Here is a 57,671-nt window from a genome sequence, read left to right on the forward strand (position 1 = left end):
TTTAGAAGCTTGCTTTAAACGAAAATATTTACGATAGCGCGTGGAATTAACTCAAATATTTTACTCAACCATGCTTTTATCATCTTCATACTCCTTTCTATTAAAAATACCTTACAAACACCTAAAGGCACCCTTATCATAAAATACGAACATTAAGCTAGCATGAAGTTACTTTTACATCTTGTTAAAGACATACAAAAAGACACTTCCTATTACCTCAAATAGAAAGTGTCTTTGATAAAATTCTATGATTTATAATTTAGACGTACAGTTGCACGTTAATGTATAAGTATTAAGTGGAATAAAGAAGTATGGATGACTTTTCTTTTCAATTACTAGTGATTAAAGTAAACAATCTAGTGATTTTTTAACTATCTCATGTTTACGACTATGATTTGAACACAAATGAATCATTCTATCTTGGCATATATATTCTTGAAAGAACACCTTGTCATCTTGATAGTATAAGGGCTGTGTTACGTCATAAACATCTAAGCCTTTGAGTAACCCTTCTCCTATCAATTTCGTATAACTTTCTTTTTTCGTCCAAATTGTATAAAAATCTTTTAATTGTCGTACTTGGTTAAATTCATTTACGGAAAATTGTGTAGCCAAGTTTAAATAATTCAAATCTTTAATTTCTTCAATATCGACGCCTACTGGATGTTGATCAATAGCGCATACAATATACGGAAAACTGTATGAAAGATTCACATTAATATGTTTCCTACTTTGAATCTCAATCTTACCATTCTTTGTAACATGATACTTCCACTGATTTATGTTCAGACCATAACATTGCTCGATACAGTACTGAATCAACATATCTCCTATTTGATGCATGACACGATCTTTTTTAAAACGATATTTTGAACGTTCAGGTTTCTTTAATTGTCGATATGATTGAAATAAACGATGTTCAATATTTGTTATGTCATCATTTATTTTCGTTAAAAATAGTGTCATTCATGTTCCTCAGATTCTTTAAATTTTTCAATGAGTAAATCTCTCCAAGCACGTAACCATTGAGAAGTGACATGAGGCCATCCGTCACCTAACTGTGCTATAACATGTTGGGTCATCTCAGATTCGATTTGTGCGGGAACTTGGGTTGTATCTCCGCTACTTAAACCGATAACCTCATGCATACCATTATTAAGCAACATTTGTTCAAATTCCTCGTCACTAATGATATTCATCTGAGTTTGTTTTGCATTCTCTAATACGCTTTGCATAGTTCTCGTATGAGGAGAATAAATATGATAAATAATTGATTGCGCTTGGGATGCAGCAATCTTCACAACATGACGTGCGGTAATATCAATAAATGATAAGTCTACAGATGTTTTACCGAAATATTCTCCAATAGATGATATTTTTAATAATTCATGCATCATAATTGAAAAACGGTTTGTCGTAAGATTTGTCATGTTTAACGCGCCAGAATAAGCACTTGTTAAATTCCCTAGTCTCATAATTTGAGCATCTAAACCATCATTAACCGCTTCTAAAACTTTGATTTCACTATAGAATTTACTTTTTGTATAAGGTGATGTAAATAATTGTTGTTTATAAACATCTTTTTCAGAAAAAGCCTTATCCTCGGTGTGGACATCAAAGACTGCTCCAACACTAATTGTCGAAATGTATATAAATTTCGCTTGATGTTGCTGTGCTAGAGCTAATAAAGCTTCGGTACTCTGTACGTTTACGTGAATAAAGTTTTCATCATCTCCGAAATGATCTGTACGCGCCCCAGCATGAATGATTGTATCAATTGTATCTTCAACGTTAAATGCATCTAAGTTTGCTAAGTCTCCTAGAACTACCTCTACCTTATCCATGAGTTCTTCAACTTTATCTGCCTCGAAGTAGCTAAGTAAATTCGCTTCAACTTTAGCACGTGCATCTTTGATAACTTGACCTCTTACTAAGCATGTCACTTTAGTAGCTTGGTCTTGTAACTCATTAATTAGATATGCACCTAAGAAACCAGTACCTCCAGTAAGGAGAACTCTTCCAAGTGAGTTTTGAGTCTCATTACTTACATTCAATTGGTAACGACGTTTGACTAATGCTTGAAGTTGAGACAAGTGATCTGGAAGTTCAACTTCCACTAGCTCTTTTCCGCCTTCAAAGACTTCTGCCAAATGTCTTATTGATTTATATTGATATATATCTTGCATAGTGAGATTTATATCATGAGATTTAAGCTTAGATACCGCAACCATCGCATCTAGTGACGTACCACCTATTTCGAAGAAGTCATCGTCTATGCCTATCGTCGGAAGCTCTAACACGTCAGCAAATATTGAAGCGAATTGGCGTTCCATATCATTTCTAGGTTCTACATATCCATTTCTTTGAATTTGTGGACGAGGTAATTTTGATTCATCTACTTTATCATTACGTGTTAACGGAATAACATCAATTGCTGTGACAGTTTTTGGAATCATGTACTTAGGTAAGTATTGATTTAACTGTCTTACGATGTCTGACTTAATGTCTTTATCGCCTACATAATAGGCATGTAGAACTTCATGTTCTCCTTGTTGATCAACGATAACTACGCTATCAGAAACGCCCTCTACTAAATTGATAATGTTTTCGATTTCTCCAAGTTCGATACGGTAACCATTGACTTTAACTTGATTATCTATTCGCCCCATAAATTCAATTTGACCATCATGTGTATATCTTGCAAGGTCACCACTGCGATATAATTTGCCTTCACCAAATGGATTATCTATGAAAGATTCAGCAGTAAGTTCAGGTCTATTTAAATAACCAGCCGTTAAACTTTCACCTGCGATACACAATTCTCCTGAAACACCTACACCACACAATTGCATACCCGATAAAATGTATACTTGAATGTTAGCTAAAGGTTGTCCTATAGGTATTGTTGATGGAATAGGCTCACCTTTAGTGTATGACCAGTTTGAAGCAATCACTGTGGATTCAGAAGGTCCATACGCATTAAAGTACGTATCGCAATGCTCTGAAATATGACGCACAAACGTTGGAGTACTTGTTGCACCACCAGTAATTAACTTAGGTATATAGAAATCTTCCATGACGTTACAAACTTGAAGTGGTATAGATGCAACCGTAATACGTTCTCTTTCAATCAGTCGTTGTAGCTGCTCTGTATCAGTACGTTCTTCATTGTTTGCAATCACAAGTGTATAACCATTTAACAGACTGCAATAGATATCCATCGCAGATGCATCGAAGACGTAATTCGCATATTGAATAAACGTTTCATCTTCCGATAATTCAAGTCTCTCTGTCCAAGCATTTACCAAGTTTAAAACATTACGTTGTCTTACCGCCACACCTTTTGGCATGCCAGTTGTTCCAGATGTGTAAATGCTATAAAGTTCATCTTCTAGACTACCCTCATATTCTGAAAATGACTTTTCAACGGGCGATTCTTTATCAATAGACTCTAATGCAATCGTTAATAGGTTAGAATCAAACTCCTTACCATAAGTTAAAATGGCTGACACTTGAGCATCTTCAATCATTAACTCAATACGTTTATCAGGATGCGTGATATCAATTGGAACATACGACGCACCTATCTTCCATGATGCAATCATACTCGCAATCATTTCAAAGCTTCTATCTATTAATAATGCAACTCGCTCTCCATATGTCACTCCATTTTTCATAAGCTCATTGGCTATACGATTTGCATAATGATTTAATTCATCATACGTCATTGATTGCCCGTTCATTTTCAGTGCAATCTCATCTTTCTTCTCATTAACTACATGATTGAATAATTGCTGTAGGGAATTATTTTCCGGGAAATATAGGGTATGATGATTAACATTTGTTTCAACCCATTCCAGCATATCCGGAGATTCTTGAATATCTTGAATTTTTAAAGCTTGAGTAGATGTCACATGTTGGATGATATTTTCAAGCTGGTAAGCAAGATTATGAATCGTCTCTTCCGCATATAAATCTGTATTATATTCAATATTAACCACATAGTCGTCTCGATCTTCCTCAATGATAAACGACAAGTCAAATTTAGCTGTTGTCGTTTGAGGTGGAATGTGCGTCAGTTGACTATGTCCAAAGTTAGCATGGTTTGTTTCGTTGTTTTGTAATACAAGCATTACGTCGAATAATGGATTACGCGAAGCATCTCGTTCATCCATCAAATCGTTAACAAGACTTTCAAATGGATACTCTTGATGTTCATACGCACCGAGACTTGTTTCTTTCACTTCAGACATCAATTGTTCCCATGTTTTATCGTTCGTTGGATGGCCACGGTAAAGTAGTGTATTCGCAAACATACCAAGCATATTTTCAGTGTCACGATGAGTGCGGGCACTTATAACGCTCCCTATGACAATGTCATCTTGGCGTGTATATTTATGAAGCAATACCATTATTGCACTTGCAAAGAACATGAAATCAGTCATTTGATGTTTCTCCACATAATTTTGCAACTGTGATTTTAAGTTCTTATCAAAATGGAACGTCAACATTTGACCATGTGTCGTCTTAATACTAGGTCTTGGATAATCTGTTGGCATATTTAATACAGGAACACCATCTTCAAATTGTTGTAACCAATAGCGACGTTGAATAGATAAATCTCGATGAGCCATCCATTCACTATAATCTTTATATTGCAGTGATAGATTAGGAAGTGATTTTTCTTGATATAAAGCATTTAAATCTGCTAATAAAATCGTATTACTCATACCGTCATTGATACTGTGATGCGTATCCATAAACAGATAATCCTCATGTGGACCATGGATATATCTTACACGCATTTGACTAGGTTGCTCTAAATTAAACGGTTGCATAAAGGCCTGAATAATTTGTTGTTCATCTGTAAGTCGTGTCGTCACTTCTTTAAAATCAGCAGCAACATTGTCTGCTACTCTTTGTTTCACTTCATTGCCATCCACTATATATTGAGTCCTTAAAATTTCGTGACGAGCAATAAGTTGGTTCAACGCTCGCTTCAATTGCTCTACGTTTAATTCAGAAGACAATCGCCATAAGAACGGAATATTATAAACAGTGTCTTCAGGATTGACACTCCACAATAAGTACATACTTTTTTGAACAGCACTTAATTCGTATTGCTCAGCTCTTTGCGCTTTAGGTATGACTTCATAGTCTTCATTTTGCATTTCCATAATGTGTTGACTTAATTGTTCAACAGTCGGTAATTTCATAATATCTCCGACTTTTAAACGTTTCTTAAGTTGGGATTCGATACGATTCACAACTAACGTTGCACGCAATGAGTGCCCACCAAGTTCAAAGAAATTATCTTTAATACCTACTTGGTCGACATGTAAGATATCTTCAAAGATTTGACATATAATACGTTCACCTTCGTTACGTGGCGCCACATAGTTTGATAAATCAACTCTATCAATATCCGGTAAAGCTCGCTTGTCTAATTTACCATTGATAGTGATAGGTATTTTATCTATTTTCATGAAATGAACTGGAATCATATATTGTGGCAATGTTTCACTTAACACTTCTTTCAAGTGACTCGTCGATTGAGATTGTTGCGCTTCATAATATGCCACAATTTGCTTGTCTTGCTCCTCTTCACGCACAATAACGACTGCTTTATTAATATCTCTAATCGCTTCAATTGCTTTTTCAATTTCTGATAGTTCAATTCTAAAGCCACGAATTTTAACTTGCTTATCGATACGACTGAGATAATCAATATGACCGTCTTCTTGAAGACGTACTAAATCCCCACTGCGGTATAGGCGCTCATTTTCAAAGGGAGAGGTGATAAACCTTTCAGCAGTGAGCTCTGGTTGATTTAAATATCCCTTCGCCAGACCAGCGCCTCCTATGCATAATTCCCCAGGCACACCTACACCACATAAGTGCTCACCTTGCATCACGTAAACCGTTGTTCCATTGATTGGTTGACCAATAGGAATTCGATTTGGCATCTCATCAGGTATCGCATAAGTCGTCGTGAATGTCGTATTCTCTGTTGGACCATAACCGTTAATGATTTGAGGATGGCGTTGACGTGAGTTTAATAGATTCACCCATTTCGCATTTAGCACCTCACCACCAATTAATAGATACGTTAAGGGTTCTAGCGCCTCGATACGTTCACTTGCAATTTGATTGAAAAGGGATGACGTTAACCACATCGTGTTGACTTGTTGATTCACAATTGTTTGACCTAATTGAACAGGGTTAAGTAAAGTATCTTTCGACGTTAATACTAAACATCCACCGTTTAATAGCGCACCATAAATTTCAAATGTGGCAGCATCAAACGCTACAGTTCCCGATAATAAAATAACCGTTTGATCATTTAATTCAACATAATTAGGTTCATGAACTAAACGATCAATCCCTCTATGAGGAACCACTGTCCCTTTAGGCTTACCTGTTGTACCTGAAGTATAAATGATGTATGCAGTATCCTCATCAGTATTGATATGACTTGGGTTGTCAGTTTCCGCTTCGTCGCCATTCCAATCAAATGTGTCTAGTTCAATTTGAGGAACGTCAGACTGTATTGTCGCTTGATATGTCACGATTGCTTTAGGCTGTGCATCTTCAATAATAAAGGTTGTTCTATCTTCAGGATAATCTGGATCAATCGGTAAGTATCCAGCGCCTGCCTTTAAAATACCTAACATACCTATAACCATTTCGATACTTCGTTCTGCCAAGAGCGCGATAATATCATTGGGTTGTACATGATAAGTGTGTCGCAAATATTGTGCCAAACGATTCACATGGTAGTTCAATTCCGCATATGTCATGGATTGTTGTTCATATTGCAATGCTATTTGATTTGGATACTGTTCTACTTGATATTCAAAACGTTCCATTACCGTTTGATAAAGTGATGAACTTGTTGAATGGTTGATGTTTTGATAGATTTCAAAATCATTTTCATTACATAATTCTATATCTTTAATTATCTTTGAAGGATTATGTGTTAATTGCATATTAATACTTCTAATTAAACTAACTAATGTTTGAATCGTTAGCTCATCATAGGCATTTGTATTGTATACAATATCAAAGCCTTGGTGAGGACGTGGATATATTTCTATGTCAGCTAATAAAGAACTATCACTATGCAATCGATGAACTTTATGTTCGGTGTGATTTAACTCAAAGTACTCGTTAAATTGCGTTGCATGTATGATTGTTTCGAATTCCATATCACTTGCATTAGGTTCACTTAAGAAACCTGTCCCGTTGGCTTTCATATCATCTATCGCTAATTCCCATTCATTCATAATTACGTCTGCAGAAAGCGTAGTGTCTATATTTAAACTCAGTGGTGCTACAAGTGTGTTAAGTAACATCATATCGTCAGTTTTGTCATATTCCATTGGAAAATGAATTCCCAACGTCACTTGATTGGACTGACTCAAAAAGTAATTCGCTAAATAAGTGCTTGTAACTAGACGAGTCATATCAAATGATTCAAGATCTACACTTGTATGTTCAACTTGTGGTTGTTCTGAATTTCGTTTTATAGGCATGTATGATTCACAATCTTGATCGGCATGAGCCATTTCAAAGTGATTTAAATGTTGTTGATTGTCCTCATTTGAAGCATCAGTCGCTACATTCATTTCTTTAATCATGTGATAAAAATCCGATACAGTATGTTCATGAAATAGACCATAGCTATACGCGATATTTAGTTGTTTAAAGAAATCATCTAACTGGCTATCATTGAAAATCATGGAATGGAAATCTAAAAGTAAGAACGTTTCATCTAAAAATTGATAAATTGTAAAATTAAATAGAGGTAATTGATTGAAATAGTAGGAATTCAACTCTTGGTTGAGGTAAGTCGTGATATCAACTTTTTTAGAACATTGATTCACTTCTTTAATCTGTATAAATGGGAAAAATTCTCGCACATTGATGCGCAATTGGTCGTTACAATGCTTGAATGTCGCCCTCAACTGTGGCTGATGTTGTACTACATCTAGCAGTGCATACATCAATCGATGACGCTCGATATCTTGATCTAATCGAACCCAGTACGTCACCCTCTTTGTAGTTGAAGTTGATTGTAAATATTTTTGATAAAAATAGTGTTGAAAATGCAATGTTTCAATAGTCATTCAAGTCCTTCTTTCGTACTCATACTTTATAATACTCACTAACAAATAACTTACATATATTCTCTAGATAAGCTATATATTAGTACATTCAAAGGTTTGAAAACAATTACTAAAGTGAATTTTTTACAAAATCTTAATAAATATATTTTATTTTTAATCACGAGCAATTTAGTAGGTTATAAAATTCACAATTAATGATTTTCATTATTAGCCTTTAAATTAAATTGGTACACCGCACGATAGAGCAATATACTTCCTAAAGTAAGAATCAGCGCCATATAAATCGTCATACCTAGGGCGTTCATCAATACGCCTAAAATAATACCCAGTCTTGCAATTAATTGCGCAAAGTTAAAACTTAATGCACGTATTGCAGAATATGTGCCTCTCTTCTGTGCAGGAATCATCTTATATCTATGTTCTTCAGTAATCGGAGAGTAAATCATCTCACCTAACGTGGCTATAACCATAACTATCATAAGTAAAGTAAAATCATTTAAATAGGTAATGCCTGAATAACCTACTACATACATGATGAGACCTACAAATAACGCTTTTTGATTATTCATTTTCAAGATATATTTAGATACAAAATACGTTAAAGCTATTACAACTAGCGTATTAGTCATAATTAAAATTGAATACATTTTAACTCCATCAATTGAGACATGAAACATTGATAAAGTTTCGAATTCCTTTTTAAGTCTAATTGAAACATAAGATGACGTGGATAATTCACCCATTAAAAGAATACTTGAGCCGATAATTAAATACATAAATAATTTATCTTTTAGCACAAGCTGATAATTACGTAAAAAGCCTTTCAAACTTAATACATTATTAAAAGTTTGTCCCTCTTTATTCAACGGTTTGGCGTTATCATTAGGAATCCAAATATATAAAGCCACGAATACAAGTACGAAAATCACAAAAGCGATCAAAAACAACGCCGATTTATTCGCGTGATACATGGCTCCTCCTAAAAATGCACCACAAGCAACGGCTACGTTAGTAAGCCAATAACTTACTTTATATATGTAATGTTCAACTTCTGGCGTAATCGCGTCCATGATCATCGTTTCTATAAGCGGTGCAATCATACCAGACGAAATACTAAAAACCGTATAAGCTATGCAAAATATGATGATAAGCAATGTCTGATTAGAGACTGAAAATGCCATTGCAAGCAAACTTATACACTCAATAATTTGATATATAAGCATTGTGCGTTTTTTAGGATAACGCTCAATAATATGCCCCGAAATCATCGAAATTGGAAAATTGATTAAAACTAAAATAAAAAGAAATATACCTGAAAAGGCCTGATTGACCATATCCGTTAGGTATAAAGCTATAAAAGGCAAAAATGCCATAACAATTAAATTTTCAAAGAAACTACATATTAATCTTACTTTTAAGGTGATGCTCATTTTTCTCATTCTATCTTTTCTCCCCCTTAAGCTTGATAAGTATTAAATTGTAGATACTTTTCTTAGCTTAACAGTATTTTATTTTTAATTAAGAGGTCATACTATTACTGGACTGTATAACCACCATCTATAATAATAGCTTGTCCTGTCACACTTTTCGTCGATTTACTTGCTAAAAATATGGCATAATCGGCAATTTCTTGAATATCGATTAATCGTTTTTGAGGAATTAATGGGAACAACACTTCATCCATCACTTGCGCTACGTCTACATTTCGCATTTGTGCTAAGTCTTCCATCTGTCCTCTAACAAGTGGTGTGTCGATATATCCAGGACAAATCGCATTCACTGTGATACCGTCCTCAGCTGTTTCTAAAGCTGTTACTTTTGTTAAACCAATAATTCCATGTTTAGCGCTATTATAAGCTGATTTTCCTGCGAAACCGATGACACCATTAATAGATGACATATTTAAGATTCTGCCATAGTGTTGCGCCTTCATAATAGGAAGAACATGCTTTGTCATTAAAAAGGCACCAACAAGCATGATATCTATCATCTGTTTAAACTTTTCAGTTGGAAAGTCTTCTATATTAGCTACATTCTGTAAACCAGCATTATTAATAACAATATCTATACGACCATATTGATGTCTCGTCTCAGCGATAAGATGCTTCACATCTTCCTCATTAGAGACGTCCGCTTTGATAGCCCGACAGTCATAGCCTTGTCGCTGAAATTGGTGGAAGACGTTATTAAGGCCTTCTTCATTAATGTCTGAGAAGACAACTTTGGCGCCTTGTTCAATAAAGGATTTAGCAATTTCTAAACCAATACCACTCGCTGAGCCAGTAATAATAGCTACTTGATCTTTAATCATATGTATAACTCCCTTCACTTTATTAAAATATCAAATAATGTATTAGTTATATTTATATTACATTAAATTAATTAAATATCGACATGTAATTTTTTTCTATCTCTTTTTTTATTTAAAACTATTAACAACATCATAGTGTGATGTAACATTTTATACAATAGGCAACTGCATTTTAACTTTTTATAAAAAACGTGAATATCACTTGAGGATATTTTTAAAAAAGCACGATAAGAATGGAATTAATGCATACGGTGCGCAGTCTTACCCCTAAATTTTTTTAGACTAGTAGCTACGATATTTTATGTATTAAAAAATTTACCAGCAAAGTTTTTTATAAATTTCATCGAAATTGTCTTTTTATGTTATTGTAAAATAAAAAAGGAGTTTCAATATGGGCTATATATTGCTATGGATTTTTGCGATTTATGGTATGATTCGATTTGTTTTCGGTATTGGTAAAGGGATTACAAGTTTTGTTAAAGGCATGTTTTTAGGTGCAATCGATGGTTATAAACACCCTGAGAAATACCCAAATCACCTTTCGAAAGAAGAACAAAGACGTCAAAGACATAGAGAAGAACGCGCACGACAAAAAGATGCTTAATTACATATATAAAAAGAAAGATGGTCATTTCCTATTACCTAGGAAATGACCATCTTTCTTTGTGCTATTTAATTGTGAGTTTTATTTTTCAGAGGAAGAATCTGTATCTTTGGCGTTGCGATTCTCTTTAATAAATAACGCAAGTATAAAGCCAATCACAATTAATACTGTGGTGAAGATAAATGCTGCATCGACACCTTGAACTGTTGATTCTCGTGCTAATTTCACTTTAGACATCGTATGATGCGTAGCCGTATAATTCTTAGCTACAATTGATAATATTGTAATACTGATAGCAGTTCCCATCGCACCTGCAATGATACGTAGAGAGTTCATAATTGCTGTGCCGTGTGAAATTTCTTCTGGTTTAAGCGCATTAAGACCTACTGTATTAAGTGGCATAATAAGTAAACCTACAGAAATCATACGTATTGCGTAAATCACTACAACATACCAGAATGGCGTTTCTGTAGTTAAGAATGCATGTAATATCGTCATTATGATTAATACTGTAAATCCAGGAATAACAAGTACCTTGATGCCATATTTATCAAAAATCTTACCAGTATAAACTGAAATAAATGCATTGAACACTGCACCTGGTAGTATCACTAAACCTGAAAGTAATGCTGAGAGACCTAATCCAGTTTGAACGTACATAGGAATAAGTAGAGCAGGTCCAACAATACCTATAAAGACAAGCATTGAAGCTATAGCAGATAATGTAAATACTTTGCTTTTAAATACGCTTAAGTTTAATAATGGATGGTCGATTTTTAATTGACGGAATGTAAAAATTGCAATCACGATTAAACCTAGAATAAATGTAGTGATGACTGGGATCGATGCGATTCCAAATGTACTTACACTACTAAATGCGAATAGAATTAAGCCGAAACCAAATGTTGAATAAACGACTGATATTTTATCGAGTACTGTTTCTTTAGTTTGACCGTTATTCTCAACAAAGAAGAACCCAATTGCGAATGCGATAAGTGCGATTGCTGCAACGATGTAGAATGGCATTCTCCAACTAAAGAAATCGATAAGTAATCCTGTAAGTGTTGGCCCAATCGCTGGTGCTGTTTGCGCCACTATACCTGTGAGACCCATTGCGAATCCGCGTTTTTCTACAGGGAATAGTGTAAACACTGTAAATTGCATTAGTGGAAGTAATATTCCAGCACCGATTGCTTGTATAATACGAGCAACCATTAGGATTTCAAATCCTGGAGATAAAGCAGCTATAATTGAACCAATGAGGAACGCTGCCATAGAAAAGATATAAAGTTTACGTGTCGTATATTTATCCATTAAAAATGCTGTGAGTGGTATCATGATTCCGTTCACTAGCATAAAGCCTGTGATCAACCATTGTGCAGTTGTTTCTGTAATGTTCAATCCTTTTATAATTGCGGGCAATGCAGTATTTAAGATCGTTTGGTTTAACATTGCCACAAATGCGCTAATAAGCATCACTAACACAATGGTGTTACGTTTGGCGGTTGTCATTTCATTACTCGCCATGACATCTTACCCCTTTCAAAAATAAGTCCATTAAAAACTGTATCACTTTTGGTTAGCCTAGCAAACTATTTAAGTTTATAATTTGATTTTCAGTTTAATTTGATTTTAAAAAAAGTATTTTCTTGATAGCTTTTAGATTTGTAAATTGAGTTAACATCGTTGCTAAGAAGCTTATGAAGTGAGCATGGTGTATGAAGTGAACAAACTTTTTAATGTTGAATGCTAAAAATATCCATTGAATAATGTAACAAAAATAAATACGACAGTGAATCATTATTCTTAAAAGTTGAGTTAAAATACCTAACTGTTATTTGGTCAACATATAAAAAATGGTTCTCTATTAATATTGAGAACCAGTTTAGCTTGTATTATTTAATTCTTTTACCATTTTCATCAAACTTAGCTACTTTGCCATTAACAGTTGTATAAGTAGCTACAATTTCACCATCTTTATTACGACAATTAACTTTCCAGTTTCCATCTTTTAGCCAATGAACAACATCCCATAGATATTTATCATTATCTAATGAACCGCCTTCAAGTTCAGAAATAAATTTATATACTTGGCTACTTCCATGAGCCATGACTCCACCACGTTCATACAATTCTCTTGGTGATAATCCATTGTATTTCCATTCATCGTTTGAGATAGGTAATTGATTGCTCACGTGCATCTTATTCGCAAGTTCTGGAAGCGCCCTATTATTTTTAACTTTGTCATAGACCTTTTGGGTACTATACTCTTTGCCATGCTCTAATAACTGTTGATAATCTTTGATACGAATTTGAGATCCACTTAGGATAATCTTTTTGTCACTAATACTAACTATTGCTTGGGCTTCATGATTACTAGGGTATATTGAATAAAACTTCATACCTTTAGGCGCGTTGGTGAATTTTGGATAGTTAACTAATACAAATTGTCCTATCTTTCGATATTCATCTTTATCATTTCTAAAAGAACCTATCAAAATATTATTTTTAGTTAATGTGTATTTCCCTTTATCATCAGCGCAAAAGATAAGTGCTAATTTCATCTTTTCTGATAAATTCTCCACTTTATCTTTAGCTTTGATATCAGTATTAGTATTTTTTGATGAAGCTTCTTTGTGGGATGTTTTGTTGTCTTTATCTTTTTTAGTCGGATTTTCTGCTTTATCATTTTTATGTTCTGTAGAATTGTCGGTGTTACATGCGCCTAAAAATAGTGAAAATACTGTGATGAGTATTATTATTTTCTTCATAAAATGTAAATCCTCTCGGTGTTTAGTCATGGTGTGGTGGGTTACTTTTATTTTGTATAATTATTTTTTATTATAATAAAATTATTTATGTAAAGCTAACTTATTTTTATCAAAAACCACAAAATTTATTTCTCTTAATTACGTTTTTGAGCATCTTCCCATTCTACAGATAAAATTAGTAGTGAAATAACTATCATTATAATCGTTCCAACTAAATTTAATTGTAAATCTCCGGTCTTATAAGTATAGATTAATCCAGCCGTAACAATCACAGGTACTACAAATCCTAAAAGTTTTATACCTGTTCTAGATAAAGCATAATGAATTGCCATAATAAGAACATAAATGATTATCGGTAAAAATTTATGTAAATATTCCATAAACTTAAGTATCCTCCAATATTTAAAACTATTATATTTTATGTATTATCATTTTTCATAATAACGTAATTTAGATATTTATTCATTGCTTTTTTAGATAATTTTTGAATTCTCTTGTCGCCTCCTCTTTATATTTAGCTTTATCAAGTATAGCTACAAATACAAATTTAAATGGTCTAAAGTTGCCAAAACTATCACTTATAATTAACGCTCATTACGCCTCATAAAAGTTAAACATGTTTCACGTAAAACATTTGTATGTAAAATACATTAATTCGAAGTGCAGTTATTAACAGCTTTGTCCCAACATCTTAAAAATTTATCTAGAAACGTGTCTTTATAAATATAAAAACTCGCCTTCTTCAAAATTTTTATGAATCAGATATTAATTTTTCAGCTACATTGCTAGCTTTATTATTCATATTTCTTGTTTGGTATGTGTCTATAAATGTAAGTTTAATAACCTCGTCTAATTTTTCTTTTCTATAGTTATCTTCTAGAATTTCTGTCAGGATGCCATCATTATTTTTTATAATGTTTCTTATAACTAGAGTTATATCTTCGTTAAATTTCTCAAATTCCCAAACATCTTCACTTACATTCATAAAAGGTGTTAGTTTGCCTCTAATATTTAACAAACTCAATGCATCTTCTTCATACTTTTTTTCTAAATTTGGTGTAAGTGCAAGCTCTTCAATTTCTAAATCACTATTAAACTCATAAAATGCATAATAAGCTTCTTCATCCTTTAACATATGTATTAAGCTGTTTTTAGATGTTGCTTTACCATAACGTGCTTTGTTTTTAGAGAGTTTATATAAATAAAGCTTTATTAAAATCAAAGTCGCGTTTTTAATGTATGTTATATTATTTGGTTCTTTTTCATCTAAAGTTTGGTCTACTTCATCATGTAAATCATTATGAATATGAACTAATTTATTTAAACGATTATCTAATAGATTTAAAGATAGTATATAATCCTCCATCGTTCTCCCTCCCACATGTTCAATATCCCTAATAACGTATATTACACCTCAATAAATTTACTAACCACTGTTTAAAAAAGCCATAGACAGCGTTTATGCACTCCGTCTATAGCTATAATACAATTCTAAATATCTGCTTTAACTATCTATTTCAAACCCTAAATCTTTAATCATGTGGTAATCCTCTTCGTTAGGTTGACCACCCGTAATAAGGTAGTCTCCAACAAAAATAGAATTAGCTGCTTTTAAGGCTATTGCTTGTAGTGAGCGCAGATTAACTTCTCGTCCACCAGCAATTCTAATTTCTTTCGTGGGATTGATTAAACGGAACATTGCTATGATTCTTAAACATTTCATTGGCGACAATAAGTCTAGACCTCCAAATTTTGTTCCCTTAATCGGATGTAAGAAATTAATCGGAATGCTGTCTGCATCAATTTCTTTCAATGCAAATGCCATATTGATTACATCCTCATTCGTTTCACCCATGCCACAAATAACACCAGAACATGGAGAAATGTTATTAGCTTTCATCATTTCAACTGTATTCACTCGATCTTCATATGTATGCGTAGTCACCACTTCATCGTGATATCGCTCACTTGTATTTAAATTATGGTTATATCTATCTACGCCCGCTCCTTTAAGTTTTTCAGCTTGTTCTTCTTTTGTAAGTCCTAGACATGCACAAATTTTTAATTGTGGGTGCACTTTCTTAATATCTTCAACCGTTTCACAAATATGATCTACTTCTCGATTCGTGGGTCCTCGTCCACTCATGACAATACAATATGTGCCAATTTGATTGTCTGTAGCAACCTGTGCTCCCGCTTTAATTTGATCTTGATCTACCAATGCATAGCGTTGTTTTTCCTTCATCTTTACCGATTGACCGCAGTAACCACAATCTTCAGAACAAATTCCACTTTTCGCATTAAGAATCATATTTAATTTCACTTTTTTACCATAGTAATGTTTTCTTACGATGTACGCTTCATTCAAGAGTTCAAACGTATCGATATTTGGATCTTCATATATCTTCAAACATTCATCTTGTGATAATCCTTCGTGATAAAGAACACGTTCAGCTAAGTTTAAATTCATGATAATTAACCCCTCATTTTTGAAAATTAAAGTTCAGCAAGTGATGCCCTTATTAATGTAAACTTTATATATTTATAAGTTTACATTAATACTTTGATGAATGAAACCTTGCTTACTAAAATAAAAAAAGCCATGCCAATACGTACGTGTATAGGCATAGCTATCTAGCATATATTTACATTTTATGAACCGTCTAATTTCCCATATATTAAAAATCAATTTGTTTATTCGATTTAAATTTTATTTAACTCTCGATGTTTTCAACCTTTTATTATGAAGTTAAATAGTATTTTAGAGACTAGTAATAAAAAGTCATATGTGTTTTTTCTTTTTTATAATAATCTAATCTATCGTTTAAAGTACCAGTGTGTAATTCTAATTTGTGACCATCTGGATCAGTAAAGTAAATTGACTTTTTATCTTGATGACTTCTCTTTCGTCCTTCTAATATATTTACATTATGTTTTTGAAGCCATTTGTACCATTCTTCAAACTCATTTTCATTAATTGAAAATGCAATATGTGTATAAGAATATTTAATTTCTGTTCTAGGTACATTAACCTCTTCATTTAAAGCAACCCATAGACCACCAATATCAAAATACGCAGTAGTTTTGCCACTAACTAATAATTCCCCTTTTAAAACATCTCTATAAAATTTAATTGATTCAACTAAATTACTAACTGAAAAACATATATGATTAATACCTTGAATATTCATAACTACACCACCCAATTTATTACTAAGAAAAATAATTTTAATCAACTAACTTCGTTACTTGATTTACGATTTTTTCAACTTTATTACTTATACTTTGAGCATTCGATTTATTTAAATTATCTATATAAAATCTTTTAATATTGTAAATTCCAACGAGATTTAATGGATATTTAATAACTTTATAACCTAGATGTCCTTTAAACTTATGAAACCACTCTGAACCTCCAATAGTATATATAACTATTGCATCTTTATCTTTCCATAATCCTCTTTTAAAGTATTGTTTATTATTAAAACTAAATGCTTTATTAGGCCAAAAGGTACTATCAATAAAACCTTTCAATAGCATAGGCACATTCAACCAATAGATAGGGTAAATAAAAATCAACATATTACTATTATCTATTATTTCAGTATTTCGAAACTGAGCTTCGCTTATTTCTGAATTATAGCCTTCGGATAAAATAGGAATGTCGCCAACCATCTCCTGTAAATTGAAAATTTCTAATTTTTTATTACAAAGCTCCTCTTTTAACTTATTATAGATATCAAAGCCAACACCTTTTTGATTTCCACCATATATTAGACTAATCAATTTCTTCCACCCCTGAAAGTTTATTTAAAATCAAACTCTTATTTTTTTCATAATTCATATCTTTTGATAAATCTTTAACTGATTCCAATCGATTTAAAATTGTGTTTTGACGATTAATATCTATTTTGATTTGTTTTATAAGATCATCTAGGTAATTCAGCGTTTTGTTATTACAGTCCTTAGAAACAGGTTTTTTAAAAAGATTTATTACATATGCTATATCTTTTAATTGTAAATTCAATCGCTTTAAATCAATAATTAGTTTCAAGTACGATATAGTTTCCTCATCAAAATATCTATAATTATTTTCATCTCTAGGAATATTAATTATTTCTTTTTCTTCATAGTATCTAATCATGGACTTTGGTATTTTCAACATAGATGAAACTTCACTAATTTTCATTTTTAGTCCCCCTACCAATTTGATACTTGAAACTTATCATTAAACCATACTTTAATGTCAAAAATAAAAATGGAAATCTCTACTTAAATAAATAGAGATTTCCATTCTAATTACTTTAAGAATTTGATTTTTTCTTATTAGCTAGTAGAAGAATTAAAGAAAGTATCGCAAGTATCACGATTATGATACTAAACACAATACCTGCAAGTTTGATGCCTAATCCTAGTTCTAATAACCCTACACCTACAACTGGTATTGAAATAGCTATATAGGCAATGGTAAAGAAAGTGGATGTAATTTCGGCTTGTTTGTCTTCAGGTGCTACGGCATTCACTGTGGACAATCCAGCTCGGAAACTGAATGCTTGTCCAAATCCAGAAATGATAGCTCCAATAAATAAAATTAAGAATGATTCAAATTGAATAGATAAACCTACTAATATTACGCCTACAATTAATGTGCCACTACCTAACATCAATATGTGATAATCAGATTTACTTTTAAACAATAATTGGCCTAGCGTAGATGCACAGAATATCAAGAATACCATGACACCTATGACTGCTTTATTTGTAATGTTCAATATGTCTCCTAAAAAGTTTGGTGAAATCGCAGTAAATAAACCAAGCATTGAAAATCCTACGAATACAGGAATAACAGCATAAATAAATGTAGAGCGAATGTCTGACGGTACACTCAACTTTTGAACTTCAATTTTAAATTTTTGTTTATTCTTAACAGGCTCTGGCATAAACCATATTCCAATAAATGCCGGAATGATAAGAATAAAATCAACGATAAAGATTAAACGCATCGCATATGGAAGATATTGTGCGAGTATGCCACATAGCAATGGACCAAAGCCTAAACCAAGCATATTCACGCTACTTGCAATTGTAGAGGCTCTGCCCTTTTTATCATCAGCAGCTAAATTAACAATCGTTGTCGTTGCTGTACTTGTAAAAAGTCCCGCTGACAGTCCGGAAATCACTCGTCCAGCAAGTAATAAACCTACATTGGTAGCAAATAAGAACACTAGCGCACTGATTGCAGATAAAATCACTCCTGGAATAAGTACATAACGGCGTCCTATGCGGTCTGACAATTGACCAAATACGAGTAATCCTCCAATCACACCAGCAGCATAGACAGCGTAAATGATTGTAATCATTAATGGTGATAAATCATATACTTTACTATAAATTGGATAGAGTGGTGTAGGTAATGTCGTCCCCATCATCACAATAAGAAATGCATAGGCTGCACTGATTAATCCCCAGTTTACTTTATGATTTTGATGTTTAGAATTTTGCAAGTTGCTTCACCTCAACATTTGTATATCTCTATCGCAGTGAAATGAAACATTATAAATTTTTAATTTTAAAAAGGTACATCCAACATTCAGCCAGATATACCTTTCAATTTACTATCATGTTTTAAGTATTTTCCCCGTCACTTACACGGTCGATAATTTTTTGTACACGTTGTTTTTTATCCTCGTCATCTTCAACAAAGAACACAGGTGAATCACCTTCAATTGACACCCATGGTACAAGTGCGTCAAAGTCCAGATCCCGAATCAATTCAAGACTCTTAATCGAAGCCTCTCTGTCACTTGAAGGAAGTATTACAGTTCGCCATTCATCACCTTCGTAGCATAAGAAGTCACCAGTGAATAAATAGCGATGCTCGCCATTATCCCACAAATATAATGTCGTTCCAGGTGTGTGTCCAGGGACAGGTATCACCTCTAAATCTTCATGTAAATGTTGCCGTTCTTTAAATGTACCAGTAACTTGAAGGGTATCGGTAACGTCCTGTTTATCATCTTCGTGAATATAGTAAGGTGCATCAAAATTTGTCTCTCCACCTAACGATTCATGTTGATGATTCATTAATACTTTATCAACGCCACCTAATTCTTGTATATCCTTTGCAGCCTCATCAATTCTACCAGAATGATAAATCATTACATTACCTTCTGAACGTTGAAGTAAAAATGATTTAAAACGGAAACGTTTATCAAATGGCAATTCTGATGTAGGTGTTACATATAAACCATTTGCGATTTCCGTTAATGTTTCGAATTGCTTATTAGCCATAACGTTTCTCCCCCATAAACAATTTAATCTAAATATTGATCAGCATGTTCAAGTTTATAATGCTCGATTTCAGCTTTTTGTTCCTCAAATTCTTTATGCGTTAATTTAGTAATTGTTTCAATAGAATAACTTAACTTTTTAGCAAATGCCTCTACTTCACTCTTATTTTTAGCCGCTACAAATACAGTTAACACATTGTCATCTACAATATCTTTATGATGTTGATAATCTAACCTATAAATCTTCATGAGAAATTCCCCCTCAAATTTAATATGCCCGAATCTTTCTAAAGTATTTTTTCTATCAATAGTGTCATATGCCCTTTTTCTAGAAAACCAAACGTGCCAAACGTTTTTAAAAGTTTATTAATATTTTGCGTCACAATCTTATTAAATAGACTGACGTCTATCTTAAATTTTAATGACTTAAAAGCTAACAATTCATGTTATTATCTACGATTTTTTTACTTTTTAAAATTAAGAAAATCATATTTAAATAATTATGATATTCTTTAAAAATTCGTCAATCTAAAAACAGATATACCACAAACATACTCCTTTTATTCAAATTTTTCATAAATTACATAAAATTTTAAAAAACTTTTCAATTATTTATTAATAAAAAATGACAACTTTTTAATTTTATTGATATTAATTAGTTAACGCTTACAATGACCTTGAAATCAAATTTAAGGAGTTGTAAAGAATGCAAAATTTACGCAACAGAAGTTTTCTTACTTTATTAGATTTTTCACAGAAAGAGGTGGAGTTTCTATTAAATCTTGCTGAAGATTTGAAACATGCCAAATACATAGGTAATGAAAAACCTATGCTTAAAAATAAAAATATTGCTCTTCTTTTTGAAAAAGACTCTACAAGAACACGTTGTTCATTTGAAGTCGCAGCTCATGATCAAGGAGCTAATGTTACGTATTTAGGCCCTACAGGCTCTCAAATGGGTAAAAAAGAAACTGCTAAAGATACCGCAAGAGTTCTAGGAGGCATGTACGATGGTATTGAGTACCGAGGCTTCTCACAACGTACAGTTGAAACGTTGGCTGAATTTTCAGGAGTGCCAGTATGGAATGGCTTAACTGATGAAGACCACCCAACGCAAGTCCTTGCAGATTTCTTAACTGCTAAAGAAGTATTGAAGAAAGACTATTCCGAAATCAACTTCACTTATGTCGGTGATGGCCGTAATAATGTTGCAAACGCATTAATGCAAGGCGCTGCTATCATGGGCATGAATTTCCACCTTGTTTGTCCGCAAGAATTAAATCCTACTGATGAATTACTTAACCGTTGCAAACGTATCGCCGATGAGAATGGAGGCAACATCCTTATTACAGATGATATCGATAAAGGGGTTAAAGACTCTGACGTTATCTATACAGATGTATGGGTATCTATGGGTGAACCGGACGAGGTATGGCAAGAGCGTCTTAAATTATTAGAACCATACCGTGTAAACAAAGAATTAATGGATAAAACAGGCAATCCAAATGTGATTTTTGAACATTGTCTACCTTCATTCCACAATACTGACACTAAAATCGGCAAACAGATTTATGAACAATACGGCATAAGTGAAATGGAAGTTACAGATGAGGTATTTGAAAGTAAAGCGTCTGTAGTATTCCAAGAAGCTGAAAATAGAATGCACACAATAAAAGCAGTTATGGTTGCTACTTTAGGTGAATTCTAAGACAGACAGGAGGTTATTCAAGTGGCAAAAATTGTTGTAGCATTAGGCGGTAATGCGTTAGGTCAATCGCCAAAAGAACAACTCGAATTAGTAAAAAACACTGCTAAATCACTCGTCGGACTCATAACTAAAGGGCATGAAATTGTTATTAGTCATGGTAATGGTCCTCAAGTCGGTGGCATCAATTTAGGATTAAACTACGCGGCTGAACATGATCAAGGTCCTGCCTTCCCTTTCGCAGAATGTGGTGCAATGAGTCAAGCGTATATAGGCTATCAACTCCAAGAAAGTTTGCAAAATGAATTACATGTGTTGGGCATAGACAAACAAGTGGTTACACTAGTGACGCAAGTTGAAGTTGATCCAGATGATAAAGCCTTTAGTCATCCTACAAAACCCATTGGTCTCTTTTATGATAAAGAGACTGCTGAACGTATTGAAAAAGAAAAACATTATAGCTTCATTGAAGACGCCGGTCGTGGCTACAGACGTGTGGTCCCTTCACCTCAACCTAAGTCCATTGTTGAATTAGAAAGTATCAAAACTTTAATCGAGAATGGCACACTTGTTATTGCAGCAGGAGGCGGTGGCGTACCAGTCATTCGTGAACAACACGATAGCTTTAAAGGCGTTGATGCGGTCATAGACAAGGACAAAACAAGTGCTCTCCTTGGCGCAGATATTAACTGTGATCAATTAATTATTTTGACAGCTATTGACTATGTTTACGTTAACTATAACACTGACAATCAAAAAGCCCTCAAAACGGTAACACCTGAAGAATTGGAAGCTTATATTAAAGAGGATCAATTTGCTAAAGGTAGCATGCTTCCCAAAATAGAATCGGCCATTTCATTTATTAAGAATAATCCTAAAGGTAGCGTTTTAATTACTTCACTAGATCAATTAGACAACGCACTTGAAGGTAAAATTGGTACACTTATCAAAAAATAATATCTTAAGTTGTACTAGAAACTAACATCATTTAACTATTATATATGCAATTTTCATGATGAATACTGACAAAATGGTGCACCCTGCATCCCTCCACTCCCCAAATGAAACAGGGTGCACTTATTTAATGAAAGTTTAATCAATTATTCTTGATAAATAAACATAATCTTCATGATTCTCGGTTATTAGATTATAAAGGAGATGACTCAATTGGAAGATGCTATCAAACCAGATAAAAAGAAAAAGCGATTCAAGTTGCGGATGCCCGGGGCATTTATGATTCTATTCTTATTAACTGTTGTTGCTGTAATAGCAACATGGCTTATTCCTGCAGGAGCCTATTCAAAATTATCGTACGAACCCGCTTCACAGGAATTAAAAATCGTCAATCCACATCATCATGTTAAAAAAGTCCCAGGAACTCAAAAAGAGCTTGATAAGATGGGCGTAAAAATTAAAATTGAACAATTTAAATCTGGCGCGATTAATAAACCTGTTTCAATTCCAAATACGTACGAGCGTTTAAAACAACATCCTGCAGGGCTCGATCAAATAACGAGTAGTATGGTTAAAGGTACCATAGAAGCTGTAGATATTATGGTATTCATACTTGTATTAGGTGGACTTATCGGCGTAGTCCAGGCAAGTGGTTCGTTCGAATCCGGTTTACTTGCTTTAACTCAAAAGACCAAAGGTCATGAATTCATGTTAATTGCTTTCGTCGCTATTTTAATGGTTCTTGGAGGTACGCTTTGTGGCATCGAGGAAGAAGCTGTCGCCTTTTATCCTGTACTCGTTCCCATTTTCATCGCACTAGGATATGACTCCATCGTGTCTGTGGGAGCCATCTTTTTAGCAAGTTCTATTGGTAGTACATTTTCAACGATTAATCCTTTCTCAGTAGTCATCGCGTCTAACGCAGCAGGAACCACATTTACAGACGGGTTGTACTGGAGAATAGGTGCATGTGTCGTCGGAACGATATTCGTTGTTTGTTATCTCTATTGGTATTGCAAAAAAATTAAGCAAGAACCTAAAGCGTCATACGCATATGAAGACAAAGCTGAATTTGAGAAACAATGGTCAGTGATGGATCAAAACAGTTCATCAGAATTTACATTACGTAAGAAAATCATCCTCACCTTGTTCGTTATACCCTTCCCTATCATGGTATGGGGCGTTATGACTCAAGGCTGGTGGTTCCCAGTTATGGCATCTGCATTCCTAATATTTACTATTATTATTATGTTTATTGCAGGCATGGGCAGATATGGTCTAGGAGAGAAAGGTACTGTAGATGCATTTGTTAATGGCGCATCAAGTCTTGTCGGAGTGTCACTCATCATCGGTCTAGCACGCGGTATCAACTTAGTGTTAAATAAAGGGTTAATCTCAGACACGATTTTGCACTTCTCATCTTCCATCGTGCAACATATGAGTGGCCCATTATTTATTATCGTACTATTAGTCATTTTCTTCTTCCTAGGTTTTATCGTACCGTCATCATCTGGTTTAGCCGTACTATCTATGCCAATATTCGCACCACTTGCCGATACAGTTGGCATACCTAGATTCGTTATTGTTACCACTTATCAATTTGGACAATATGCGATGTTATTCCTTGCACCAACAGGGCTCGTCATGGCAACCTTGCAGATGCTTAACATGCGCTACTCCCATTGGTTGAAGTTCGTCTGGCCTGTGGTCGCTTTCGTGCTTGTCTTCGGTGGAGGTCTACTCATCGCACAAGTATTAATTTATTCTTAGAAAGATTTCATTTCGGAAAATGAAGTTCCATAATAGCACCATATTGTATTATGGTAGAAAAAAAGCTATGTTCATCTTTCATTCGTGTGATGAACATAGCTTTTCAATTTAATTAACTTTATTATGATTGTGGTTGCTTACTTCCTCGAACTTTAAACACTATCAATCCGATAATGAACCCAATCAATGCTGGAATAATCCAACCCATTCCTATCGTAAAGAATGGTAAATACTTTTCACCTAAAGAAATAATAAAACGAGCGAAACTTGTCTTCACGAAGAATTCAGGACTCGCTTTTACGCCATCGATAAATGCAGCAATCATTGTAAAGAATGTTGTAAATCGATACACAATTTTAGAATGATTGAATAATGGACTTGCTAAAGTCAGCAGAATTAATGTAATTGCGAGTGGATAGATAAACATCAGTACTGGTGTTGAATACATAATAATCTTGGTTAAACCAACATTCGCAAATATACATGCTAATACACTGACTACTGTCGCGAACATAATGTATTTCTGTTTAGGAAAGAGCTCAGTAAATGTTTCTGAAAATGCTGTAATTAAACCAATAGCTGTTTTCAAACATGCCACAACAATAATAAGTGAAAGCACTATGATACCGTAGTCACCTAGATAATGTTGAGCGATTTGTGCGAGTGCGATGCCTCCATTTTCACTAACTTTAAAATTACCTAAACTCATCGTACCCATAATGGCTAGCAAGCTATAAATAAGTCCCATACCTACGATACTAATCGTACCTGACTTAAATGTCTCTTTAGCTATTGTGTTAGGATGAGTGACTCCTAGTTTCTTAATTGTTGTAACGATAATAATACCGAATGCTAGAGATGCTAAAGCGTCTAAAGTATTGTAACCATCAATAAATCCTTTAAGTAGAGCACCTTCTTTATACTGCGCACTCACTGGCGCATGACTCACGCCTCCCATAGGATGAATAAACGCAAGTAACACTACAATACCAAGTAAAACTAAAAATACAGGATTTAAGAATTTACCTATATAATCTAAAATTTTTGAAGGCTTTCTAGCAAAGAACCATGCAACCAAGAAGAATAAAATACTAAATATTGGTAGCACAAATTTAGCTTGGACTGGCGAAATAAAAGGCGAGAATGCAATTTCATATGACGTTGTCGCTAACCTTGGTAATGCGAAAAATGGCCCAATCACAAGATATAAACCAATCGTAAATAAATACGCATATATTTTACTTACTCTTGAGGAAATTTCGAAAATCCCGTTCGTTTTAGACACACCAATGGCAATAATACCTAGAAATGGTAATCCTATCGCTGTGATTAAAAATCCTAAATTAGCAGTAAACACATGAGCGCCGGCAGTCTGCCCTAAATGAATTGGGAAGATTAAGTTACCGGCACCAAAGAATAAGCCAAATAACATCGATCCAATAAAAATATTTTCTTTAATCGTGAGTTTGTTTTTCATCATAATATGTATATCTCCTATGTCTATGTTATTAGCCATTATACATGAAATTCTCTATAAATTAATGCCAATTTTCAGAAAAAAGTATGACATCTTTCTCCCTGAGATACTGTTAATTTTTATTTTTCTAAAATGCTGCACAACTAATTTTACATTATTGTTGCACTTTCGAATTTTCAAAAATATTAAATTCGTATTAATACTTAAATGTAATTTAATTTTAATTCTATTAACTGTGTTACAATTATGAAATGTTTTGGGAAACATATTTAGATTTATACTAAAGGGGTCAGAAAAATGAATATATTATTAGGAGTAGGAACATTAGTCGTAGTTTTAATCATTATGACATTGTTCTTAAAGTTTGCACCTTATGGTAAGGAAGGTCTACAAGCACTGTCAGGGGCTGCTTGTGCAACATTTCTACCACAGGCTTTCTTAAGTTACGCTATTGGAGGCATTTTCCATATTAAATTCCTACAGGAGATTGGTGACCTTGCAGGAAGTCTTGGCGGGATTGCAGTGGGTATCCTTGCATGTATTAATTTAGGTGTTTCACCTGTATTCTCAGTTATCGTAGGGTTAGTATTAAAGGACTTTAGCTTACTACCTGCATTTATCGCAGCATACCTCACAGCATTTGTGATTAAATTTATTGAAAAGAAAGTTCCAGAAGGCTTAGACTTAATCGTCGTTATATTTATAGCTCCAGCGCTCGTATACGGTTTAGCATCATTGATTAATCCTAGCGTAACTGCAGTATTAAATCAAATTGCGAAAGCTGTAAACTCAGTTGGTGATAGCAGTCCATATGCCTTAGCTATTATCTTAGGACTCATCATCCCAGTTACAAGTATGACACCATTAAGTTCAATGGTACTTGCAAGTATTTTAGGACTAACAGGTTTACCAATGGCAATTGGCGCAATTGTATGTACTGGCGCATCATTTGTTAACTTTACGTTATTTAATATCCTAAAAATTGGCGACAAACCAAATCGATTTGCAGTATTTATCGAACCATTGACACAAATTGATTTAATCGTAAAATACGCTCCCGTCTTATACGGAACGAATGCAATTATCGGTATGGTGAACGCTTGTATCATCGCATTCAGCGGATTAAAAATAGGTGTCACTGGTATGGCAACACCTATGGCAGGTGCAATTGTACTATTCGGATTCAATAGTCCAATTAAATCAATTATCACGATTGCTGCAGTTGCAGTAACTGGATTGATCTTAGCATCTATTATTGGCTCATTAATTAAAAATTCGACTTATTACACTTACATATTCCAATGCCATGGAAATAAAGGTAAAAGTCAATCGTAATATATAAGAAACATCTACCCGTTGTGAGATTTTAACGCAACCAAGGTAGATGTTTTTTATTTTATTATGCAAATTACATAGATATATAAGTAAACTATTTAAAATACTAAACTAAACATTTCAGGTCACTTCAATATTGAATAATTACTCTCATAATAAAAGCTCTAAGATCACTTCACTTTGAAATGTCTTAGAACTTTCTTCATTAAAGATTACAATCTAACTTTTCACACTAAACGTACTATCCACGTGTAAAGGTCTCGATGACTTGTTTAATTGCCTTATCCCAATAGGCATAATCATGATCACCTGAACTTTTCTCAAAGTGGTAGTTCACACCCTTTTCATTTAAATATCTAATAAAGTCTAAGTTATCTTGATATAATGCATCTTCAGTGCCACACATGATTAATAATTCAGGTAAGTCTACATTATTAGTAACAGCTTTATCAACTAAGTAATAAGGATCGAAAGGTGTACCTTTGATGTCCTCATTTTCACCAACAATGGCTTCTGGACAAAAGTCATAATACTCATACTCTCTAAGTAATGAAACATTGAATGCAGCAGATAACATTGCTGCTTTAGAGAATCGTTGGCTTTGTGTTAAAGCATATTTAGACGTACCGTAGCCTCCCATTGAATGACCAGCTATAAAATTATCTTCTCTCTTCTTAGATAATGGTAGAATTTGATGGACATAGTCATGCACTTCCAAAATATAGTCGTAATAACTATGGCCATAAACCATATTAGTATAGAAACTATGATCTGCATTAGGCATGATAATTGCAAGTTGATGATCATTTGCATATCGCTCAATACTTGTATATCTAATATAAGAGTTGGCGTCGCTTGATAGTCCATGTAGCACTAGCATAGATTTTAAAGGTTTGGCTTCTCGATTTGTATCAAAAAAGCTCTCATCTTCTGGAAGTATCACATTTAGAGAATGGTGTGCTCCAATCGTTTTAGATAAATAATTAAGTTGTAAAAGTGCCATAATCTTGTTCCTCCCGAAATATTAATTTGCAGGGTCCAACTTCTTCTCAAGCAAACGTAAAATTACATCAATAAGTACGACAATAATTACAATCGGAATTGCACCAGCAAGAATATATAATGTACCATCAGTTGCGTTTGTACCACGAATAACTATATCACCTAATGTAGGCGCACCAATAAATGAACCAATAGCCACTACACCAATAGCAACCACAAGTGCAATGCGTATACCACCTATGATTACAGACAATGATAATGGCAATTCTATCATTCGAAGTACCTGATTACGTGTCATTCCCATTCCTTTACCAGCATCTTTAATGTTCGCGTCTACACCATTTATGCCGGTATAAGTATTCTTGATAATAGGTAAAAGTGCGTATAAAAACACAGTAAATATAACTGTATTCATACCGAGTCCCATACTTAACATTAAGATGGCTAACATCGCGATTACTGGTACCGTTTGAATAATATTAGCAAGTGTCATTATTGGCGTTGATAATTTACCGAAACGCGCAATAAGTATTCCAAGTGGTATACCAACAATTGAAGCAAATATCACACCATAAACTGACATAAGTAAGTGATTAACAAATAATTCCCAAAGGTAGCCAAAGTTCGTTTGATAATAATGTCCCAACTGTTGAAGTAAATTACCTTTCATTATTTTGACCACCTTTCTTCTTAGAATTATCATCTTCAAAATAATTATGTTTCTTTAAGAATTTTTCAGCTACTGTAGCGGGCTCTTCACCTTTACCATCAGCTTGATAGTTTAATTTTTGCATTTGTTTAGTTGAAATTTTGCCTTCCATTTTCTTTAATATCGGTTTTAGTTCTGGGTGTTCTTTCAATAGTTGATCAGTTGCGAGTGGACTTGCATCGTATGGAGGGAAGAATTTTTTGTCGTCTTTTAATACCTTTAAGTCATAAGCTGCGATACGTCCATCTGTTGAGTACCCCACCGCAACGTCCAATTTTCCTGAATTCAATGCATCATAAACTAAACCAATTTGCATTGGTCTTACTGTACCAAAGTCGAAGCCATACTCCTTCTTGAATGCAGGGTAGCCATCTCCTTTTCTATCTTTCCAAGAGCTGTCCATACCTACACGTAGATCTTTGGCATGTTTTTTCAAATCTGAGACCGTGTTTAAATGGTATTTTTTAGCTGTCTCTTTTGTCACTATAAGAGAATACGAATTAGCAAACCCATATGAATTAAAGAACTTTTGATGATATTTCTCTTCAAAGCCTTTTTGTGTAGCTTTCATTGCTTTTTTAGGATCTTTAATTGGCTTTTCATTAAGTGCACCTGTTAAATCTGTACCGGTATAACGAGTACCTGACATATTTGCTTGACCACTTGCCACTGCATTATGTTGTATGACGCTAGATCCTAAATTATTAATTAAAGTAGGTTTGATTTTACCATGTGTGTCATGTTCAATAAGTAATCTCATCATATGTGAAATAATTTGTGATTCACTAGTACCTAAACTTGTAATTTTAACGTCGTCATCTGAATTACTATTTTTCAAACCGGGTAAATTACATCCAGATAACACGGTTAAACATAATACTAAAACTACTATATACTTTTTATACTTGTTCATAGTGTCCTCCTTCTCTAATTATCCGGTAATTCTTAAACCTTTAGGGACCAACCATTTCTCAATCATTGATAAACAGAAGTCTACGATAAGTGCCAATAATGTAACGAGAATTGTTGCAGTTATAATCATCGCTGGTTCAAATAAGTTTAAACCATTAAAAATAAAGTCACCTAGTCCTCCAGCACCAACATAACTTGCAAGTGTTGCCCAACTAATTACATATACTGAAGATAAACGAATACCACTCAATATCATTGGTAATGCAAGTGGTAATTGAACATCTTTCATTAGTTGAATACCTGTCATCCCCATACTACGTCCCGCTTCTTTAACATTACTATCGATATTTTGAACGCCAATAATCGTATTATTTAATATCGGTAGTAAAACATATAGAAATAAAGCTATAATTGCTGGTGTTTTACCGACACCAAATAAAGGAATCATAAGTGCCAAGATTGCTAAAGTTGGAATCGTTTGTAATATACCAGCAATTGTTAACGAAATTTTCGAGAGTTTATCAGTTTTAGACAGTAAAATACCTAAAGGAATAGCTATAATAATTGCTATTAACAAAGCAAATACTGAAATATAAAGATGCTCTAGCGTTTTCTCAAATAGTGCACTTGCATTGTCGGTTAAGTATTTAATCATCGTTCATCAACCCCTGATGTATGAGGTTCAATGATTCCATCATTCTCCTGGGAACTCACGTTACCGTCTTCTCCCCAAATGCTGTCATAGACAATATCAACAAGATTCGCTCTTGTTACTAAACCTACAAGTGTCTTATTGTCATCACTAACTACAGGAACATTTCTTACATTTCGTTTTAAAATTGTACGAACAGAATCTTGCAACTTACTATCAATTCGAACGCTATAAATATCTCTTTGCATTGTGTCTATTAATTCATTTTTCTTACGTAGACCTTGATTAATATCTTCAATATCTAAGTAACCCAATAGATGCTCATCATTACCTACAACAAATATCGTATCAACACGACGTTGTCTCATGATATTAACTGCCTCATCTAAAGAACGATCCACATGAACAGTAATTGGTTTAATCATGGCATCTTCGACTGTACGAATATTGGGTCTATCTTGAATAAGACGGTTCTGTCCTATGAAATCACGGACGAAATCATTCGCTGGCTGACGTAAGATGTTATCAGGTGTATCATATTGAATGACTTTACCTTCAGACATAATACAAATTTTGTCAGCAAGCTTAATCGCTTCATCCATATCATGTGTGACAATTATAAAGGTTTTACCTAACTGTTTCTGAAGTTTCTTTACTAAATCTTGTAATGTATCTCTTGTAATAGGATCAAGTGCTCCGAAAGGCTCATCCATCAAAATGATATCCTGTTCGGCAGCAAGTGCTCTAACTACACCGATACGTTGTTGTTGTCCGCCTGATAATTCTGAAGGATAGCGATTTAAGTAATCTTCAGGTAAGTCTACTAAACGAATTAGTTCTTTCGCTTTTTGATCTTTTTTCTCTTGCGACCATTTTAATAATTTGGGTACCAATACAATATTGTCTTTGACAGTCATATGTGGCATGAGTCCAATTTGTTGAATGACATAACCAATACTGCGACGTAATTCCACTGCGTTCATCTGACGAATGTTCTTGCCATTGATAGTAATTTCACCTTCTGTTGATTCAATCATGCGGTTAATCATTCTTAATGCCGTTGTCTTACCACTACCGCTTGTACCTATAAACGCAACGAAATCTCCTTCTTCAATATCGATATTCATGTTGTCTACAGCTCTTTTTTTACCTGCATAGACTTTTGATAAGTTTTTAATACTTAACATACGTCCATTCCTTTCTGTTTATTTTAATGATTTTGCTTAAAAATTAAGGACTTAATGTGGATGTTATACAAAGGTAACTAAGTAAAAACAAGGCACAGTAAGTCCTTAAATGTATCAAGTTCAACTTGTAATCTCACCGCACTAATCAAGTGCGTCGTGCTTAACACTAAGCATGCTATTTTCTTGTAATACCAATTTGATGACCTAATTGTTTAGGTCGAGTTGTCATCTCATCTTTCTTGTAATATGCCTCAATATTATGAGCTATTGAATCAGGGAATGGCGAAGGTCTTCCGTTTTCAGTATCTATCCCCATTAACATCACTTCATAAGTCGATGTAAGCGCTTGTTCAGAATTCAACATTTCCATAAATACATGGAGTCGTTTACTGTCATAATCGTAAAGGTGGACTTTAACACTAATATCTTCATCAAGTTTCATTTCTTTTAAAAAGGTCAAATGATTCTCTAAAGTGAAGACAGTATAATGCAACGTTTTAATGGTCTCTAGAGTTAAACCTAGATGTGCTAACCAATCATCTGTTGCATCACTTAATACGCGATTGTATTCTGCATCATTCATATGTCCATTATGATCCACCCATTCTTGAATCACTTTCGTGTCATATTGATACTGCTTCATTACGTTTAACGTACCTCCTGACTCGAATTTTTAAGTATATCTGAACCTTCAGGCCAATATTGTTCTGCCAACGCTTTGACTTTTATTAGGAATTCATTACGTTTTTGGTCTAATTCTGACATTGTATAACCTTGTGAAGATGCTTCACTTCCTGTAACTACCTTGTCGTATAAATCTTCTGTTAACTCAGGTGCAACAAGTTTCGTCCATGGCTTTTTGAGCGCCGGACCAAACTGTTTAAGCATATGACGCATACCACCTTCGCCTCCAGCTAAGTGGAAAGTCATAAATGGGCCATATTGTGCATAACGTAAACCGGCTGCGTGAGTGAAAGCTTTATCTACCTCTTCAGTTGTTGCTATACCGTCGTTAACAATGTGTAATGCTTCTCTCCATAATGCTTCCATTAGACGGTCGGCAATGTGACCTTCAATTTCATGGCGTACATGTAACACGTCCATTCCAATACCTTCATAGAATTGTTTAGCTTTTATAGTATTTTCCTCTGAAGTTTGTTTACCAGGTACAATTTCTACAAGTGGCAAGATATACACAGGATGGAATGGATGTGCAACGACTAAGCGCTCTGGGTGTGATAAATTTTTCTGTAATTCTGAAGGCATAATTCCTGAAGTACTTGAGCCAATTGTTGCATAAGGTGATGCATAAAAATCAATCTCTCTTAAAACTGTATCTTTAATTTCCTCAACTTCAGGTACATTTTCTTGTATGTGTTCAACTTCTTTAACAGCTTCTTTTAAATCTGTGGTAAATGTCAAATTCTCTAGAGATGCGTTGTCGGCAAGCCCCATTTGTTCAGCATATGGCCAATTCTGTTTCACTTGCGCCAACATTCTCTCATATGCGCCTTCACTTGGATCTGTAGCGATGACCTCATGTCCGTGGGCAAGCATTCGAGTAATCCAACCACCTCCTATAACACCTGTTCCTACAACTGCTACTTTCATGATTGGCCTCCTTTAGGAGTTCTGAGATTGAATTTTTCTCTAGCTTCTGCTGGTGTTAATGGTTCGATATCTAGTTCTTTTAAGATCTTTTTAGCTTCTTCGACAAGTGCTTCGTTTGTTGCTTTAACACCTTTAGAAATGTAAATATTATCCTCTAAGCCCACACGTATGTTTCCGCCACGTTGAGCAACTTCTCTCACTGTCGGTAATTGCATTTTCCCAATACCAAATGCTGACCAATGTGCATTATCAGGGATACGTGATTTTAAATAATCAATTGTTTCTGGATCATTTTCAGCGCCCCAAGGTATGCCTAAGCAGAATTGAAACATTGGATCGCCATCGATAAGGCCTTCCTCAATCATTTGTTTAGCGAAACTGACATGGCCTGTATCAAAACATTCTAGTTCAGGTTTAACCCCAGCATTTTTAACCATTTCAGCTTGTTTACGTAACCAAGATGCGGGGCTTAAATAAACAGAATCACCCATATTGACACTGCCACAATCTAATGTACACATCTCTGGTAATAAATCTCCAACGGGTTTATGACGTTCTTCTGGGGTTTGAATCCAAGTGCCTTCTCCACCTGTTTCTGGATGTTCTAGACTTGGAATAAAGTCACCCCCACCTCCAGAAGTAATATTGATAATAATATCTTCTTCTGCTTCTCTTATAAGTCTTACTGTTTCTGCGTAAAGTTCTGGATTATGGCTTACGCCTCCAGTTTCTGGATCTCTAACATGAATATGAGCAACTGTAGCTCCTGCTCTGGCACATTTAATTGCTGAATCAGCGAGTTCTTGTGGTGTAACTGGAACATTTTCATTTTTTTGAATTGTATCGCCAGCACCTGTGATGGCTGCTGTTAATAGAACTTTATTCATCTTTAACACCTCTATATTTTTAGTTTTAAGACAGTAGTTACTATACCAACCAGTCGGTTTAGTTTCAACAGCTCTATAAAAAAATAGAGCCAAGTAATGCGTCTAACACCACTCAGCTCTATGCTTATAGAAATTTTAAATTTTTTTATTTTTTTGAACTTGTTCTTTTAATCTTTGAATGACTTGTTCTCTCATTTTTTCATCTATTGCACTAATACCAAATATTTCTGACAACCATAAACCATCTACAGCTAGCCTAATGATTGTCGCATCCACTTCGTCTAAACCATCACTCTCAATATGATTTTGCCAATCTTGATAAGACTCACGTAAAGGTGATAATAATAGTTTATTAGAACCTTGGGCAGCAAGCATTCCTGATGTAATAGGCGCATTTTCCGTTCTATGTTCACGTGTCGCTTCTATAAATGCATTTAACCATTGTCCAGACTCATCAGAATCAGAATTGACATATTTATTAACTTTTTCTTGGTAAAGATTATTTGCATAATTCACAAGCTCTTGAATGAGTCCCTCTTTACTTTTGAAATGATAAAGTAAACCACCTTTACTAACACCAGCTTTTTTTGCTACAGCATCTAAAGTTAAATAGTCTGCACCTTGCTCATTAATAATACTGGCCGCGGATTCAAGAATGTATTGTTTTTTCGATACTCTAGCCATTACGCCTCATTCCTTTATTTTGAAAATTGTTATAATCAATGTTTTCATACACGTTTAACAATTAATATGACTAAGATAGTATGTTTCATTATAAATACTTTTACTCATAAAAGTCCAACTTTGAAAATTTAATTACCAAAATTCAGAGGTCTGCATGCTTTAGTACGATAAAAATTAATATTTAGAATTTATGAATTTTCAACTCACACTTCGGTGTTTCATCATACTCATTAACATTATGCATATGGCTAGCACTCCACGCACGGTAATTACAAATATTCTAGGACTAATAAGTTTGTTAATGGCAATTGGTACGATTGTATTATTCGGATTCAATACTCCTATTAAATCAATTATCACGATTGCTGCAGTTGCAGTAACTGGATTGATCTTAGCATCTATTATTGGCTCATTAATTAAAAATTCGACTTATTACACTTACATATTCCAATGCCATGGAAATAAAGGTAAAAGTCAATCGTAATATATAAGAAACATCTACCCGTTGTGAGATTTTAACGCAACCAAGGTAGATGTTTTTTAATAGGTAGACTTAATATAATGACTTTATTTATAGACCTAAAAAAGCGCAAACCTGAAATCCACCCATTTCAAATTTGCGCTTGATAATTATTCTTCGGTAAATTGTGATTTAATTTATCTTCTCATTACTTTAGAGAAAAGAATGTATCAAATTTAATATATTGTTGTTCTTTTCATATATTATTTCAAATTATTTCACTTCATCTTAGTTAAATGACATTACCTCTTTTCATGATACTCATCAACATCATGCACATGACTAATATTCCACAAATCACATACATCCAACTTAATCCAACTAAGTCCGATATGGGTCCCATTATACTTCCACCTAGTGAAACTCCTAAATCTGCACAGGCAATAAACAATCCAAGTAACATATTTCGTCCAGATTTAGGCAACACAAAGCTTAAATACGATGTAAGTGTTGGATAAACAAGTGCTTGTGTAACACCAATGAATATAGCGCTTAGGTAAAAGATAACTACATGTACATGAGGTCCTATTGCCACAATCAATGACGCAATGGCGAGTAACAACAGTACACTCACCATATATAATGGGTGCCAGCGTCCATCTGATGGTATATATTTACGTAAATACATCCGCGTTAGTACCACTGCTATGGCTTGAATCGTTAAAAATATTCCTGCATTTGCAAATTCGTATTGTATTGTATACAGTGGCACAAATGTACTTACTGCCCCAAAGACAATAGATACAATCATCATAATTAACCCACTATTAAAAAGTTCTTTATTTTTAAAGAAATGGGCAAATACTGTAAAAGCGTTAAATTGTAATGGTTCAATCTTATCACTTGTGTCGGGCTCTGATTCAACAAAGGTCACTCGGTAACCGAAGAATGTCGTCATCGCTGCAATCCCTATCATCACTATTGCAAAAATAGACATATGTCCATAATTCCATATACCAACAGCAATTAACGGTCCTATTAAATTAGGAATTGTTGAGAATAACGAATATAAGGATACTCCTTCTGAACGATGCTCTTCCGGTAGTGCATCGATAATACCAAGTTGTAAGGACATAGAGAAGAATGCTGTACATACACCTTGCATCACTCTTGCTATAAAGTATCCTTCTATCTCTGTGAAACCGTATAATATTAACGCACACGCATTAATTAATAAGATCATCCGCAATACTTTAATGGGACCTACACGCGCAATAATCTGTCCTGCCCATGGACGGAATACCATTGCTGTTAACATATAAGCCCCCATCACAATACCGATAACTGAATTAGAAGCACCCCAATGATGCCCGCGTAATGGAATAAATACATTTAATATTGCATTTGCACTGAAAAACATTAATGTCAGTATGTATAATCTTAGAAATGGCCAAGCCATGGCTCCTTTCATTGTCTCACTCCTTAGAATATCAATTGTTTATGAATCAATGCTGTCGTATAAGGATGACGACTTAAATGTAAATCGTGCGTCGCTATACATTCTTCGATTTGACCGCCCTTAAAAATGATTAACCGATCACACACATAAGTTGCTGCTTGAATATCATGTGTGATAAAGATATAACTCAAATGACGTGTACGTCTTAATCGTCTCAATAAGTCTAAAATCTGAGTTTGAATAGACATGTCTAATGAACTAATGGCCTCATCAAATAAAATATATTGAGGATTTATACTAATAGCACGTGCAATCGCCACACGTTGAGCTTCTCCACCAGATAACATATGCGGATATTTATCTAAGTATTCTGCTGATAGCCCTACTTCTTCTAATAGTCGAATCACTTCTACTTCTAACTCATCTTTTCGCTTATGGTGACAACGACACATCACTTCAAACATGATTTCTTGTACATTTTGGAAAGGATGCAACGAAGACGTATAATTTTGAAATACTGCACTTATTTGATGTCGTCTTACTTTCTTTCGGAATATAGGCTGCTCATTTAGCGTAACTAGTCCTTTGTCCGGTTTTTCAATACCTAAAATCATCCGACTGAGGGTAGACTTACCGCTTCCACTTTCTCCAATAATACCAATACTCTCACCCACTGAGCATTCAAATGAGATACCTTTAATAATTAATTGGGAATCAGAACGAAATAAAGGTTTCTTACCATATGACTTCTCAACATTGGTTACTTTTAGCATGTATTTCACCTCTCATCACACGTTCAAAATGCTCATTTATTTTCTTTTTAGCGGATATCAAATATTGTGTATATGCATCCTTAGGTTGGTTCAGTATAGCGTCTGTAGCTCCTGATTCAATCACGCGCCCATCTTTCATCACTATGACTCGATCTGCAATATGATGAATCACTGATAAGTCATGTGAAATAAAAATCATTGCACAATTAAAGTGATGTTTAATATCTTGAAATGCTTTGAGCACATCGTATTGCGTAATCGTGTCTAAAGCTGTAGTTGGTTCATCTGCAATAATCAATTTAGGTTTTAACGCTAATGCTAAAATGATCATCAAACGCTGCAACATACCACCTGACAACATATGCGGATATGACGTTAAAATCTTTTCTGGCTCTTTCAGCTTCATAAATGTCATATATTCTACTAGTGTTTGTTTAATCTGCAATTGAGATAACATTGTATGTATACGCATCGTTTCAAACATTTGTTTACCAACTGGAGTGGAAGGGTCAAATGCACGTGTACCCTGTTGCATCACCATCGCAATATCCTTTCCTCGTTTATGACGTAAATCCCTTTTGGATAAGTGCATGAGGTTTTGATTTTCAAAATAAATATCACCTGTCACATGAAGACGTTCAGGGTTTAAACCTGTCAAAGCTTTACATGAAATGGATTTGCCACTACCGCTTTCCCCAATCATCCCTAATGTTTCACCATGAGCTACACTAAAGTGCACATCTTCTACCAATTTAATGTTCGTCCAACTATCTATGATTTGAAGATGTTCAACCGATAAAAGTGTCATGACGACATCACACCTTTCTTTAAAGCACGTTGTTTCTCTTTAGAAGTAATGCGCGGGTCGATTGCAACTTGTAACGCATCCGATAAGAAGTTAAATGCCATTACGATAATAACGATCACGATTCCTGTAGTGATCATCATTTCAGGGTGCGTGAACATCACTTTACGTGCCTCATTTAACATCATTCCCCACTCAGCAGTGGGCGCTTTGACACCTAACCCTAAAAATGAAAACCCCGACATCTGCAATATCATTGAACACATTGAACTACTTGAAATAATAGCGATATCCGCTAGCGTGAGTGGCAAAATATGTTTCCAAATGATCGTCATATGATTCATACCAATTGTTTTAGCAAACTTTACATGATCTGATTCAGTATATTGCATGACGCTTGTGCGAATGACTCGACAGAACCATGCCCACCGCGTAAGTATGAATGCTAAAATAATATTTTCTACACCCATACCACACAATGTAATTAATGCTAATGTCACCACATAACTTGGAAAAGCTAACATGACATCACATAACCGCATGATGATGCCATCTATATAACCTGGGAAATAACCAGAAATAAATCCTAATATTGCTCCTATCGCAACGGAAATAATTAAGGCAATGAAAACATATAATAAACTCGGTCTAATAGCATAAATTATTCGTGTAAGTACATCTCGTCCTAAATGATCAGTCTCTAACCAATGTGACCAACTTATACTTGCGAATTTATTCACCGTATCAATTTGATTAGGTTCATAAAATGTGACGATAGGTGCTAGTAAACCTAATGCCACATATACACAGATAATGGTCATTGCTATTACTGCACCTTTATCTTGCAATAATCTTTTAAGTATCATCATATTGCCTCCCTTAATTTGGGATTTAAGTATGCATTGATAATGTCTGCCAATGTGTTAAATATGATAAATAAAACAGCGACAATTAATACATACGCTTGTATAACTGGGAAGTCATGTTCGACAATCGCTTTAATACTTAATTGTCCAAGACCTGGCCAGGCAAAGACATTTTCAATAACAACAAGACCGCCCATAATCATTGGCACTGACATACAGAAGATGGACACTGCAACTTGTAAAGCATTACGTAAAACATGTGACAATAACGTCAACGTATGCACGCCGCTTGCTCTTAAATACAACACGTAATCTTCGTTCAGTTGCTCAATCATTGCACGTCTCACATTTCTGAAATAAATACCTGCGTAAGTAATAGTGACGACAAGAACAGGTAAAATATAGCTTTCTGGACCTGTTAAACCTGAAGTTGGTAATACATTTAATTTTACAGATATATAAATAATTAACATCGACGCAATCCAATATGATGGTAGTGCTGTTAAGAAAAATGCGATTGAGCGAATAATGCGATCTGTCAGTTTCCCTTTAGTTAGAGCACTTATAACCCCTAGTAAAATAGATGTGATAATAACTGAAATACTTGAAATCAACGTTAATTTGAAAGTATTGAAGAAGGCAGGCCCAATGCGCTCTGAAACTGATTCTCTAGTAATGTAACTCGAACCAAACTTAAACTGTATAGCTTCAATAAGCCAATTCATATATTGAATCAATATGGGTTCATTGAATCCATACTTCTCTCTCGTCTCTGCAATTAACTGAGGTGTAATGTTTGGTGTGCCTTGAGCATGTAAAATCGTAACAGCTGGATCACCTTTAGTCAGGTATGTCATCATGAATGTCATAAAACTCACTACAATCAATAAAGGGAACATGAGTGCAATACGTTTTATTATAAATTTGACCATCGAGATGCTCCTTTACTTATATTGCATTTCGTTAAATGGTAATTCATATTGTGATTGTGTAAACGACACTTTGTCTAAGTCCTTAGGTGCTACCACAGTCATCCTGCCGTAAGATATCGGAATGAAGATACCTTCTTCATCTACTTGTTTTAAAATGTGTTGATATGCTTTAGAACGATCCTTTGAATTCTGTATTTTGAATGCCTCATCGATATCTTTATATAATTTTGATTTATTCTTAATGCCAGAGGTTGCACTTTCATATCCTGTTTTGGTTTTAAGTGCTGCAAGCGTACTTTGTGGATCATATAATAATCCCCAAGTTTGATTGAACATTAAATCATAATCTCCAGATGTACGTCTTTCAGCAACTTTATCTGACGTTTCTCCGTTAATATCTAATTTAACTCCTAATTTTTTAAATTCTGCTTGTAAGTATTCCGCTTGCTCCTTTTGATTAGAGGATCCTTTATCGTAATACATTGATAAGGTTAAAACTTTACCATTCTTTTGACGAAGGTTTTTGTTTTTGAACAATTTCCAACCAGCTTCATCTAATAGCGCTTCTGCTTTTTTAGTATTAAATTGACGTGTTGGCATGTTGAAGTTAATGTCCGTCACATTTTTCGCAAATAACTGAGTTGCCGGTTTTTCTTGACCATCTAGAATGTCTTTAGATATTTTATCTCGATTTACCATATATCCTAGTGCTTCCCTTACTGTCTTATCACTAACGGCGCTATCTTTATTACCTGAGTTCACCACAAGCATTTTCGTATTCATTGGCTGACTTCGTTTTATTTGGTATTGTCCTGTGTCCTTGAGTTGATTCAAACTATCTTTATCTAAGCTGTCAGTTCCTCTATCATCGGTAAACGCAAAGTTAGTTTCACCTTTTTTCATAGATAAGAATGCTGTTTCTCCAGCGGGTTTAACTTTCGCTTCGACTTTATCTAATTTAGCTTTTTCGCCCCAATATTGATTATTTTTATTAAATTCTGCTGACTCATCTTTGTGATGTTGACCCATTTTAAACGGACCTGTACCATCAAATGATTTCACGCCATCTTTTGTTGTGCCGTTTTTAAAGTCTTTAGGAGACACAAATACATATGGACGAGGCATAGCAAGCTCTGCTAAGGCTGGTTGATATGCTTCTTTTAAGTGAAGCTGCACTGTGTATTTATCTTTAACTTTCACATTGTCGATAAGTGTGGAAATTTTTAACCAAGAATGTAACTTTTTATTTTGTTGTACAGCATCGATATTTTTCTTTACTGCCTCAGCATCAAATTTTGTACCATCATGAAAAGTTACATCTTCTCTAAGATGAAAAGTGTATGTTTTACCATCCTCAGAAATATCCCATTTCTTTGCTAATAATGGTTTAATCCCCTCTTTCGTATGACGTACCAGAGGTTCATAAATCATACTTTCTGCTGACATTGAACCACCGTAGACATGAGGATTCATATCTCCGATGTCCTTAACAGTTGTATAAGATAATGTCTTTTGTTCTTTTTTCTTTTCTAATCCCTCACTACCACCGCAACCTGCTAATAACATCCCTGATGCAAGTAAAATCGTACTCATCTTTGTTAATCTATTCATTTTGTTTCCTCTTTCTATGTTGATAATAATTGTTGTGTGTTCTTTAAGTATTAATGTGTCGCATTATGTTCAGTTTTATTTTTTAAAAATTGTTTTACCAAAGCAATGTCCTCATCGTACTGATGTGAGTCAAATTGAGCTGATAGAGATTGTTTAGGGTGTTCTGCACGGTAGCCATCACAATAGCTACGATAACGTGCTAAAAATTGATCAATCATTGGTGTTTTAACGTTAAGCGCCCTCCCTACAGCTTGAATCATAGCTGTTCGATAGCTATCCTCACTTGGCATTCGCGGAATGTGTGTAACGCCTTCTTCATCAATATAAAGACGTTTATATGGTACTGCCGAGAAGTCAAAGTAATGTCCATTCGAATCTGGTTCAGAAAATGGATCGATTAAAATAGCAGTGTAACGAACATAGAGTAAATATTCTTGATGTATCGCTGGTAAGTCTTCAAATTGATTAATTTCTCGTTCACTTAGCGTTTCTGGTCTGACCGGATAATTCTCTTTGACCATAAATTTTAAAAGATTGACGGACGGCACTCTTAATTCGTTTAAAATTTTCATCATCTCTACCCACATTTGACGCATTTCTCGTATCAGTTTCATCGTGATAGGTCCTTCAGGAAATAACTTATAGACGTAAACAGGAACTGTTGTCCCTTTGAAAACTGCTTGTAATGAAAAGTCATTCATAAATAATGCAGGATGAACATAGAGCGAGCTGTTATGTACTTCAGCATGTAACGGTGTATCCATTACAGCGATTTGGATATTCAAATGATGAAATAGTACACATATACGATCTATAAATCTTGAATCGGTATGAGTCGATCCAACATATAACTTTGACTTCACACCTGATGTGAGCACCTGATGTGGTTGAGTAGTATCAACTACTCGTGTGTCTCCTAAATATGTTGAAAAGGACACTACTTCTACATCTAGATTTAACTCTGACAACAGTTGTTCTATTACCATATGAGAACCTAAAGTCGGAGATACTAGAACAATGTGTTGTAGACACTCAACTGTGGCCTTTGCAAGTCGATTTAATATTGAGCGATACGCATCAGCCGTGCACGCCATGATTAGAGTATTGTAAGTACTACTCACTTCCTGTATATCTTTATAAAATTGTCGCACTTTAAATTCACCTGAAAGTTGTTGATGTGCAGCATTTTGAGTGGTGACCTTAAAATAACCGTCACGTTGATACGCATTATAAACACGTTGGGAGCTGGCTGAAGTCTTAACACGACTTACCATATCAATAGTTTGATGCGCCATTTGGCTATATATTTGAGCAAGTTGAATGGCCACAGGTCCACTTCCAACTATTAAAGTATTAGACATGCATCGCACCTCCTTTATTAGAAGCTTTGCGGTACAATGCAATATCAAAGATGTGTTCAGGTCGTGAGAGCCGTTCGACACAACGCCATTTTGTTTCCTCTGTTTGCTGAGATGGATAATTGAATAGCGATTTAATACCATCTCCATAACGCATCGCTACAACCACGTTATCTTTTGTTATAGCGTGTAATTGATTTAGAATATCGTATTTAACAGGGATGGTAGAGCTGAAAATGATGTGCGTAATCGTCTGCATATCGTCTATTTCTTCAACAGTTTGATTGGTGATAACTATATCTTCGTTTGGAGCAAGCACCTGAACAATTCGTTGTCCTAAATCAACTGCTTGTGAATCGATATCAATGCCTATTACAGAAGCACCTGTTTCTTTAGCTACTTGAACAAGCGTCATAGGATAAGCACCTGACCCAATTAGTAATAATTTATCTTCTTTACCAAAATGAAATTGGCCGAATTCTTCATGAATACACTGTTCTACATTGTCAAAGTAACCAGATGTAGAGGATCGTCCATCTAGTAATCTTTTAGCACGTATTTCTTCAACACGTTTTACACACTGTGACGTTATATCTTGAAGCTGGTGAGTTAAACTTGCTTTTGCTTCATTGTTGCTCCAGTCTTCAAATTGATGTTTAGCAATGGGATTTAAAATAAATTGACTATAATGGTCAACTAGCGTTTCCAATGCCTGGATATAATGCTCATCTTCTAATACTTGGTAATATAGTGTTTCAAATTGCCTTAGATATTCTTGTAACTGTTTGTTTATACCGTGTTTTGGGTTCATAATTGTGTCTTTGTCTCCTGTTCTATATATGCTAGTCCTGTTGCGACAGTTGAAACTTGACCTTTGATTGATGTGATGTATCCCTTTTTATTACTGTATGTCGAAGAAACCACTATACTTCCCCCTGGTTGCTTCACTTTGAAATCTTTACATGGTTGATTCGTTTGATATTGTTGGAAAACACCAATTGAAGCAGCACCTGAGCCACAGCTATTTTCCCAAATTAAGCTTTACACTTCAGGTATATAAATAAGTGGCATTAAAAAGTGTTGTCGTGAATCAAATAGCATGATTCCAATAGTTTTAAATGTAGTATGCCATTGTTGTTCTCTGACAAATTGTTCGACTTGGTATTTGAAGTTCATTGTAGTCTCTTGCGTTTGAATAACATAGTGTATGTAAGTTTCATAAATTAATTCGAGCGCATCGTATGGTTGACCAGCGATAATTAATTGTCTTGGTACAATACTTTGCACTTGAGGCATCCCGACCTCATAATATTGCTGGTTATGAACGGTACATGACACGGTTTGAGAACAACCTGATATTTTTAATTGAAACTGCTCACTTTCAAGCAATTGATGTTCTTGTAAATAATGTATGTATGACATCGTTGCATTCCCACAAAATTCATTCCCACTCATTACTAAATGAAATTGATCCCCATTGGTATAATCACAAGATTCAATAAAACCAACTTGTTCACAACACACATGTGTCGTCTCCATTAATTGATTAGCGATTGATGCATATTCTTCAGGATGATGTTTAGAGTGAACAAGTATAGTCATATTTCCTGATGGATTATACTTAGAAAATTCAACTATCTGTCGATGCATATGATGCTCCTTTATGTTGTAAATTCTCTATTAAGGTTATTGATAAAAAAATAATTGTATGTAGAGTTATCAATAACCTTAAATTAGTTGTACAAAATAAATCGTAATAGTTACGATTTGAAGATTATAGTATACGAGTCGGATAATATTGTCAATATAATTGATAATAAATTTCATTTAGATGAGTTCGGTGGAAAGGACAATTTGTGCATTGTGAAGAGCGATTGAAGATAAAAAAAGCTAGCAAATTGGCTAAAAACAAGCCAATGCTAGCTTGAAAGGGGTATATAATTAAACTTCCCGATGTGTTACATCAGACAAACCGAAGTCTTACCCATAAATTTTAAGAAGATCTTATAAAGAGGATTTAAAGCAATTTCTTCTCACTTACACTTATGATAAGTTGTTTTAATGATGACTTTCATGCTCGCTACTTTTAAGAAATATATCTTCAAGTGAAAGTTCTTCTAAATCTACTTTGAATATATCTATGTCTAGAGAAACATATAGTTTAACAATAGATGGAATAGTGTTTTTTCTTTAGTTTTTAACGTTATTTCATTTTATCAAGTGCAATGTTCATTTTAAGTACATTCACGTAATCTTCAGTCATGGGTGAGGATTGTTTATATTGTTGAATCATGCGTTGAATTGTTGCTTCCTCGATACCACGTTCATTCGCAATCCTTTTCGCTTGAGCATTGGCATTTGAAACGGTGATATCTGGATCTAATCCTGACCCTGAAGCAGTCACAGCATCTGCAGTAAGATGATGTCCTTCTTTATGAATCGAATCTTCAACACGCTGTTTAAATTGAGGATTAGAATTTGCTAGATTTGAACCACCTGATGAAGGTCCACCGTTCGCTTTCAAAAGTTTCTTGTCCATATTATAATTCACGGCACTTATTCGACCATGGAAGTATTTAGAATCGTTCCATTGTTGACCAATTAATTCTGAACCAATTACTTTACCATCTTGTTTAATTAAACTTCCATTAGCTTGATAGGGAAATGCGACTTGACCTATTGCAGTCACTGTTAGCGGAAATATAAACCCACAAAGGACAAATAGTACTACTACAAGTCCAACACTTTTTCGTATCGTTGCCATTCTACATCTCCTCCTTTAGACAACGTATTGAATAATTACATCGATGAATTTAATACCTATAAATGGCACAATCATACCGCCTAATCCATAGACCAACATATTTTTCATTAATATCGTTTGCATTGAAACGCCTTTAAATTGCACGCCTTTCATCGCAATTGGTATGAGTAACACAATAATTAATGCATTGAAAATGAGTGCCGATAACACTGCTGATTCAGGTGAATGTAAATGCATAATATTTAAGCGATTCATTGCTGGCATTGCAGACATAAACATAGCTGGTAGAATTGCGAAATATTTCGCGATGTCATTCGCAATACTAAACGTTGTTAAAGATCCGCGTGTCATCAATAATTGCTTACCAATTAATACGACTTCCATTAACTTTGTAGGATTAGAATCTAAATCAATTAAATTTGCCGCTTCTTTCGCACTTGTTGTACCAGAGTTCATAGCTAAACCAACATTAGCTTCTGCTAGAGCAGGTGCATCATTTGTACCATCACCTGTCATCGCCACAATATGACCTTTAGCTTGTTCTTCTCTAATAACATTAATTTTATCTTCTGGTTTACATTCTGCGATAAAACGATCTACACCCGCTTCTTTCGCAATCGTTGCTGCAGTAAGTGCATTATCACCTGTACACATGACGGTTTCGATACCCATCTCGCGTAATTCTTGAAATCGTTCAACAAGACCGTCTTTAATTACGTCTTTTAAGTAGATGACACCTAAAATTTCATTATTTTCAATAACAATGAGTGGCGTGCCGCCTTTTTTAGAGACTTCAGTGACGCGTTCATCTAAATCATTAGGAATAGATCCACCCGCTTCTTTAACACGCTTAATCATGCTATTAGGTGCACCTTTATACACTTCATGATCTTCAAACTTCGCACCACTCATACGAGTCTCCGCAGTAAATGGGAAATATTCGCCTCTTTCTTGAGGTAATGTGATGCCTTGGCTTTGTGCAAGTTTAACAATACTACTTCCTTCAGGTGTATCATCTTCTACGGAACTTTCATATGCTGCTCGCACTAATCTTTCATAACTCGTTGATGCCACAGGAATAAATGCATCTGCCATACGATTACCATAAGTAATCGTTCCAGTTTTATCTAGAATCAACACATTTACATCACCACATGTCTCTACGGAACGGCCACTTTTCGCTAAAATATTAAACTGAGTCACACGATCTATTCCAGCGATACCAATAGCAGATAACAACCCTCCAATTGTTGTTGGAATTAAGCAGACTGTTAAGGCAATCAACATCACAATTGATAAATTGAAATGAAGAAATTGTGCTAAGGGGTACATCGTCATAATTACGACGAGAAAGATAATAGTTAGCGTCATTAAGAGCGTGAACAATGCAATTTCATTCGGTGTTTTCTTTCTTGTCGCCCCTTCAACTAAATGAATCATTTTATCTAAGAATGATTGACCTGGTTCCGAAGTGATTTCTATTTCTAACCAGTCAGAAGTGACAGAGGTGCCTCCAATAACATTATTGAAATCTCCGCCACTCTCTTTAATCACTGGCGCTGATTCACCGGTAATCGCAGATTCGTCGACAGTTGCTAAACCTTTAATAACTTGGCCATCATTAGGTATTTGTTCTCCAGTTTCTACACGAACGATGTCTCCTTTTTTCAAATTGCTAGCATTTATCACTTCGTAGCTGCCGTCTTCTTTAATTAATCGCGCCGTCATTTCTATTTGTGTCTGGCGTAAGGCATTCGCTTGCGCTTTCCCTCGCCCTTCTGCTAGCGCTTCTGAAAAGTTAGCAAAAATAAGTGTCAGCAATAAGATGATGAAGATACTTAACACATACATAAGCGATACATGTTCTTGTATAAATAAATGAGGTACAAAAATTAATAAAAATGATAGTAGCATGCCCACTTCTACAACAATCATGATAGGGTTCTTCACCATATATTTAGGGTTTAATTTAACAACACTTTCCTTCAGTGCTTGTCTAACCAAACTTGATTCAAATATTTTTGATGTTTTCATCATTTTCTATCATCTCCTTTCATCACGAATGCAACAGTAGTTGTTCTCCTATTGGTCCAAGCATTAAATCTGGTAGGAAGGTCAAACCACTGAGTAAAATGATGAAGATAATCAACACGGTGCTAAAGAACAGGTTATTAATCGGTACATCTTGTGAGTCATCGGTATGTTGATATGTTTTCTTGTTGACCAAGCTAGACACAATCAACAGTTGTAAGACGATGGGGATATAACGTGCGACGAGCATCACAATTGCTGTCGAAATATTCCAAAATACAGTGTTGTCTTTTAAACCTTCAAAACCTGAACCATTATTAGCAGATGAAGATGTAAATTCATAAATGACTTGAGAAACGCCATGGAATTGTGGGTTTGTTATCGCATCTTTCGCGCCAGGAATGATAAATGCCAATGCTGAAAATATTAATATCAATAATGGATGGACTAAAAATGTGAGTGCTATCCATTTCATCTCTTTGGATTCGATTTTCATACCTAAATAACTAGGCGTCTTTCCAATCATTAAACTGCAAATAAAGACAGTTAACATGACATAGATCAACATATTCATCAGACCGACACCTTCACCACCAAAAACGGCATTTAACATCATAAGAATCATTGGAGCCATGCCACCCATAGGTGTGAGACTGTCATGCATGTTGTTAACAGTACCAGTCGTAAAAGCTGTCGTAATAGTTGTAAATAAAGCTGATTGAGCAATACCGAAACGTGTTTCTTTGCCCTCCATATTGCCTCCATCGATTCCTAAGTGGTGTAAAATCGGACTTCCTGCAGTTTCATAATGTAGACAAATAAGTAAAAGCAAGACAAACATCGTAAACATTGCAATAAAGACCATTACCGCATGGGGATGGATGTGCTGTTTAGCGTTCAGCATTCTGCCAAATAAAAAAACAAGCGATCCAGGAATTAACATCATACTTAATGCCTCTGCGAAATTAGACCAATAGGTTGGGTTCTCAAATGGCGTGGATGAGTTGGCACCTAGGAACCCTCCACCATTCGTTCCAAGATGTTTAATTGACTCTAATGAAGCCATAGGTCCATATGCAATGGTTTGTTTCACACCTGACATGGTTTCAACAACTAGATTGCCATGTAACGTTTGAGGTGTACCTTGACTAATAAGAAATATGCTTAACACGAATGCGAATGGAATTAAGACACGTATGATAAATCGCACGACGTCTTGATAGAAGTTACCTATGACGTCTGTCATACCCGTTAGTCTACGCAACATTGCGATGCATACTGAGTAACCTGAAGCGGCTGAAGTGAACATCAGACACGTAATGACACCCATTTGCGTGAAATACGTTAATCCCGTTTCGCCCGCATAATGTTGTAAATTTGTATTCGTTAAAAACGAGGCTGCCGTATTAAATGCGAGAGACACTGATTGACTTAAATTGTGATTGGGATTTAACCATAGCCATTGTTGTGTCAGTAGTAAGATAAATGCTAATGCGCCAGTTAAACTGTTAAAACATAAAAAGTGCTTTAAATATGTTTTACCTGACATGTGCTCTAGTGACGTACCAATCAATTTGTAGAGTCCCTTTTCTATAGGTGAAAATAAGACATCCATCTTAGACGGTACAATTAAAGCCACTGTATATAAGTATCGACTCATTATGTATGAGAGCACGATAAATGTGATTAAAAATAGAATCATACTCATGATATTTCCTTCTTTCGCTACTAGAATTTTTCACTCCAAAGTAATGCATAAAATAGAAATAAAATTATTCCGATGATCATGAAGGCTAAAAATGTAATCATTGTGCTTCCTCCTCACTTTCATGGACATCTTAGCAAGAGCACTGTAATTAAAGTATTAATATTTGAACAAAGTTATAAAGGAAATATAAAGATAAGAAATTAAATAAAAATAAAAATGGATAAATAGATTAATCTTAATTAATATGTAATTAAGAGGTGGTGGCATATGGAAAGTTCACATAGACACAGAGGTAAACTCACCATTTATTTAGGTTATAGCCCTGGTGTTGGAAAGACATATGAAATGCTATCGAACGGTATCGACCTTTATAAAGAAGGTGTCGATATTAAAATTGGCTATATAGAGCCACATCAACGTCCTGAGACAAGTGCGCTTGCTAAACAACTACCAGAAATTAAGACCTCTAGCCGAAAATTTGGGAGTCATCTCTTTCACTTTATCGATGTGAATCAAATTGTTGAGGCGCATCCAGATGTTGTGCTTATCGACGAGTTGGCCCATACGAATATCTCAAAAACACGACATTTAAAGCGTTACATGGATATTGAAGAAATTCTTTCTCATGGCATTGATGTTTGGACGACACTTAATATTCAACATATTGAAAGTTTGAGTGGACAAATAGCACTGATGACAGGTATCCAAGTATCAGAACGTGTTCCAGATCAATTTATAATGTCTGCTGATGCTTATGAAGTCGTTGATATTTCGCCAAATATGTTGATTCAACGCCTTAAGGCTGGAAAGGTATACAAAAGGGAACGCTTGGATACTGCTTTTTCCAATTTTTTCACATATGAGAACCTGACAGAGTTACGTGAACTTACGCTAAGAACTGTTGCGGATATTATGAGTCAAAAAGAGCAACAGTATAAAACGAAGCATACTGATGTTACGCCTCATATTGCAGTAGCTGTAAGTGGAAGTATTTATAATGAACGTGTGATTCGTGAAGCAAGACGCGCAGCTTATAAAGAGCATGCAAAGTTTACTGCTATTTATATCGACACCTTTGAAACACGTTCTGAAAGTCGTGCGCAAGATCATTATGTTCATAAAAATCTGATGCTTGCCAAATCACTAGGTGCTGAGATTAAGGTGTTATATGCACAAGATATTGCGAAGACATTGATTGATTCGTGCGATAAATCATTTGTGACTAAATTGGTGCTCGGTCAGTCTGAACAACCACCTTGGAAAGAGTACTTTAAGAAGTCATTAATTGAACAGATTAATCATACTACGCATCACTTTAAATTAGAGATTGTCCCGATACATCAGATTTATTCGGATAAGCAAAATCGTGATCGGAGTAGCCGTAAAAAAGATAAAAAACCATACCAACTCACGTTATCAATCGATATCGTTAAAATGTTAACCATCCAAATTGTATGCGTACTATTAGGAATGTGGATTTATAAGATGGATAAGAATGAGTCTAGTGCTATTATTCTTTTAATGTTTTTTATTGGCATTATCGTACTTTCCATTTGGACACAGTCATATTTAATTGGTTTCTTCGCATCGATATTAAATGTCTTCGTCTTTAACTATTTCTTTACTGTGCCGAGGTTTACGCTAGAAATGTATCGCTTTGAATATCCCATCACTTTTGTGACGAGCATATTTGCTAGCATTTTCACGAGTGGCATATTGAAAAATTTAAAATATCAACACTCCCTCACCGAACGTCAGTTATATCGTACAGATATTATGTTGCAATTTAATCAGTCGATTAAGGAATCATATGCGACTATGAAGTTGTTGAGTGTGGCTGGTGATCAAATTCACCAATTATTAAAGCAGGATGTTACTGTATTTCAAATCGAAGCTAAGAAAGTGATGCAGTCCGCGTCGTTTGGAGTTAGCTCGAGTGCGCATAACCATGGGACTGAGGATGCTGAAACGTTAAGTTGGGTAATAGAGAATGAAAGACGTGCGGGTAGACTAACCAACACCTTCCCAGGTAGTAAATTTCTATGTATTCCAATTGGTACAAGACCAGTTAAGGGTATTATTTCGATTCAGTTTAGAGATGAGGATTACATCGATACATACGACAATTCTATCTTAGATTCAATGTTAAACGATTTGACCCTTGCCGTTGAAAATGTCGCCCTACTCAAGCAAACGAGACAGTCGATGGTAATAGCTGAAAGAGAAGCTACAAGATCAAATTTCTTACAATCTATTTCACATGATATTAGAACGCCATTAACATCTATTATCGGTAATTTAGATGTAGTGAAATATCATAATGATGGCTTGGATAAAAATGAACGCGCGCAACTGTTAACCGCTTCATACGAAGAGGCACAATATTTATATACGTTAGTCACAAATATACTTTCTCTAACGAAATTAGAGCGTTCAGATATTCAAATTAAGCGCACCTCATACCTTGTAGAGGAGCTACTCGAAGAATTTGAAGATGGACTCGTGCGTCGTCATCAAAATCATAAAGTCACTATTGAAGATAATGGAACATTCGCACTGGTATATATCGACAGCAAATTAATGCTACAAGTTTTATTTAATTTGGTAGAAAATGCATTAAAGCACTCTGAATCGCATTCTGTTATCACCTTACGCGTGCATGAACAAGACTCAAAGATATTATTTGAAATCATTGATAATGGTAAAGGTATACCTAAAGAAGAGCGAGATTTAATTTTCAATCCATATTATTCGGGGGATTACTTTAAAGATAATAAAAAGGATAGCCTAGGACTCGGTTTGTATTTAGTCCAACTTATATTAAAACAGCATCACAGTAAATTAGAATATCAATCCAATGAACCAAGTGGCAGTATATTTTATTTTTATTTAGATAAAGAACAAATAAAAATGGAAGGGTGAGATGATGAAATCTACACTTTTAGTTGTTGAAGATGATGAAGCAATTTTACATTTAATCGATGTAGCATTAACTATGAGTTACTATAAAGTTATTAAAGCGAAAACAGGTAGAGAAGCGGACTTCCGCATTAGAACAGAACATCCAGATATTATATTACTTGATCTAGGTTTGCCAGATATTGATGGGCTTTCTTTAATTAAACGATTAAGAGAATGTGTGGACACCCCTATTATCGTTATCAGTGCGCGAACAGAAGAGGAAACTATTGTAAAAGCGTTAGACTACGGGGCGAATGATTATATGACTAAACCCTTTAATATTGATGAATTACAAGCACGTATCAGGGTTGCACTTCGCGTTTCGAAACGGCCTGACACGATGCAAAATAACTTTGAGAACGGCCCGTTAATCATTGATTTCAGCGGTAATTCTGTTTATATGATGGGACAGGCTATTCACCTAACACCTTATGAATTCCAATTATTAGAAATTTTAAGTCAGCACGTTGGTAAGGTATTAACATATCAGGTTTTATTAAAAGCACTATTTGGATACGTCAATAAGTGTGACATGTCATCATTACGAGTACATATGGCCTCACTGCGGAAGAAGCTTAATAACAGTGATACAACGTATGAAAGTAGTATGAAAAAACTCATTATCACCCATCCAAGAATTGGTTATCAAATGCAACATTTGGAGTGATATTAAAGCTTTGTATATATTAATAATAATGTAAACGCCACATTCTTTGTTGAAGAGGATTGTGGCGTTTTATATATAGCTTTTATATTTATGAAGTTTTAATTAAGTAGTAGTATGAATAACCTTCTAACATCTTTTTAACTTTTAATCATATAACATGATTGCTTTGCCTAGACGTCCTCGTGTGTTATAGGTACGGTCAACAAATGCACTACCTTCCTCTATAGAGTAGCTTCTATCGATTGGAACAATAAACTCATTTTCATTATAATCTGAAATACCTTTTTCTAAGTCTCCCCAAGTTCCGATACAATTACCTATTAATGATAGATTATTGAGCATAACTTTTAACATAATATTTTTCAGATGGTTAGGTGTTTTTTCATCTTCATTTTCAGAAAAGGCGGGATGTTGGTTTTTATAACCGCATGTAATATAGCGTCCGCCTACTTTCATTTGATTCACTGCTTTTTCTAAATGCAAATCAAAATAAGGATCAAATACGACGTCAAATTCACCTAAGTCTTCTTCCCACTTCTGCATGTTCCTATCTACTTTATGTAATTTAGCTGGCCGAATGAGTGCTTGTTCTTCAGGCGTCCATTCCGATGTAGTTAATATTGTCGTATCGATTCCTTTACTGATTAAGTTATTAATAATAAACATAGACGTATTAGAGCGACCGCTCAGTACTAGTGCACGTTCATTCTGCTTAAGATTTACACGCCTTACCATGCTTGTTGAAGTTTGGCTACCTATTGAGAAGCCTGCTGCAACTGCGTTATTCATATGTTCTGGTATTTTGATAAGCTTTGATTTATGCAATCTGAGCCATCCTTTTGAAGCTTCGTTTGTGACTGCTCCAGGTGCCACCCCTGGAAAAGGAGGGTCGGGATACGCACAGTTGGGTATCACACGTTGTCCAATTTCAAATTCATCAACTGAATATCCTTTAGCTACAATTCTCCCTACAAAGTCAGAACCAAAATAATCGAATGGTGGAGCTTGAGAATTTACATCTTCTTGCATTTTTAAAGCGGCTTTTAGAATAATGGCTTTATCTCTATAATTGCAAGAAAACGCATCAACTTTTACTAACACGAAATGTTCGTTCTCTGATGCATCTTCGTTAAAACTTGGTCGTTCTAATTCAATCAAACCACAATGAATGGGTGTTCCTGCAATACTTACATCAGGTAACATCGTTACATCTTCTTCTAATACTAAATTTGTATTAATTAAAGCTAAAACTTTCATAAGCTGAGTCACTCCTATCAGTATAAGTCACACACTTTTAAAACTTTTGGATAGAGCATTTTCATAATGTAGCGCACACACCATAAATCTCTGTTCACTTCACTTTATTTTTAGACAAATCATTAATATCTATCTGATTCGCAATGAATCTTTGCTTTAGTAATAATTTGAAGGAAGCACCTGTAATAAAGTAGTCTTGAATGGCGTCGGCTATAGCACTACAACGATGTTCACCAAAGCTCTGTTGAATACCATTAGTTTGAATAGGCTCTTCAGCTGTAAAGAGGTTGTATGTTAATTGACTCGCTAGTTGAGAGGCTTTTTTAATCTTTATAGGAGCCTTTTTAACATGTTCAATTAATACTTTTTCAACTTTGTCTTTATCTTCACTACTGTAAAACACGAGTGCGTCATTTCTTGGATAACTATCAGAGGAGGATAAAATTTTAGCAGAAAAACTCACGTTCTTTTCAACTAACTCATTTACACATTTACTCCATAACTCTATAGCATATTGAGGCGTGTCTGCATAAATATAATGACGTGTAACCTTATTAATATGTAAACCATTATTTGTATGTACGAACATGAAAAATCCAGGCGTCAAATTAGGTCTAGAACAAGGCACAACAATACTATTATCTTCATTTACTTCTTCTTTGATTCGAATCCCTTGAATAACATGGTAGATTTGACCGTTAAAGTTTTGTGTACTCGTCTCTACTCGAATCCCAGGATCTTTAATGCTACTGGCAATTTGTTCGTTTAAATCATTAAATGTTTTTGATGATTGTTTGACTTGATTGTTCAAATTTCCAGTATGTAACATCGAATATAACCACTGTTTTAACTTACTTTTTTGATTTTCAAGGACGTCATCATATGTTTCATTATCTATTTTAACTTTGTTTAAATCCGTTTCTAATTCTATTTTTTGTGCTAAATCTTCTAACGTATTCACTTTTTCTGTCATAGTACGTCCTCCAATTTATTCAAATAGTTCTATTAGATTTTTTGGAAACACTATTACTTCTCTACCTATCCCAAGAATCGCTCTATCTATGGCAGTTAAACGAAATGAAAATTTAGCTCTGCTCATGATTCTTTCCACGAGAAACCATCCAATATTTCGAGCAAGATGTATGTTATTAATCATTTTCTTAGATACATATGTTTGATAAGCTAATTGAATTAAAGGTCTCATTTGTTCAATGTAATTAAGACCTCGTTCCATAAACTGATCTTCTATCTCCTTAGCATCTGAAGTTTCTTGAGTCGTTTCGGTAAAAGTTTTTAATAAGCAATCAAAATAAATAGAACCAATTAGTCCCGCTAAATCTCTACTTGGATCCCCTTTACGTAATTCTTCAAAATCTATAATCCAAATATCATCATCTGTAAATATAAACTGATCCAAACGAATATCACCATGACAAATACAGACGTCATTATCATGAGATTGCTGCATTATCGTTTCTACGAGTTCTGAGTCTTGTTGCAATAAACTAAACAACTCTAGTTCTGCGCCCGTACAGCCGGCATATTCATATTTATTTAATGCATATAACAACGATTCACGCTGCGGTAACTGGTCTTCTGAATCTATATCCACATCATTGATATCAGATAAATGTAATGTCACTAACATATCTGCAGCTTTTGCGATTTTGTGTTTAAAATTTGGGGATGGTTGTTCTAATTCTTCTTCTAACGATGTAGCATGTTCAATCCATTGATATTTAAGCGATAAACTGTCTTCATCATGGTCAATCAACTTTGGAGACTTCAATCGAATAGTATCTGTGCGTATGTCTTCCCATTTCAAGCAATTATTGTATCTTCTGAGCGCGTCAACTTTAGGTCCTTTAATTACTTTATGTAAATATTGAGTTGTTCCATCTTCTTCAAGACTGATGATATTACGACCTTCTTTAACTTTTTGCATTAAATGTTCTAAGCTCCTTTCATGTAAATTACATTTTTTATTTTTAAAATGTGTAAGGTATGATTTATGTAATGTTTGGCGTTATGAATTAGATATTAATATCTCACATAGCCATTTCTTTATTTATATTAAAAAGTTACTACCCTATAATCTTAGTCATTTAATTTAACATTATTGATGATTAACTGCGTTAAGCTGCACTCCAAGTAACTGTATAAGAAACGGATGCAGAAATTGATGATGTACGACCATCACCTAAATCTCTTTCTTCAATTGCACTTCGTTGAATATTATTTGATGATGTATAGTGACTATATCCGTTGATTAAAATATTTTCCATATCGATTCCTCCTGATGTTATAGGGTAGCAACCGCTTTCATTATAATTCCGAAAAAGAGTAAATTCAATTTTTATATGTAAATTTACATTAAAATTATTAATATCTTAATAAATAAAATAATAAAATTGTCACTAGTATAAAGATAATATTAATGTTTAATAAAAATTAAGTAAGTTTATCGTGAAACAATTTTCAAAAATTCAAGACTGCTACGTTAGAAGGACCTCAAATCATTCAAAATATAAAAAAGATAATAAATATATAAAACAGCGTAATATTAACAATAATTTAAAAATATTGTACGATGTATAAATGGAGGGATGATTATGAAAAAGCAATTATTAGGGACTGTATTATTAAGTACGTTCTTACTAGGGGCATGTTCACTCAATATCGGTACAGACGATAATCAAGGTGAAGGTAAAAAGAATAATGAAGAAAGTAGTGAACATAGTTCAAATCAGTCTAAAGACAAGCAGAGTAATAAAGATACCAAGGTAGATAACCAAACAAATCAAGCTAATCAAAGACAAGCAAATGGTTCCGAAAATAATGATGCTTCAAATCCAGGCAATGAAGGAAACAATAACGAGACAAATTCTGAAAACCAATCAAATAATGGGACGATTTCAGAAGATGAAGCGATTCAAAATGCTAAAGAGCACTTTAAAAATTCAGCCACAAATGATGATTACAAAGTTGATTCAAACCAATCTAATAGTAAAGAATACTACATTACCTTT

At 34.5% G+C, this 57,671-nt stretch carries 48 protein-coding genes and 2 pseudogenes (1 of these 50 only partly in view); 9 read left to right on the top strand and 41 right to left on the bottom strand.

All coding sequences use genetic code 11. The features are described from left to right. Positions 1 to 342: 342 nt before the first annotated feature. The 4 genes from ausB to HMPREF3154_RS02075 all read right to left on the bottom strand — a co-directional run bounded on the left by ausB (position 343) and on the right by HMPREF3154_RS02075 (position 10,440). Positions 343 to 966, bottom strand: a complete 624-nt coding sequence (gene ausB, locus HMPREF3154_RS02060; RefSeq protein ID WP_030058827.1) for an aureusimine biosynthesis 4'-phosphopantetheinyl transferase AusB — start codon at positions 964 to 966, stop codon at positions 343 to 345. After that, positions 963 to 8,129, bottom strand: coding sequence for an aureusimine non-ribosomal peptide synthetase AusA (gene ausA, locus HMPREF3154_RS02065; protein ID WP_070474273.1), 7,167 nt, complete (start codon positions 8,127 to 8,129; stop codon positions 963 to 965). The genes ausB and ausA overlap by 4 nt, the downstream gene beginning before the upstream one ends. A 191-nt stretch (positions 8,130 to 8,320) precedes the next feature. Next, a complete protein-coding gene (locus HMPREF3154_RS02070) occupies positions 8,321 to 9,568 on the bottom strand; it encodes an MDR family MFS transporter (protein ID WP_030058823.1) in 1,248 nt (415 codons plus the stop codon). Between the two features lie 95 nt (positions 9,569 to 9,663). Further along, positions 9,664 to 10,440 carry a 3-hydroxybutyrate dehydrogenase gene (locus tag HMPREF3154_RS02075; RefSeq protein ID WP_030058821.1) on the bottom strand — a complete coding sequence of 259 codons (777 nt, stop codon included), beginning with the start codon at positions 10,438 to 10,440 and terminating at the stop codon, positions 9,664 to 9,666. A gap of 391 nt (positions 10,441 to 10,831) precedes the next feature. On the opposite strand from HMPREF3154_RS02075, the gene HMPREF3154_RS02080 reads away from it, so the two are divergent. Further along, positions 10,832 to 11,044, top strand: a complete 213-nt coding sequence (locus HMPREF3154_RS02080; protein WP_002454270.1) for a hypothetical protein — start codon at positions 10,832 to 10,834, stop codon at positions 11,042 to 11,044. Positions 11,045 to 11,125: 81 nt separating this feature from the next. Here the strand turns inward: HMPREF3154_RS02080 and HMPREF3154_RS02085 are convergent, their stop codons facing one another. From HMPREF3154_RS02085 to HMPREF3154_RS02135, 11 genes are all read right to left on the bottom strand, one after another. Then, positions 11,126 to 12,571, bottom strand: coding sequence for an MDR family MFS transporter (locus HMPREF3154_RS02085; protein WP_030058818.1), 1,446 nt, complete (start codon positions 12,569 to 12,571; stop codon positions 11,126 to 11,128). 368 nt (positions 12,572 to 12,939) lie between these two features. Continuing rightward, on the bottom strand, positions 12,940 to 13,815 hold the full coding sequence (locus tag HMPREF3154_RS02090) for a hypothetical protein (protein ID WP_070474276.1): 876 nt from the start codon (positions 13,813 to 13,815) through the stop codon (positions 12,940 to 12,942). 134 nt (positions 13,816 to 13,949) lie between these two features. Then, positions 13,950 to 14,195, bottom strand: a complete 246-nt coding sequence (locus HMPREF3154_RS02095) for a hypothetical protein (RefSeq protein WP_002434939.1) — start codon at positions 14,193 to 14,195, stop codon at positions 13,950 to 13,952. A 371-nt stretch (positions 14,196 to 14,566) separates the two neighbouring features. Then, positions 14,567 to 15,181 carry a hypothetical protein gene (locus HMPREF3154_RS02100; protein WP_030063540.1) on the bottom strand — a complete coding sequence of 205 codons (615 nt, stop codon included), beginning with the start codon at positions 15,179 to 15,181 and terminating at the stop codon, positions 14,567 to 14,569. A 138-nt stretch (positions 15,182 to 15,319) separates the two neighbouring features. Then, complete coding sequence (gene bioB, locus HMPREF3154_RS02105) at positions 15,320 to 16,285, bottom strand: biotin synthase BioB (RefSeq protein ID WP_030063538.1); 966 nt, start codon at positions 16,283 to 16,285, stop codon at positions 15,320 to 15,322. Between the two features lie 298 nt (positions 16,286 to 16,583). Beyond that, a complete protein-coding gene (gene fosB / locus HMPREF3154_RS02110; protein ID WP_002454275.1) occupies positions 16,584 to 17,006 on the bottom strand; it encodes a FosB/FosD family fosfomycin resistance bacillithiol transferase in 423 nt (140 codons plus the stop codon). A 37-nt stretch (positions 17,007 to 17,043) separates the two neighbouring features. Then, positions 17,044 to 17,601 carry an NAD(P)H-dependent oxidoreductase gene (locus HMPREF3154_RS02115; RefSeq protein ID WP_030063535.1) on the bottom strand — a complete coding sequence of 186 codons (558 nt, stop codon included), beginning with the start codon at positions 17,599 to 17,601 and terminating at the stop codon, positions 17,044 to 17,046. Then, complete coding sequence (locus HMPREF3154_RS02120) at positions 17,594 to 18,004, bottom strand: MerR family transcriptional regulator (protein WP_002434957.1); 411 nt, start codon at positions 18,002 to 18,004, stop codon at positions 17,594 to 17,596. The genes HMPREF3154_RS02115 and HMPREF3154_RS02120 overlap by 8 nt, the downstream gene beginning before the upstream one ends. Positions 18,005 to 18,119: 115 nt before the next feature. Further along, the gene (locus tag HMPREF3154_RS02125) at positions 18,120 to 19,319 is read right to left on the bottom strand and encodes an MFS transporter (protein WP_064212292.1); all 1,200 of its coding nucleotides are present in this window, start codon (positions 19,317 to 19,319) and stop codon (positions 18,120 to 18,122) included. Positions 19,320 to 19,440: 121 nt separating this feature from the next. Then, a complete protein-coding gene (locus tag HMPREF3154_RS02130; protein ID WP_030063359.1) occupies positions 19,441 to 20,106 on the bottom strand; it encodes an MBL fold metallo-hydrolase in 666 nt (221 codons plus the stop codon). A gap of 23 nt (positions 20,107 to 20,129) precedes the next feature. After that, a complete protein-coding gene (locus tag HMPREF3154_RS02135) occupies positions 20,130 to 20,354 on the bottom strand; it encodes a hypothetical protein (protein ID WP_002435040.1) in 225 nt (74 codons plus the stop codon). Positions 20,355 to 20,811: 457 nt separating this feature from the next. Between HMPREF3154_RS02135 and argF the strand changes: the two genes are divergently transcribed. The 3 genes from argF (at position 20,812) to HMPREF3154_RS02150 (ending at position 24,534) form a co-directional block, all read left to right on the top strand. After that, positions 20,812 to 21,813, top strand: coding sequence for an ornithine carbamoyltransferase (argF, locus tag HMPREF3154_RS02140; protein WP_002469853.1), 1,002 nt, complete (start codon positions 20,812 to 20,814; stop codon positions 21,811 to 21,813). A 21-nt stretch (positions 21,814 to 21,834) separates the two neighbouring features. Continuing rightward, on the top strand, positions 21,835 to 22,767 hold the full coding sequence (gene arcC, locus HMPREF3154_RS02145; protein ID WP_070474279.1) for a carbamate kinase: 933 nt from the start codon (positions 21,835 to 21,837) through the stop codon (positions 22,765 to 22,767). 201 nt (positions 22,768 to 22,968) lie between these two features. After that, positions 22,969 to 24,534, top strand: a complete 1,566-nt coding sequence (locus HMPREF3154_RS02150) for a YfcC family protein (protein WP_002454282.1) — start codon at positions 22,969 to 22,971, stop codon at positions 24,532 to 24,534. 121 nt (positions 24,535 to 24,655) lie between these two features. Here the strand turns inward: HMPREF3154_RS02150 and brnQ are convergent, their stop codons facing one another. Further along, positions 24,656 to 26,014 carry a branched-chain amino acid transport system II carrier protein gene (gene brnQ, locus HMPREF3154_RS02155; protein WP_049326426.1) on the bottom strand — a complete coding sequence of 453 codons (1,359 nt, stop codon included), beginning with the start codon at positions 26,012 to 26,014 and terminating at the stop codon, positions 24,656 to 24,658. Positions 26,015 to 26,308: 294 nt separating this feature from the next. On the opposite strand from brnQ, the pseudogene HMPREF3154_RS02160 reads away from it, so the two are divergent. Then, positions 26,309 to 27,327, top strand: a pseudogene (locus HMPREF3154_RS02160) (PTS sugar transporter subunit IIC). 260 nt (positions 27,328 to 27,587) lie between these two features. Here the strand turns inward: HMPREF3154_RS02160 and HMPREF3154_RS02165 are convergent. The 9 genes from HMPREF3154_RS02165 to HMPREF3154_RS02205 form a co-directional block, all read right to left on the bottom strand. Next, on the bottom strand, positions 27,588 to 28,349 hold the full coding sequence (locus HMPREF3154_RS02165) for an alpha/beta hydrolase (protein ID WP_023350903.1): 762 nt from the start codon (positions 28,347 to 28,349) through the stop codon (positions 27,588 to 27,590). Between the two features lie 21 nt (positions 28,350 to 28,370). Next, a complete protein-coding gene (locus tag HMPREF3154_RS02170) occupies positions 28,371 to 29,018 on the bottom strand; it encodes an ABC transporter permease (RefSeq protein WP_002454286.1) in 648 nt (215 codons plus the stop codon). Continuing rightward, positions 29,008 to 29,970 carry an osmoprotectant ABC transporter substrate-binding protein gene (locus tag HMPREF3154_RS02175; protein WP_023350901.1) on the bottom strand — a complete coding sequence of 321 codons (963 nt, stop codon included), beginning with the start codon at positions 29,968 to 29,970 and terminating at the stop codon, positions 29,008 to 29,010. The genes HMPREF3154_RS02170 and HMPREF3154_RS02175 overlap by 11 nt, the downstream gene beginning before the upstream one ends. Before the next feature lie 18 nt (positions 29,971 to 29,988). After that, the gene (locus tag HMPREF3154_RS02180) at positions 29,989 to 30,624 is read right to left on the bottom strand and encodes an ABC transporter permease (RefSeq protein WP_023350900.1); all 636 of its coding nucleotides are present in this window, start codon (positions 30,622 to 30,624) and stop codon (positions 29,989 to 29,991) included. Further along, a complete protein-coding gene (locus HMPREF3154_RS02185) occupies positions 30,621 to 31,808 on the bottom strand; it encodes a betaine/proline/choline family ABC transporter ATP-binding protein (protein WP_030056863.1) in 1,188 nt (395 codons plus the stop codon). The genes HMPREF3154_RS02180 and HMPREF3154_RS02185 overlap by 4 nt, the downstream gene beginning before the upstream one ends. A 175-nt stretch (positions 31,809 to 31,983) precedes the next feature. Further along, positions 31,984 to 32,451 (bottom strand): thioesterase family protein, encoded by a 468-nt coding sequence (locus HMPREF3154_RS02190; RefSeq protein WP_030056865.1) that lies wholly within the window; start codon positions 32,449 to 32,451, stop codon positions 31,984 to 31,986. A 5-nt stretch (positions 32,452 to 32,456) separates the two neighbouring features. After that, on the bottom strand, positions 32,457 to 33,419 hold the full coding sequence (locus tag HMPREF3154_RS02195) for a 3-hydroxyacyl-CoA dehydrogenase NAD-binding domain-containing protein (protein WP_030056867.1): 963 nt from the start codon (positions 33,417 to 33,419) through the stop codon (positions 32,457 to 32,459). Then, positions 33,416 to 34,306 (bottom strand): beta-keto acid cleavage family enzyme, encoded by an 891-nt coding sequence (locus HMPREF3154_RS02200; protein ID WP_030056870.1) that lies wholly within the window; start codon positions 34,304 to 34,306, stop codon positions 33,416 to 33,418. Before HMPREF3154_RS02200 ends, HMPREF3154_RS02195 begins: the two co-directional genes overlap by 4 nt. A gap of 135 nt (positions 34,307 to 34,441) precedes the next feature. Beyond that, positions 34,442 to 34,990, bottom strand: a complete 549-nt coding sequence (locus tag HMPREF3154_RS02205; RefSeq protein WP_002454293.1) for a TetR/AcrR family transcriptional regulator — start codon at positions 34,988 to 34,990, stop codon at positions 34,442 to 34,444. Positions 34,991 to 35,234: 244 nt separating this feature from the next. Between HMPREF3154_RS02205 and HMPREF3154_RS02210 the strand changes: the two genes are divergently transcribed. Further along, the gene (locus HMPREF3154_RS02210) at positions 35,235 to 35,474 is read left to right on the top strand and encodes a hypothetical protein (protein WP_227959558.1); all 240 of its coding nucleotides are present in this window, start codon (positions 35,235 to 35,237) and stop codon (positions 35,472 to 35,474) included. Between the two features lie 268 nt (positions 35,475 to 35,742). On the opposite strand, the gene HMPREF3154_RS02215 is transcribed toward HMPREF3154_RS02210, so the two are convergent. The 12 genes and pseudogenes from HMPREF3154_RS02215 to kdpA all read right to left on the bottom strand — a co-directional run bounded on the left by HMPREF3154_RS02215 (position 35,743) and on the right by kdpA (position 49,757). After that, positions 35,743 to 36,921, bottom strand: coding sequence for a staphylopine family metallophore export MFS transporter CntE (locus HMPREF3154_RS02215; RefSeq protein WP_070474281.1), 1,179 nt, complete (start codon positions 36,919 to 36,921; stop codon positions 35,743 to 35,745). 11 nt (positions 36,922 to 36,932) lie between these two features. Then, on the bottom strand, positions 36,933 to 37,682 hold the full coding sequence (locus HMPREF3154_RS02220) for an ABC transporter ATP-binding protein (RefSeq protein ID WP_030061420.1): 750 nt from the start codon (positions 37,680 to 37,682) through the stop codon (positions 36,933 to 36,935). Continuing rightward, a complete protein-coding gene (locus tag HMPREF3154_RS02225; protein WP_030061418.1) occupies positions 37,660 to 38,490 on the bottom strand; it encodes a staphylopine uptake ABC transporter ATP-binding protein CntD in 831 nt (276 codons plus the stop codon). The genes HMPREF3154_RS02220 and HMPREF3154_RS02225 overlap by 23 nt, the downstream gene beginning before the upstream one ends. Further along, entirely contained in the window at positions 38,487 to 39,356 is an 870-nt protein-coding gene (gene opp1C, locus HMPREF3154_RS02230) for a staphylopine uptake ABC transporter permease subunit CntC (RefSeq protein ID WP_070474284.1), read from the bottom strand. The genes HMPREF3154_RS02225 and opp1C overlap by 4 nt, the downstream gene beginning before the upstream one ends. Then, a complete protein-coding gene (gene opp1B, locus HMPREF3154_RS02235) occupies positions 39,353 to 40,285 on the bottom strand; it encodes a nickel/cobalt ABC transporter permease (RefSeq protein ID WP_049326492.1) in 933 nt (310 codons plus the stop codon). Before opp1B ends, opp1C begins: the two co-directional genes overlap by 4 nt. A 12-nt stretch (positions 40,286 to 40,297) precedes the next feature. After that, positions 40,298 to 41,896, bottom strand: coding sequence for a staphylopine-dependent metal ABC transporter substrate-binding lipoprotein (gene nikA / locus HMPREF3154_RS02240; RefSeq protein ID WP_030061411.1), 1,599 nt, complete (start codon positions 41,894 to 41,896; stop codon positions 40,298 to 40,300). A gap of 50 nt (positions 41,897 to 41,946) precedes the next feature. Then, positions 41,947 to 43,257 carry a staphylopine biosynthesis dehydrogenase gene (gene cntM / locus HMPREF3154_RS02245; protein WP_030061409.1) on the bottom strand — a complete coding sequence of 437 codons (1,311 nt, stop codon included), beginning with the start codon at positions 43,255 to 43,257 and terminating at the stop codon, positions 41,947 to 41,949. After that, complete coding sequence (gene cntL, locus HMPREF3154_RS02250) at positions 43,250 to 44,065, bottom strand: staphylopine biosynthesis enzyme CntL (RefSeq protein ID WP_030061407.1); 816 nt, start codon at positions 44,063 to 44,065, stop codon at positions 43,250 to 43,252. The genes cntM and cntL overlap by 8 nt, the downstream gene beginning before the upstream one ends. Continuing rightward, positions 44,062 to 44,904, bottom strand: a pseudogene (gene cntK, locus HMPREF3154_RS02255) (histidine racemase CntK). The gene cntL and the pseudogene cntK overlap by 4 nt, the downstream one beginning before the upstream one ends. A 553-nt stretch (positions 44,905 to 45,457) precedes the next feature. After that, complete coding sequence (kdpC, locus tag HMPREF3154_RS02260; RefSeq protein ID WP_030061405.1) at positions 45,458 to 46,018, bottom strand: potassium-transporting ATPase subunit KdpC; 561 nt, start codon at positions 46,016 to 46,018, stop codon at positions 45,458 to 45,460. Positions 46,019 to 46,033: 15 nt separating this feature from the next. Beyond that, positions 46,034 to 48,055 carry a K(+)-transporting ATPase subunit B gene (locus HMPREF3154_RS02265; RefSeq protein ID WP_070474286.1) on the bottom strand — a complete coding sequence of 674 codons (2,022 nt, stop codon included), beginning with the start codon at positions 48,053 to 48,055 and terminating at the stop codon, positions 46,034 to 46,036. 19 nt (positions 48,056 to 48,074) lie between these two features. Then, positions 48,075 to 49,757, bottom strand: coding sequence for a potassium-transporting ATPase subunit KdpA (kdpA, locus tag HMPREF3154_RS02270; protein ID WP_070474289.1), 1,683 nt, complete (start codon positions 49,755 to 49,757; stop codon positions 48,075 to 48,077). 267 nt (positions 49,758 to 50,024) lie between these two features. Here kdpA and HMPREF3154_RS02280 point away from each other — a divergent pair, with 267 nt between their 5' ends. Both HMPREF3154_RS02280 and HMPREF3154_RS02285 read left to right on the top strand, forming a co-directional pair. Further along, complete coding sequence (locus HMPREF3154_RS02280) at positions 50,025 to 52,679, top strand: sensor histidine kinase (RefSeq protein ID WP_070474292.1); 2,655 nt, start codon at positions 50,025 to 50,027, stop codon at positions 52,677 to 52,679. A 4-nt stretch (positions 52,680 to 52,683) separates the two neighbouring features. Then, on the top strand, positions 52,684 to 53,385 hold the full coding sequence (locus tag HMPREF3154_RS02285; protein WP_049427166.1) for a response regulator transcription factor: 702 nt from the start codon (positions 52,684 to 52,686) through the stop codon (positions 53,383 to 53,385). 144 nt (positions 53,386 to 53,529) lie between these two features. On the opposite strand, the gene HMPREF3154_RS02290 is transcribed toward HMPREF3154_RS02285, so the two are convergent. The 4 genes from HMPREF3154_RS02290 to HMPREF3154_RS11485 form a co-directional block, all read right to left on the bottom strand. Further along, complete coding sequence (locus HMPREF3154_RS02290; RefSeq protein WP_030061395.1) at positions 53,530 to 54,642, bottom strand: quinone oxidoreductase family protein; 1,113 nt, start codon at positions 54,640 to 54,642, stop codon at positions 53,530 to 53,532. Between the two features lie 94 nt (positions 54,643 to 54,736). Next, complete coding sequence (locus HMPREF3154_RS02295) at positions 54,737 to 55,615, bottom strand: T3SS effector HopA1 family protein (protein WP_030061393.1); 879 nt, start codon at positions 55,613 to 55,615, stop codon at positions 54,737 to 54,739. Between the two features lie 15 nt (positions 55,616 to 55,630). Continuing rightward, positions 55,631 to 56,587: a phosphotransferase gene (locus tag HMPREF3154_RS02300; RefSeq protein ID WP_030061391.1), complete on the bottom strand. Its 957-nt coding sequence runs from the start codon at positions 56,585 to 56,587 to the stop codon at positions 55,631 to 55,633. Positions 56,588 to 56,777: 190 nt separating this feature from the next. After that, a complete protein-coding gene (locus tag HMPREF3154_RS11485; protein WP_002454314.1) occupies positions 56,778 to 56,927 on the bottom strand; it encodes a hypothetical protein in 150 nt (49 codons plus the stop codon). A 327-nt stretch (positions 56,928 to 57,254) separates the two neighbouring features. Between HMPREF3154_RS11485 and HMPREF3154_RS02305 the strand changes: the two genes are divergently transcribed. After that, on the top strand, positions 57,255 to 57,671 hold the 5' portion of the coding sequence (locus HMPREF3154_RS02305; RefSeq protein ID WP_030062712.1) for a hypothetical protein. Its footprint extends 504 nt past the window's final position; only the first 417 of its 921 coding nucleotides appear in the window; its start codon is at positions 57,255 to 57,257; its stop codon lies off the right edge, out of view.

It is taken from the genome of Staphylococcus sp. HMSC06C11, assembly GCF_001808345.1.
GTDB lineage: Bacteria > Bacillota > Bacilli > Staphylococcales > Staphylococcaceae > Staphylococcus > Staphylococcus capitis.

Bases quoted from the DNA above. Each gene is read 5' to 3' on its own strand.
- HMPREF3154_RS02150 (WP_002454282.1), top strand. From the start codon at position 22,969: ATGACTCAATTGGAAGATGCTATCAAACCAGATAAAAAGAAAAAGCGA.
- HMPREF3154_RS02205 (WP_002454293.1), bottom strand. From the start codon at position 34,990: ATGGCTAGAGTATCGAAAAAACAATACATTCTTGAATCCGCGGCCAGT.
- HMPREF3154_RS02130 (WP_030063359.1), bottom strand. From the start codon at position 20,106: ATGGCTAATAAGCAATTCGAAACATTAACGGAAATCGCAAATGGTTTA.
- HMPREF3154_RS02080 (WP_002454270.1), top strand. From the start codon at position 10,832: ATGGGCTATATATTGCTATGGATTTTTGCGATTTATGGTATGATTCGA.
- HMPREF3154_RS02300 (WP_030061391.1), bottom strand. From the start codon at position 56,587: ATGCAAAAAGTTAAAGAAGGTCGTAATATCATCAGTCTTGAAGAAGAT.
- argF (WP_002469853.1), top strand. From the start codon at position 20,812: ATGCAAAATTTACGCAACAGAAGTTTTCTTACTTTATTAGATTTTTCA.
- bioB (WP_030063538.1), bottom strand. From the start codon at position 16,285: ATGAATTTAAACTTAGCTGAACGTGTTCTTTATCACGAAGGATTATCA.
- cntL (WP_030061407.1), bottom strand. From the start codon at position 44,065: ATGAACCCAAAACACGGTATAAACAAACAGTTACAAGAATATCTAAGG.
- ausB (WP_030058827.1), bottom strand. From the start codon at position 966: ATGACACTATTTTTAACGAAAATAAATGATGACATAACAAATATTGAA.
- HMPREF3154_RS02090 (WP_070474276.1), bottom strand. From the start codon at position 13,815: ATGAAGAAAATAATAATACTCATCACAGTATTTTCACTATTTTTAGGC.
- HMPREF3154_RS02190 (WP_030056865.1), bottom strand. From the start codon at position 32,451: ATGAAGCAGTATCAATATGACACGAAAGTGATTCAAGAATGGGTGGAT.
- fosB (WP_002454275.1), bottom strand. From the start codon at position 17,006: ATGAATATTCAAGGTATTAATCATATATGTTTTTCAGTTAGTAATTTA.
- opp1B (WP_049326492.1), bottom strand. From the start codon at position 40,285: ATGGTCAAATTTATAATAAAACGTATTGCACTCATGTTCCCTTTATTG.
- HMPREF3154_RS02165 (WP_023350903.1), bottom strand. From the start codon at position 28,349: ATGGCACTTTTACAACTTAATTATTTATCTAAAACGATTGGAGCACAC.
- nikA (WP_030061411.1), bottom strand. From the start codon at position 41,896: ATGAATAGATTAACAAAGATGAGTACGATTTTACTTGCATCAGGGATG.
- HMPREF3154_RS02185 (WP_030056863.1), bottom strand. From the start codon at position 31,808: ATGTTAAGTATTAAAAACTTATCAAAAGTCTATGCAGGTAAAAAAAGA.
- HMPREF3154_RS02200 (WP_030056870.1), bottom strand. From the start codon at position 34,306: ATGAATAAAGTTCTATTAACAGCAGCCATCACAGGTGCTGGCGATACA.
- HMPREF3154_RS02295 (WP_030061393.1), bottom strand. From the start codon at position 55,615: ATGACAGAAAAAGTGAATACGTTAGAAGATTTAGCACAAAAAATAGAA.
- HMPREF3154_RS02075 (WP_030058821.1), bottom strand. From the start codon at position 10,440: ATGATTAAAGATCAAGTAGCTATTATTACTGGCTCAGCGAGTGGTATT.
- cntM (WP_030061409.1), bottom strand. From the start codon at position 43,257: ATGTCTAATACTTTAATAGTTGGAAGTGGACCTGTGGCCATTCAACTT.
- HMPREF3154_RS02265 (WP_070474286.1), bottom strand. From the start codon at position 48,055: ATGATGAAAACATCAAAAATATTTGAATCAAGTTTGGTTAGACAAGCA.
- HMPREF3154_RS02215 (WP_070474281.1), bottom strand. From the start codon at position 36,921: ATGAAAGGAGCCATGGCTTGGCCATTTCTAAGATTATACATACTGACA.
- ausA (WP_070474273.1), bottom strand. From the start codon at position 8,129: ATGACTATTGAAACATTGCATTTTCAACACTATTTTTATCAAAAATAT.
- HMPREF3154_RS02290 (WP_030061395.1), bottom strand. From the start codon at position 54,642: ATGAAAGTTTTAGCTTTAATTAATACAAATTTAGTATTAGAAGAAGAT.
- HMPREF3154_RS02170 (WP_002454286.1), bottom strand. From the start codon at position 29,018: ATGAAAGGTAATTTACTTCAACAGTTGGGACATTATTATCAAACGAAC.
- HMPREF3154_RS02225 (WP_030061418.1), bottom strand. From the start codon at position 38,490: ATGACACTTTTATCGGTTGAACATCTTCAAATCATAGATAGTTGGACG.
- HMPREF3154_RS02175 (WP_023350901.1), bottom strand. From the start codon at position 29,970: ATGAACAAGTATAAAAAGTATATAGTAGTTTTAGTATTATGTTTAACC.
- HMPREF3154_RS11485 (WP_002454314.1), bottom strand. From the start codon at position 56,927: ATGGAAAATATTTTAATCAACGGATATAGTCACTATACATCATCAAAT.
- HMPREF3154_RS02135 (WP_002435040.1), bottom strand. From the start codon at position 20,354: ATGAAGATTTATAGGTTAGATTATCAACATCATAAAGATATTGTAGAT.
- kdpC (WP_030061405.1), bottom strand. From the start codon at position 46,018: ATGGCAACGATACGAAAAAGTGTTGGACTTGTAGTAGTACTATTTGTC.
- opp1C (WP_070474284.1), bottom strand. From the start codon at position 39,356: ATGATGATACTTAAAAGATTATTGCAAGATAAAGGTGCAGTAATAGCA.
- HMPREF3154_RS02120 (WP_002434957.1), bottom strand. From the start codon at position 18,004: ATGAAAATTAGTGAAGTTTCATCTATGTTGAAAATACCAAAGTCCATG.
- brnQ (WP_049326426.1), bottom strand. From the start codon at position 26,014: ATGATGAAAAACAAACTCACGATTAAAGAAAATATTTTTATTGGATCG.
- HMPREF3154_RS02280 (WP_070474292.1), top strand. From the start codon at position 50,025: ATGGAAAGTTCACATAGACACAGAGGTAAACTCACCATTTATTTAGGT.
- HMPREF3154_RS02180 (WP_023350900.1), bottom strand. From the start codon at position 30,624: ATGATTAAATACTTAACCGACAATGCAAGTGCACTATTTGAGAAAACG.
- HMPREF3154_RS02220 (WP_030061420.1), bottom strand. From the start codon at position 37,682: ATGCTAAAAGTAACCAATGTTGAGAAGTCATATGGTAAGAAACCTTTA.
- HMPREF3154_RS02070 (WP_030058823.1), bottom strand. From the start codon at position 9,568: ATGAGAAAAATGAGCATCACCTTAAAAGTAAGATTAATATGTAGTTTC.
- HMPREF3154_RS02095 (WP_002434939.1), bottom strand. From the start codon at position 14,195: ATGGAATATTTACATAAATTTTTACCGATAATCATTTATGTTCTTATT.
- HMPREF3154_RS02285 (WP_049427166.1), top strand. From the start codon at position 52,684: ATGAAATCTACACTTTTAGTTGTTGAAGATGATGAAGCAATTTTACAT.
- HMPREF3154_RS02100 (WP_030063540.1), bottom strand. From the start codon at position 15,181: ATGGAGGATTATATACTATCTTTAAATCTATTAGATAATCGTTTAAAT.
- HMPREF3154_RS02195 (WP_030056867.1), bottom strand. From the start codon at position 33,419: ATGAAAGTAGCAGTTGTAGGAACAGGTGTTATAGGAGGTGGTTGGATT.
- kdpA (WP_070474289.1), bottom strand. From the start codon at position 49,757: ATGAGTATGATTCTATTTTTAATCACATTTATCGTGCTCTCATACATA.
- HMPREF3154_RS02210 (WP_227959558.1), top strand. From the start codon at position 35,235: ATGGCTAGCACTCCACGCACGGTAATTACAAATATTCTAGGACTAATA.
- HMPREF3154_RS02085 (WP_030058818.1), bottom strand. From the start codon at position 12,571: ATGGCGAGTAATGAAATGACAACCGCCAAACGTAACACCATTGTGTTA.